At 63.5% G+C, this 56,556-nt stretch carries 56 protein-coding genes (1 of these 56 only partly in view); 37 read left to right on the forward strand and 19 right to left on the reverse strand.

The annotated features are described in order from the left end of the window. Positions 1–342 precede the first annotated feature (342 nt). A complete protein-coding gene (locus FJW04_RS07465; RefSeq protein ID WP_140713308.1) occupies positions 343–645 on the forward strand; it encodes a DUF982 domain-containing protein in 303 nt (100 codons plus the stop codon). 107 nt (positions 646–752) lie between these two features. Here FJW04_RS07465 and FJW04_RS07470 read toward each other — a convergent pair whose 3' ends face one another. Continuing rightward, positions 753–989 (reverse strand): hypothetical protein, encoded by a 237-nt coding sequence (locus FJW04_RS07470; RefSeq protein WP_140713310.1) that lies wholly within the window; start codon positions 987–989, stop codon positions 753–755. 219 nt (positions 990–1,208) lie between these two features. Here FJW04_RS07470 and FJW04_RS07475 point away from each other — a divergent pair, with 219 nt between their 5' ends. The 8 genes from FJW04_RS07475 (at position 1,209) to FJW04_RS07510 (ending at position 10,478) form a co-directional block, all read left to right on the forward strand. Next, the gene (locus FJW04_RS07475) at positions 1,209–1,928 is read left to right on the forward strand and encodes a Crp/Fnr family transcriptional regulator (protein ID WP_140713312.1); all 720 of its coding nucleotides are present in this window, start codon (positions 1,209–1,211) and stop codon (positions 1,926–1,928) included. Positions 1,929–2,297: 369 nt separating this feature from the next. Further along, positions 2,298–2,387, forward strand: coding sequence for a K(+)-transporting ATPase subunit F (gene kdpF / locus FJW04_RS07480; RefSeq protein ID WP_015315765.1), 90 nt, complete (start codon positions 2,298–2,300; stop codon positions 2,385–2,387). Positions 2,388–2,407: 20 nt separating this feature from the next. Further along, positions 2,408–4,111, forward strand: a complete 1,704-nt coding sequence (gene kdpA / locus FJW04_RS07485; RefSeq protein ID WP_140713314.1) for a potassium-transporting ATPase subunit KdpA — start codon at positions 2,408–2,410, stop codon at positions 4,109–4,111. Positions 4,112–4,118: 7 nt separating this feature from the next. After that, the gene (locus FJW04_RS07490) at positions 4,119–4,334 is read left to right on the forward strand and encodes a hypothetical protein (RefSeq protein ID WP_140713316.1); all 216 of its coding nucleotides are present in this window, start codon (positions 4,119–4,121) and stop codon (positions 4,332–4,334) included. After that, the gene (kdpB, locus tag FJW04_RS07495; protein WP_140713318.1) at positions 4,331–6,424 is read left to right on the forward strand and encodes a potassium-transporting ATPase subunit KdpB; all 2,094 of its coding nucleotides are present in this window, start codon (positions 4,331–4,333) and stop codon (positions 6,422–6,424) included. The genes FJW04_RS07490 and kdpB overlap by 4 nt, the downstream gene beginning before the upstream one ends. 11 nt (positions 6,425–6,435) lie before the next feature. Then, positions 6,436–6,999 (forward strand): potassium-transporting ATPase subunit KdpC, encoded by a 564-nt coding sequence (gene kdpC / locus FJW04_RS07500; RefSeq protein ID WP_140713320.1) that lies wholly within the window; start codon positions 6,436–6,438, stop codon positions 6,997–6,999. A 57-nt stretch (positions 7,000–7,056) separates the two neighbouring features. After that, positions 7,057–9,792 (forward strand): sensor histidine kinase KdpD, encoded by a 2,736-nt coding sequence (locus FJW04_RS07505; protein WP_140713322.1) that lies wholly within the window; start codon positions 7,057–7,059, stop codon positions 9,790–9,792. After that, positions 9,789–10,478 (forward strand): response regulator transcription factor, encoded by a 690-nt coding sequence (locus FJW04_RS07510; RefSeq protein ID WP_140713324.1) that lies wholly within the window; start codon positions 9,789–9,791, stop codon positions 10,476–10,478. The genes FJW04_RS07505 and FJW04_RS07510 overlap by 4 nt, the downstream gene beginning before the upstream one ends. 24 nt (positions 10,479–10,502) lie before the next feature. On the opposite strand, the gene FJW04_RS07515 is transcribed toward FJW04_RS07510, so the two are convergent. The 8 genes from FJW04_RS07515 to FJW04_RS07550 all read right to left on the reverse strand — a co-directional run bounded on the left by FJW04_RS07515 (position 10,503) and on the right by FJW04_RS07550 (position 16,588). Further along, positions 10,503–11,939: an MFS transporter gene (locus FJW04_RS07515; RefSeq protein ID WP_140713326.1), complete on the reverse strand. Its 1,437-nt coding sequence runs from the start codon at positions 11,937–11,939 to the stop codon at positions 10,503–10,505. 217 nt (positions 11,940–12,156) lie between these two features. Then, entirely contained in the window at positions 12,157–12,639 is a 483-nt protein-coding gene (locus FJW04_RS07520) for a DUF992 domain-containing protein (protein WP_140618787.1), read from the reverse strand. A 91-nt stretch (positions 12,640–12,730) separates the two neighbouring features. Further along, positions 12,731–13,207 (reverse strand): DUF992 domain-containing protein, encoded by a 477-nt coding sequence (locus FJW04_RS07525; RefSeq protein ID WP_023770564.1) that lies wholly within the window; start codon positions 13,205–13,207, stop codon positions 12,731–12,733. 207 nt (positions 13,208–13,414) lie between these two features. Then, entirely contained in the window at positions 13,415–14,257 is an 843-nt protein-coding gene (locus tag FJW04_RS07530) for a tetratricopeptide repeat protein (RefSeq protein ID WP_127275461.1), read from the reverse strand. A gap of 139 nt (positions 14,258–14,396) precedes the next feature. After that, on the reverse strand, positions 14,397–14,663 hold the full coding sequence (gene rpsU, locus FJW04_RS07535) for a 30S ribosomal protein S21 (protein WP_010911429.1): 267 nt from the start codon (positions 14,661–14,663) through the stop codon (positions 14,397–14,399). 175 nt (positions 14,664–14,838) lie between these two features. Beyond that, positions 14,839–15,225: an SET domain-containing protein-lysine N-methyltransferase gene (locus FJW04_RS07540; RefSeq protein ID WP_140713328.1), complete on the reverse strand. Its 387-nt coding sequence runs from the start codon at positions 15,223–15,225 to the stop codon at positions 14,839–14,841. Positions 15,226–15,352: 127 nt separating this feature from the next. Further along, a complete protein-coding gene (locus FJW04_RS07545) occupies positions 15,353–16,111 on the reverse strand; it encodes an SDR family oxidoreductase (protein ID WP_140713330.1) in 759 nt (252 codons plus the stop codon). A 102-nt stretch (positions 16,112–16,213) separates the two neighbouring features. Then, positions 16,214–16,588, reverse strand: a complete 375-nt coding sequence (locus tag FJW04_RS07550; protein WP_224683513.1) for a DUF2568 domain-containing protein — start codon at positions 16,586–16,588, stop codon at positions 16,214–16,216. A gap of 197 nt (positions 16,589–16,785) precedes the next feature. Between FJW04_RS07550 and FJW04_RS07555 the strand changes: the two genes are divergently transcribed. The 8 genes from FJW04_RS07555 to FJW04_RS07590 all read left to right on the forward strand — a co-directional run bounded on the left by FJW04_RS07555 (position 16,786) and on the right by FJW04_RS07590 (position 24,530). Further along, a complete protein-coding gene (locus FJW04_RS07555; protein WP_140713332.1) occupies positions 16,786–18,039 on the forward strand; it encodes a sarcosine oxidase subunit beta in 1,254 nt (417 codons plus the stop codon). 2 nt (positions 18,040–18,041) lie between these two features. Continuing rightward, positions 18,042–18,464, forward strand: a complete 423-nt coding sequence (locus tag FJW04_RS07560) for a hypothetical protein (RefSeq protein ID WP_140619005.1) — start codon at positions 18,042–18,044, stop codon at positions 18,462–18,464. Between the two features lie 11 nt (positions 18,465–18,475). After that, the gene (locus tag FJW04_RS07565; RefSeq protein WP_015315781.1) at positions 18,476–18,772 is read left to right on the forward strand and encodes a sarcosine oxidase subunit delta; all 297 of its coding nucleotides are present in this window, start codon (positions 18,476–18,478) and stop codon (positions 18,770–18,772) included. Then, a complete protein-coding gene (locus FJW04_RS07570) occupies positions 18,769–21,762 on the forward strand; it encodes a sarcosine oxidase subunit alpha (protein ID WP_140713334.1) in 2,994 nt (997 codons plus the stop codon). Before FJW04_RS07565 ends, FJW04_RS07570 begins: the two co-directional genes overlap by 4 nt. After that, positions 21,755–22,336 (forward strand): sarcosine oxidase subunit gamma, encoded by a 582-nt coding sequence (locus FJW04_RS07575; protein ID WP_015315783.1) that lies wholly within the window; start codon positions 21,755–21,757, stop codon positions 22,334–22,336. The genes FJW04_RS07570 and FJW04_RS07575 overlap by 8 nt, the downstream gene beginning before the upstream one ends. Positions 22,337–22,394: 58 nt before the next feature. Beyond that, a complete protein-coding gene (locus FJW04_RS07580) occupies positions 22,395–22,619 on the forward strand; it encodes a hypothetical protein (protein WP_041163323.1) in 225 nt (74 codons plus the stop codon). Positions 22,620–22,695: 76 nt separating this feature from the next. Continuing rightward, the gene (locus tag FJW04_RS07585; protein ID WP_140713336.1) at positions 22,696–23,481 is read left to right on the forward strand and encodes a ThuA domain-containing protein; all 786 of its coding nucleotides are present in this window, start codon (positions 22,696–22,698) and stop codon (positions 23,479–23,481) included. Beyond that, positions 23,481–24,530, forward strand: coding sequence for a Gfo/Idh/MocA family oxidoreductase (locus FJW04_RS07590; protein WP_015315786.1), 1,050 nt, complete (start codon positions 23,481–23,483; stop codon positions 24,528–24,530). The genes FJW04_RS07585 and FJW04_RS07590 overlap by 1 nt, the downstream gene beginning before the upstream one ends. Positions 24,531–24,579: 49 nt before the next feature. Here FJW04_RS07590 and FJW04_RS07595 read toward each other — a convergent pair whose 3' ends face one another. The 6 genes from FJW04_RS07595 to FJW04_RS07620 form a co-directional block, all read right to left on the reverse strand. After that, complete coding sequence (locus tag FJW04_RS07595) at positions 24,580–24,828, reverse strand: DUF680 domain-containing protein (RefSeq protein WP_015315787.1); 249 nt, start codon at positions 24,826–24,828, stop codon at positions 24,580–24,582. A gap of 187 nt (positions 24,829–25,015) precedes the next feature. After that, entirely contained in the window at positions 25,016–25,660 is a 645-nt protein-coding gene (locus tag FJW04_RS07600; protein ID WP_140713338.1) for a TetR/AcrR family transcriptional regulator, read from the reverse strand. Positions 25,661–25,751: 91 nt separating this feature from the next. After that, positions 25,752–26,528, reverse strand: coding sequence for an SDR family oxidoreductase (locus FJW04_RS07605; protein WP_140713340.1), 777 nt, complete (start codon positions 26,526–26,528; stop codon positions 25,752–25,754). A gap of 3 nt (positions 26,529–26,531) precedes the next feature. Beyond that, positions 26,532–27,566, reverse strand: a complete 1,035-nt coding sequence (locus tag FJW04_RS07610) for a phosphotransferase (RefSeq protein ID WP_140713342.1) — start codon at positions 27,564–27,566, stop codon at positions 26,532–26,534. Further along, a complete protein-coding gene (locus FJW04_RS07615) occupies positions 27,563–28,048 on the reverse strand; it encodes a MaoC family dehydratase (protein WP_023770549.1) in 486 nt (161 codons plus the stop codon). Before FJW04_RS07615 ends, FJW04_RS07610 begins: the two co-directional genes overlap by 4 nt. A gap of 39 nt (positions 28,049–28,087) precedes the next feature. Then, positions 28,088–28,903, reverse strand: a complete 816-nt coding sequence (locus FJW04_RS07620) for an SDR family oxidoreductase (RefSeq protein WP_140713344.1) — start codon at positions 28,901–28,903, stop codon at positions 28,088–28,090. Between the two features lie 113 nt (positions 28,904–29,016). Here FJW04_RS07620 and FJW04_RS07625 point away from each other — a divergent pair, with 113 nt between their 5' ends. The 6 genes from FJW04_RS07625 (at position 29,017) to FJW04_RS07650 (ending at position 34,914) form a co-directional block, all read left to right on the forward strand. Next, positions 29,017–30,258 (forward strand): acyl-CoA dehydrogenase family protein, encoded by a 1,242-nt coding sequence (locus FJW04_RS07625; protein ID WP_140713346.1) that lies wholly within the window; start codon positions 29,017–29,019, stop codon positions 30,256–30,258. Between the two features lie 43 nt (positions 30,259–30,301). Continuing rightward, the gene (locus FJW04_RS07630; RefSeq protein WP_140713349.1) at positions 30,302–31,339 is read left to right on the forward strand and encodes a zinc-binding dehydrogenase; all 1,038 of its coding nucleotides are present in this window, start codon (positions 30,302–30,304) and stop codon (positions 31,337–31,339) included. A gap of 210 nt (positions 31,340–31,549) precedes the next feature. Then, complete coding sequence (locus tag FJW04_RS07635) at positions 31,550–32,716, forward strand: glycosyltransferase family 87 protein (protein ID WP_015315795.1); 1,167 nt, start codon at positions 31,550–31,552, stop codon at positions 32,714–32,716. Next, entirely contained in the window at positions 32,709–33,695 is a 987-nt protein-coding gene (locus tag FJW04_RS07640) for a glycosyltransferase family 2 protein (protein ID WP_140713352.1), read from the forward strand. The genes FJW04_RS07635 and FJW04_RS07640 overlap by 8 nt, the downstream gene beginning before the upstream one ends. Beyond that, positions 33,692–34,510 carry a ChbG/HpnK family deacetylase gene (locus FJW04_RS07645; protein WP_140713354.1) on the forward strand — a complete coding sequence of 273 codons (819 nt, stop codon included), beginning with the start codon at positions 33,692–33,694 and terminating at the stop codon, positions 34,508–34,510. The genes FJW04_RS07640 and FJW04_RS07645 overlap by 4 nt, the downstream gene beginning before the upstream one ends. After that, positions 34,507–34,914 carry a GtrA family protein gene (locus tag FJW04_RS07650; RefSeq protein WP_140661756.1) on the forward strand — a complete coding sequence of 136 codons (408 nt, stop codon included), beginning with the start codon at positions 34,507–34,509 and terminating at the stop codon, positions 34,912–34,914. The genes FJW04_RS07645 and FJW04_RS07650 overlap by 4 nt, the downstream gene beginning before the upstream one ends. 6 nt (positions 34,915–34,920) lie before the next feature. Here FJW04_RS07650 and FJW04_RS07655 read toward each other — a convergent pair whose 3' ends face one another. The 3 genes from FJW04_RS07655 to FJW04_RS07665 all read right to left on the reverse strand — a co-directional run bounded on the left by FJW04_RS07655 (position 34,921) and on the right by FJW04_RS07665 (position 40,237). Next, positions 34,921–38,052, reverse strand: coding sequence for an efflux RND transporter permease subunit (locus tag FJW04_RS07655; protein WP_140713356.1), 3,132 nt, complete (start codon positions 38,050–38,052; stop codon positions 34,921–34,923). Continuing rightward, positions 38,049–39,209 carry an efflux RND transporter periplasmic adaptor subunit gene (locus FJW04_RS07660; protein WP_140713884.1) on the reverse strand — a complete coding sequence of 387 codons (1,161 nt, stop codon included), beginning with the start codon at positions 39,207–39,209 and terminating at the stop codon, positions 38,049–38,051. The genes FJW04_RS07655 and FJW04_RS07660 overlap by 4 nt, the downstream gene beginning before the upstream one ends. Before the next feature lie 200 nt (positions 39,210–39,409). Beyond that, positions 39,410–40,237, reverse strand: coding sequence for a MurR/RpiR family transcriptional regulator (locus FJW04_RS07665; protein ID WP_015315801.1), 828 nt, complete (start codon positions 40,235–40,237; stop codon positions 39,410–39,412). Between the two features lie 145 nt (positions 40,238–40,382). Here FJW04_RS07665 and FJW04_RS07670 point away from each other — a divergent pair, with 145 nt between their 5' ends. From FJW04_RS07670 to FJW04_RS07735, 14 genes are all read left to right on the forward strand, one after another. Continuing rightward, entirely contained in the window at positions 40,383–41,201 is an 819-nt protein-coding gene (locus tag FJW04_RS07670; protein WP_015315802.1) for an N-formylglutamate amidohydrolase, read from the forward strand. Between the two features lie 22 nt (positions 41,202–41,223). Continuing rightward, on the forward strand, positions 41,224–42,765 hold the full coding sequence (locus tag FJW04_RS07675) for an amino acid permease (RefSeq protein ID WP_015315803.1): 1,542 nt from the start codon (positions 41,224–41,226) through the stop codon (positions 42,763–42,765). Positions 42,766–42,861: 96 nt separating this feature from the next. Next, positions 42,862–44,232, forward strand: coding sequence for a glutamine synthetase family protein (locus tag FJW04_RS07680; protein WP_015315804.1), 1,371 nt, complete (start codon positions 42,862–42,864; stop codon positions 44,230–44,232). A gap of 83 nt (positions 44,233–44,315) precedes the next feature. Beyond that, entirely contained in the window at positions 44,316–44,747 is a 432-nt protein-coding gene (locus FJW04_RS07685; protein WP_015315805.1) for a hypothetical protein, read from the forward strand. Then, entirely contained in the window at positions 44,744–45,163 is a 420-nt protein-coding gene (locus FJW04_RS07690; protein ID WP_015315806.1) for a type II toxin-antitoxin system VapC family toxin, read from the forward strand. The genes FJW04_RS07685 and FJW04_RS07690 overlap by 4 nt, the downstream gene beginning before the upstream one ends. Then, on the forward strand, positions 45,164–46,561 hold the full coding sequence (locus tag FJW04_RS07695; protein WP_140713358.1) for an aldehyde dehydrogenase family protein: 1,398 nt from the start codon (positions 45,164–45,166) through the stop codon (positions 46,559–46,561). Positions 46,562–46,577: 16 nt separating this feature from the next. Then, positions 46,578–47,750, forward strand: a complete 1,173-nt coding sequence (locus tag FJW04_RS07700) for an iron-containing alcohol dehydrogenase (protein WP_140713360.1) — start codon at positions 46,578–46,580, stop codon at positions 47,748–47,750. A 243-nt stretch (positions 47,751–47,993) separates the two neighbouring features. Further along, entirely contained in the window at positions 47,994–49,100 is a 1,107-nt protein-coding gene (locus tag FJW04_RS07705) for an ABC transporter substrate-binding protein (RefSeq protein WP_015315809.1), read from the forward strand. Between the two features lie 145 nt (positions 49,101–49,245). Then, the gene (locus FJW04_RS07710; RefSeq protein ID WP_181165828.1) at positions 49,246–50,082 is read left to right on the forward strand and encodes an ABC transporter permease subunit; all 837 of its coding nucleotides are present in this window, start codon (positions 49,246–49,248) and stop codon (positions 50,080–50,082) included. Beyond that, on the forward strand, positions 50,079–50,870 hold the full coding sequence (locus FJW04_RS07715) for an ABC transporter permease (RefSeq protein WP_015315811.1): 792 nt from the start codon (positions 50,079–50,081) through the stop codon (positions 50,868–50,870). Before FJW04_RS07710 ends, FJW04_RS07715 begins: the two co-directional genes overlap by 4 nt. A gap of 31 nt (positions 50,871–50,901) precedes the next feature. Next, the gene (locus tag FJW04_RS07720; protein WP_015315812.1) at positions 50,902–51,966 is read left to right on the forward strand and encodes an ABC transporter ATP-binding protein; all 1,065 of its coding nucleotides are present in this window, start codon (positions 50,902–50,904) and stop codon (positions 51,964–51,966) included. A gap of 158 nt (positions 51,967–52,124) precedes the next feature. Next, positions 52,125–53,678, forward strand: coding sequence for a sodium:proton antiporter (locus FJW04_RS07725; RefSeq protein WP_140713363.1), 1,554 nt, complete (start codon positions 52,125–52,127; stop codon positions 53,676–53,678). Between the two features lie 116 nt (positions 53,679–53,794). After that, positions 53,795–54,703, forward strand: coding sequence for an endonuclease/exonuclease/phosphatase family protein (locus FJW04_RS07730; RefSeq protein ID WP_140713365.1), 909 nt, complete (start codon positions 53,795–53,797; stop codon positions 54,701–54,703). Positions 54,704–54,710: 7 nt separating this feature from the next. Continuing rightward, positions 54,711–55,556, forward strand: coding sequence for an EamA family transporter (locus FJW04_RS07735; protein ID WP_140713367.1), 846 nt, complete (start codon positions 54,711–54,713; stop codon positions 55,554–55,556). A 4-nt stretch (positions 55,557–55,560) separates the two neighbouring features. Here the strand turns inward: FJW04_RS07735 and FJW04_RS07740 are convergent, their stop codons facing one another. Continuing rightward, a protein-coding gene (locus FJW04_RS07740) for an MFS transporter (protein ID WP_181172899.1) crosses the window boundary here: on the reverse strand, positions 55,561–56,556 show its 3' portion. 222 nt of this gene lie beyond the right edge of the window; 996 of the gene's 1,218 nt are visible here — the last part of the coding sequence; its start codon lies beyond the right edge, outside the window — the gene reads right to left on this strand; its stop codon occupies positions 55,561–55,563.

Below are 56,556 nucleotides of genomic sequence, written 5' to 3' on the forward strand. Positions count from 1 at the left end.
CTTGCTCTCCTTGCAAAGGGCCGAAAGTGTAACCCATCTATCCGGAATGAACTGTCACCCATCTCTCGGGAAGGGCACTTTTCGCCGGGCGCTTCTGGGTGCAGTCTAGCATACTAGCATCTCGACTATCGAACCTTAATCCGTCTTCTCGCCGGTCCGACGGAGTAGCAGCCATGGCCGGTGGATCAGGATGCAAGATTTCCGGCGCACTCAGGCGTGCGTTCCGCAAACGGTCCTGTTTGCTCCGGAACCTCCCGGCTCGCGATGCGTTACCCGGCGTCTCATCATAGATCCCCGCCAGGATTTTCTCCGAGAACCCGCGTCCAATCAGGAGCCCGCTTCATGTATGACAAGTTGTTTCATCCGCCCGTCGCACTGACCGTCGGTCTCGGCTTCAAGCGCGAAATCGCCTCGCTGGCCGAAATGCACGATTTCCTGACCAACTGGACGACCTCCCGACGTGGTCCGCTTTATCGCAATGCCGTCGAGGCGTGCAGCCTGGCCCTGGAAGGCTGCATCACGAGGGACGAGGCGCGCCATGCGCTTGTTGAATTCGCGGAAGCCACCGGTATTCTCTGGCCCGAGATCGAGCAGGTCATCGTGGCGCGCGCCGTCGCACGAGGCCATGGCGGCTACGCCGCCTGATCGTTCGAGCTGTCATTGCGATGGCCAGTTCGTACGGCCGCTCCCCCGAAAGCCCGGCTTGGCCCTCCGAGCCGAGCTTTCCATTCCATCTTGCGGAGGGGCCGCGGTCAATCGCACCAGCTCGATGAGATGACGAGCGATGCCTCGAAGATCTGGCGCCCGCTCTCGTCGCGCACCTTCACGGTAATGGCCGTTCGGTCGTTTTCGATCATCTCGTCGCGAATGATGTCGGGCAGGATGAGAATTGCCTCTTGCCGCAGACGCTCGCGCGTGTCGAACACCTGACCATGGTCGTCCACCGTCAGGCCATCGCCATTGTAAAGGTCGAGAAAGTATCTGGGCATGATGCGGCCGGATCCCGAGCTGATGAATGTCCCAAAAGAGACTTGATCGACAATTCGCGGGCTAAGCCGTTGTTCCATCAGAGATGATCTTCGTTGGCGAATAAGCGCCTTCTAACAAATGTTAATGCCCGCCGGCGCCCGACGACCTAGTGCTTCGGTAGCCGCCCCTTGCTTTCGACAGTTGGCGATCGGCTCTGAGCCCTTTCGCTGGAGATAGCGGTGCTGGAATCCCTGTATCTGAATCTCGCCCAGCACGACGCGCTTTCCGATGCCGAAAAGGCGCTGCTGGCTGAGGCCATGACTTTCGAGCGGCATTTCGCGGTCGGGCAGGATATCGTCGCATCGGGCGCGCGGCCCACCTATTCGACCCTGATCCTCGACGGTTTGGCAGCGCGCTACAAGGTGCTCGAGAATGGCGGCCGGCAGTTCACCTCGCTGCAGGTGCCTGGCGATTTCGTCGATCTCCATGCCTTCCTCCTGAAGACGATGGATCACGGCATCGTTGCCATGTCGCCCTGTCATGTGATGTTCGCCGATCACAGCCGGCTTCGCGCCCTCACCGAGGAAGCGCCGCATCTGACGCGGCTGCTGTGGCTGGACACGCTGGTCGACGGCGCCATCCATCGCGAGTGGATCGTGGCGATGGGCCGCCGCTCCAAGACCTCACACCTGGCCCATCTCCTCTGTGAGCTTTTCGTACGGCTGCAGGTGGTGCAGCGCACCAACGGCATGAGCTTTCACCTGCCGCTCTCACAGGCCGAGCTGGCCGATGTGCTCGGTCTTTCCGTCGTACACATGAACCGCGTCATCGGCGCCTTGCGCAAAGTCGGCGTCGTCACTTGGGCAAATCACACGGTGACCATCCTGGATTGGCACAGGCTCCAGGAAATCGCCGAGTTCGATCCGACCTATCTCAGCCTGACGCGGGAGCCGCGGTAGAGCGTTCCCAGCAAGGCCGCAAAGCGCGGCGGCATATCCTTCCCGGCAATCCGCGTCGACGAGCTGCTCTTCGACGGCGAGCCGCGCCGGAAACCTTTATAGAATTCCTATTTCTTTCCCATCCGCCCCGTCTCGAACCTTTATGGCGATCGGGTCATATTCACGTCGAGCAAAAGCCCTCGGACGCCGCCCAGTGCAGTGCGCCGTCTCACGGTATTGCCGACCTGTCTTTGGCAGGCGAACAGTAGAAACTGGAAGCAAGGAAAAGCACAATGGACATTATTGTTCTTGGGATCGGGGTTTTGTTCTTCGGCCTGTCCATCGTCTACGTCAAAGCTTGCGACAGAATTTAAGCTGAAGGATCGAATCATGCTTGTCGATTACATCCTCGGCGGTGGCGTGACCTTGTTCCTGCTCGCCTACCTCACCTACGCGCTCATTCGTCCAGAACGCTTCTGAAGGCACGGAAAGCCACAGCCATGACACTGAACGGATGGATACAGATCTTGGTCTTTTGCGGGATCCTCGTTTTGCTTGTGAAGCCGCTTGGCTTCTACATGCACCGCGTCTTCAATGGCGATCGCACACCGCTTTCACCGGTCCTCGGCCCGCTCGAGCGCGGGCTCTACCGCATTTGCGGAACCAGCGAGCGGGAAGAACAGCACTGGACCACCTATGCGGTGGCTCTCCTGATGTTCAACCTGGCGGGCTTCCTGCTGCTCTATGTCCTGCAACGCCTGCAAGGCAGTCTGCCCTACAATCCGGCCGGCATGAGCGCGGTCGACCCAGCGCTCGCCTTCAACACCGCCGTAAGCTTCACGACCAACACCAACTGGCAGAACTACGGCGGCGAAAGCACGATGTCCTACCTCGTGCAGATGGCCGGGCTGACGGTCCAGAATTTCGTTTCGGCCGCCACCGGCATCGCCATTGCAATCGCGCTGATCCGCGGCTTCGCCCGCGCTTCCGGAAGATCGATCGGCAATTTCTGGGTCGATATGACGCGCGCCACGCTCTATGTGCTCTTGCCGCTCTGCGTCGTGCTCACCCTGGTCTATGTCTGGCTCGGCATGCCGCAGACGTTGGGGCCTTACGTGGACGCCACGACGCTTGAGGGCGTCAAGCAGACTATCGCGCTGGGGCCGGTGGCCTCGCAGGTCGCCATCAAGATGCTCGGCACCAATGGCGGCGGTTTCTTCAATGCCAATGCCGCACATCCATTCGAAAATCCCGACGCCATCTCCAACCTGATCCAGATGCTGTCGATCTTCGTCGTCGGCGCCGCATTGACCAACGTCTTCGGCCGCATGGTCGGCAATCAGCGCCAGGGCTGGGCGATCCTCGCCTCGATGGGCGTGCTGTTCATCGTTGGCGTCGCTGTCTGCTATTGGGCGGAAGCCGCGGGCAATCCGCTGGTGCATGCGCTGGGCATCGACGGCGGCAACATGGAAGGCAAGGAGACCCGCTTCGGCATCGCGCTCTCGGCTTTGTTCGCCGTCATCACGACGGCCGCTTCCTGCGGCGCGGTCAACGCCATGCACGATAGCTTCACCGCGCTCGGCGGCATGGTTCCGCTCATCAACATGCAACTCGGCGAGGTCATCGTGGGCGGCGTCGGCGCCGGCTTCTACGGCATGCTGATGTTCATCCTGATCGCCGTCTTCGTTGCCGGCCTGATGGTCGGCCGCACGCCCGAATATCTCGGCAAGAAGATCGAGGCGAAGGAGGTCAAGATGGCGATGCTGGCGATCCTGTGCCTGCCGCTGGCGATGCTGATCTTCACGGCGATCGCGGTGGTGCTGCCGAGCGCGGTGGCGTCGATCGCCAATGGCGGGCCGCACGGCTTCTCCGAGATTCTCTACGCCTACACCTCGGCGGCGGCCAACAACGGTTCGGCTTTCGGCGGCCTCAGCGGCAACACGCCCTGGTACAACATCACGCTCGGCATCGGCATGCTGATGGGCCGCTTCCTGGTCATCATCCCGGCGCTTGCCATCGCCGGCGCGCTGGCGGCGAAGAAGACCGTCCCCGCCTCAGCCGGCACCTTCCCGACCGACGGCCCGCTGTTTGTCGGGCTGCTGGTCGGCGTCATCGTCATCGTCGGCGGCCTGACCTTCTTCCCGGCGCTCGCCGTCGGACCTGTCGTCGAGCACCTGGCGATGATCCATGGACAGACATTCTGAGGCAGACATGTCCTGGTTCAGCAACAAGCGCCGCAGTATCAGGCATCGGGCCAATCCGGGGAAGGAGGGGCTGCCGCCTCCCTTCCCGACCATGTCGACGTTTCTTGGGCTTGCCGCCGCCATGATCGCGCTTTGGCTGCTGGCCTACGGGCTTCCTCATCTTTTTTCGGTATCCGACCAATCGCCGCCGCACACCAACACTGAAGCCGGAGCTTCAAAATGAGCCAGTCAAAGTCAGCCAGCATCATGGATGCCGGCATCCTGTGGCCCGCCATCGGCGGCGCCTTCCGCAAACTCGATCCGCGCACGCTGGCCCGCAACCCGGTGATGTTCGTCGTCGCCGTCGTCTCGGCGCTGACATCGGTGCTGTTCGTCAAGGACCTCGTCACCGGCGGCGGTGATTTGCTGTTCACGCTGCAGATCATCATCTGGCTGTGGTTCACGGTGCTGTTCGCCAATTTCGCCGAAGCCGTCGCCGAAGGGCGCGGCAAGGCGCAGGCGGATTCGCTGCGCAAGGCTCGCACCGAAACCCAGGCCAAGCTTTTGACCGGCGAGCACCGCACCAGGTTCAAGCTGGTACCCGGCACCAGCCTGAAGGTCGGCGATATCGTTCTCGTCGAGGCCGGCGACATCATCCCGTCCGATGGCGAGGTGGTGGAAGGCGTCGCCTCGGTCAACGAGGCGGCGATAACAGGCGAATCCGCGCCGGTGATCCGCGAATCCGGCGGCGACCGATCGGCCGTCACCGGCGGCACGCAGGTGCTGTCGGACTGGATCCGCGTGCGCATCACCGCCGCCGCGGGCCACACATTCCTCGACCGCATGATCTCGCTGGTCGAAGGCGCCGAGCGCCAGAAGACGCCCAACGAGATCGCGCTCAACATCCTGCTCGTCGGCATGACGCTGATCTTCGTGCTGGCCACAGCGACCATCCCGAGCTTTGCCCACTACTCGGGTGGCTATATTTCGGTGACCGTGCTCGTCGCGCTGTTCGTGACGCTTATCCCGACCACGATCGGCGCGCTGCTGTCGGCCATCGGCATTGCCGGCATGGACCGGCTGGTGCGCTTCAATGTGCTGGCCATGTCGGGTCGCGCCGTCGAAGCCGCCGGCGACGTCGACACGCTGCTCCTCGACAAGACCGGCACCATCACGCTCGGCAATCGCCAGGCGACGGAATTCCGCCCGGTCAAGGGCGTCAGCGAGCAGGAACTGGCGGACGCGGCACAGCTTGCCTCGCTCGCCGACGAGACGCCGGAAGGCCGCTCGATCGTGGTGCTGGCCAAGGAGAAGTATGCCATCCGTGCCCGCGACATGGCGACATTGCATGCTGCTTTCGTGCCCTTCACCGCGCAGACCCGCATGAGCGGCGTCGACATCGACGGTTCGTCGGTACGCAAGGGCGCGGTCGATTCCGTGCTCGCCCATGTCAGCCAGACGACATCGGCCAGCCGCGCGACGCGCCCGAACAGCGACACGATCAGGGATTTGCAGGCGATCGCCGACGACGTCGCGAAATCCGGCGGCACGCCGCTGGCGGTCGAGCGGGACGGGCGCCTGCTGGGTATCGTGCACCTCAAGGACATCGTCAAAGGCGGCATCCGCGAGCGTTTCGCCGAGCTGCGCAAGATGGGCATCCGCACGGTCATGATCACCGGCGACAACCCGATGACGGCAGCCGCCATCGCGGCCGAAGCCGGCGTCGACGACTTCCTTGCCCAGGCGACACCGGAGGACAAGCTGAAGCTGATCCGCGACGAGCAGGCCAAGGGCAAACTGGTCGCCATGTGCGGCGACGGCACCAACGATGCGCCAGCCCTTGCGCAAGCCGATGTCGGCGTCGCCATGAACACCGGCACGGTCGCTGCTCGCGAGGCCGGCAATATGGTCGACCTCGACAGCGATCCGACCAAGCTTATCGAGATCGTCGAAATCGGCAAGGCGCTGTTGATGACCCGCGGCTCGCTGACTACCTTCTCGATCGCCAATGACGTGGCCAAGTATTTCGCCATCATCCCGGCCATGTTCGCCGTCTTCTACGTCGCGCCCGGCCAGACCACAGGTCCGCTGCAAGCGCTCAACATCATGCATCTGGCGACACCGCAGAGCGCCATCCTGTCGGCCATCATCTTCAACGCGCTGATCATCATCGCGCTGATCCCGCTGTCGCTGCGCGGTGTGAAGTACCGGGCGATCGGCGCGGGTGCGCTGCTCAGCCGCAACCTTCTCGTCTACGGTCTCGGCGGCATCGTCGTGCCGTTCGTCGGCATCAAGACAATCGACATGGCCGTCACCGCCCTTGGCCTTGCATAAGGATCATTCCGATGCTCAAGCAGATCAGACCCGCGATCATCATGATCGTTTTCTTCACCGTGCTGACCGGGCTCGTCTATCCCATCGGCATGACCGGCATCGCCCAGGCGCTGTTCCCGCGCCAGGCCAATGGCAGCCTGATCGAGAGGGGCGGCAAGGTGATCGGCTCCGAACTGATCGGCCAGGCTTTCGCCAGCGACACGTATTTCCACGGACGGCCGTCGGCTGCCGGCAACGGCTACGATGCCAGCGCCTCCGGCGGCTCCAACCTCGGTCCGACCAACCCGAAGCTGATCGAGCGCATCAAGGGCGACGCGGAAAAGCTGAAGTCTGAGAACCCGGACCAGCCGGTGCCGATGGACCTGGTGACGACGTCCGGCAGTGGCCTTGATCCGCAGATCAGTCCCGAGGCCGCTTATTTCCAGGTTCCGCGCGTGGCCAAGGCAAGGCGCATCGACGAGGCCAAGGTCAAGGCGCTCGTCGACGGCCAGGTCGAGGACCGGGAATTGGGCGTGCTCGGCGAGCCGGCGGTTAATGTGCTGGCCCTCAACCTGGCGCTGGATGCCGCGAAGTAGGTGATGTCTGGCGCCGGGGATCGACACGGTCCCCGGCGCCATTCATGATCGGACCCGATGCCGGACGACAGAAGCTACGTCGAAAACAGACCATCTCCCGACGCGCTGCTAGAGCATGCCGTGCGGGAAGGGCGCGGCCGTCTGCGCATATTCCTGGGCGCGGCACCTGGTGTCGGCAAGACTTACGAGATGCTGATGTCGGGTCGTGCCAGGGTGGCCGACGGTGCCGACGTGGTGATCGGCGTGGTCGAGACGCATGGCCGCAAGGAAACACAGGCCCTGGTCGAGGGGTATGAAGTCATTGCCCGCCGCAGGGTCGACTACAAGGGGCGCGTCCTTGACGAGATGGATATCGATGCCATCCTTGCCCGGCGTCCGGTGCTGGTCCTGGTCGACGAACTCGCCCACACCAACGCGCCCGGCAGCCGCCACCCCAAGCGCTATCTCGATGTCCAGGAAATCCTGGCGCGGGGCATAGATGTCTATACGACGCTGAACATCCAACATGTCGAAAGCCTGAACGACGTCGTCGCCCAGATTACCCGGGTCAGGGTGCGCGAGACGGTTCCAGACTCCATCATCGACCAGGCGGATGATGTCGAGATCATCGATCTGACACCCGACGACCTGATCAAGCGGCTGGAGGAGGGCAAGGTCTATTTCCCCAACACCGCGCAGCGTGCCGTCGAGAACTATTTTTCGCCTGGCAATCTGACGGCGTTGCGGGAACTGGCGCTGCGCCGTACCGCCCAGCGCGTCGACGAGCAACTGCTCAACCACATGCAGTCCCACGCCATCCAGGGTCCGTGGGCGGCGGGGGAGCGGGTTCTTGTCTGCGTCGATGCCCGTTCGGGCGGGGCAGCCCGCATTCGCTACGCACGCAGGCTGGCCGACAGGCTTCGTGCACCCTGGACGGCGCTTCATGTCGACACGCCTCGCTCCGCCGGCATGTCCGAGGATGACAAGGACAGGCTCGCCACACTGCTGCGCCTTGCCGAGCAGCTCGGTGCCGAGGTGACGACCATCCCGGGCCAGAGCGTCGCGCAGGACATCGTTCGCCATGCGACGGCCAACAATTTCACCCACATCGTGGTCGGCAGGCCGACCCGGTCGCGCTGGCGCGAACTGATCGAAGGGTCGCTCACCTATGATCTGATCCGCAATGCCGGCGACATCAGCGTCCATGTCATCTCCGGAACGGAGCGGGACACCGAAACGTCTTCCAGGAGAGTGAACGCGGCAGCCGAGGAAAGGCATTTCCAGGCCAAGCCGTATTTGCTCGCCACGGCTTACGTTGCCGGATCATTGGCCGTCAGCACCGTTCTCGACCAGTTCCTCGACGTTCGCAATCTGGCGATCGTCTTCCTGCTCTCCGTGCTGACGTCGGCGGTGGCTGGTGGTCTCTGGCCGGCGCTTTACGCCTGTTTCCTCAGTGTCCTTGCCTTCAACTATTTTTTCCTCGAGCCACGCTACACGCTGACGATCCGCGATCCCGAGAGCATCGTCGCGATTGCCGTCTTCGTCGCCGTTGCCGTCATCGCCAGCAACCTGACGGCGCGCGTGCAGCGTCAGGCCGCCGCCGCCCGCTCGCGGGCGCGGGCAACCGAGGACATCTATCTGTTCTCCAAGAAGCTCGCAGGCGCCGGCACGCTCGACGACGTGCTCTGGGCCACCGCCTTCCAGATCGCCTCGATGCTGAAGGTGCGCGTGGTGCTGCTGCTGCCGGAAGACGGCACGATCACCGTCAAGGCAGGCTATCCGCCCGACGACACGCTGGCCGAGGCCGACATTGCCGCCGCACGCTGGGCCTGGGAGCACAACCGTGCCGCCGGACGCGGCGCCGACACGCTTCCTGGCGCCAAACGCCTCTATCTTCCCTTGCGCACGGGACGCACCGCAATCGGCGTCATCGGCCTCGACAATGACAAGCAGGGCCCGCTTCTGACGCCCGAGCAGCAGCGGCTGCTCGACGCGCTGGCCGATCAGGCGGCGGTGGCGATCGAACGCATCCAGCTCGTCGCCGATGTCGACCGCGCCAAGCTCGCGGCCGAAGCCGACCGGCTGCGCTCGGCGCTGCTGACCTCGATTTCGCATGACCTGAAAACGCCGCTCGCCGCCATCATGGGCGCGGCCGGCACGCTCAAGGAATTCGCGCCCGACCTCCCCGAGCAGGACAGGGCCGAGCTCCTGTCGACCGTGATCGACGAATCGGAGCGGCTGAACCGCTTCATCGCCAACCTGCTCGACATGACCAAGATCGAATCCGGGGCGATGGAGCCGAACTACGCCCTCCATTATGTCGGCGATATCGTCGGCACGGCGCTCGACCGTGCCCGCAAGATCACCAGCGAGCACAAGATCGAGGTCGATATTCCGCCCGACCTGCCGATGCTGCGGCTCGATCCCGTGCTGTTCGAACAGGTCCTGTTCAACCTTCTCGACAATGGCTCGAAATATTCGCCGCCCGCCTCGACGATCCGCGTCCAGGCCTGGGCCGACAATGGCTCCGTCATCGTGCGGATCATGGACGAGGGACCGGGCATTCCGGCGCAGGACCTGGAACGTGTCTTCGATACCTTCTACCGGGTGCGCAAGGGCGATCAGGTACGCGCCGGCACCGGGCTCGGCCTGTCGATCTGCCGTGGCTTCGTCGAGGCGATGGGCGGCACGATCGCGGCCGCCAACCGGACCGACCGCCCCGGTGGCGCCTTCACCATCAGGATGCCGGTGCCGGCGCAAGCGCGCGATATCGGCAACCGCGGCGACGAGCCCGGCATGGATCAGCCTCGATGACCAATTCGAATGTCAGGATACTGGTCGTCGACGACGAGCCGCCGATCCGCAAGCTGCTGCGGGTCGGCCTTGGCAGCCAGGGTTACGCGGTCAGCGAGGCGCCGAACGCCAAGGCGGCGATCGAGCTGATGGAACAGGAGACGCCGGATCTCGTGCTGCTCGATCTCGGCCTGCCCGGCATGGGGGGCCATGAACTCCTGCGCAAATGGCGGGAGGAGGGCGTCGACGTTCCCGTCGTCATCCTCTCCAGCCGTACCGACGAGGCCGGCATCGTCAGCGCGCTCGAACTCGGCGCCGACGACTATGTCACCAAGCCGTTCGGCATGAACGAACTGGTGGCACGCATCCGGGTGGCGCTGCGCCACAAGTTCCAGCAACAGGGTGAGAAGCCGATATTCCAGAGCGGTGACCTCAGCGTCGATCTGGTCAAGCGCGTCGTCAAGGTGGAGGACAGGGAGGTAAAGCTCTCGCCGAAAGAGTACGACATACTGCGCATCCTGGTGCAGCATGCCGGCAAGGTGCTGACCCACCACTTCATCCTGAAGCAGATCTGGGACGACTCGACAGACGTGCAGTACCTCAGGGTCTATGTCCGCCAGCTCAGGCAGAAGATCGAAAAAACCCCCGACCAGCCGCGCTACATCACCACCGAGACCGGTGTCGGCTATCGCCTGCGTGTCGAGTGAAATAGCCTGTCCGATAAACCTGCGTCAGCCGATCGCCTCCAGAGGCCGATTTGCCGCCGCCGATATCCGCAAGGCGGCGAGACAGCCCAGAATGCCGAACGGCACGAAGGCAAGGAACAGCCAGCTCGCGACATTGGCCGCCGCGTCGTGATTCAGGCCTTGCGAAAAGCCGCTGGCATTGGCGACGATGCCGGCAATAGCGGCGCCCACGGCATAGCCGATGCGCTGCATGGTCGGCACCGCCGCCGAGGCGATGGTCTGCTCGTCGTCCGGTGCGGAGGCGACGATGACGCGGGTCAGGAACGGCCAGGCAATGCCGAAGCCGCCGCCCTGCAGCAGGGCGCAGACCAGGATCAGCGGGATCGAGCCCAGCGGTATCGTGTAGGCGAAGCCGGCGATGCCCGCCGCGATCATCAGCGCGCCGCAGACGATGATCAGCCTTTCGCGTCGCGGCGGCGCGTTGGCGACGAGGATCGACAGGATCGACCAGGCGATCGATTCGGCGGCAATGATGTAGCCGGTGGTCAGCAGCGGAATGTCGTGCAGGCTGGTCAAGAGCAGCGGCCCGTAGACGCCGAAGGAGCAGGTCGCGATGGAAAAGGCGGCGACCATCGTCATGCCGGCGCCGACCGGCGTGCGCCAGGAGAACAGCCGCGCCGGGAACAGCCTGGAGCGCGGCTTCAGCGCATCGACGTAGAAAAACAGCGCGAGGCCCGTCAGGCCTAGCACGATCAGCAGCGAGGAACGCAACAGGGCGATGTCGACGCCGGCCGAGGCGATCAGCACCACGGCGACGGCAAGGCAGCCAAGCGCCACGAAAGGGAAGGGCGGTGCCTTGCCGGCACTCGTGCTGGGTTTCTTCGCCTCCGGCGTGTTGAGTACGAGGAAGCTTGCCAGCGCCATGGCGGTGCCGCCGAGTGTGAAGACGCCGAAGGCCCAGCGCCAGGACAGCAATTCGGTCATAACAGCGCCAAGCAACGGGCCGCTGAAAGCAGCAACGCCCCAGATAGCCGACATGATACCGAAAAGCTGCGGCCAGATGGCACGCGAAAACAGCCGCTCGACCGATACGAAGGCCAGCGACACCAGCGCGCCGCCGCCGAGGCCCTCGATCAAGCGGCCGGCAAGGAACAATTGCATTGAGGGCGAGGTGGCGCAGATCAGCGCGCCGGCGGCATAAAGCAGGGCCGCGACCACCATGTTGGTGCGCAGCGGAACATAACTCACCAGGCGTCCGGCGGCGGCACCGGCGACGATGGCGCCGAGTTCGTAGATCGCCAGGGACCAGCCGACGAGCTGTACGCCGGCCAGTTCGCCGACCATGGCCGGCATGACCGTCGCCACCATCGTCTCATTGGTGGCGTGCAGCAGGATGCCGAGGCTGATGAAGCAGAAGCGGGCGAGATCGCCGCTTGCCCACAATGCGCGCCAGTCGACCTTGTTGCTGGTGATTTCAGTCATGTTCACCCCTGCCTTTGCCTATCTCGCTTGTAGCGCATGGCGCCAGAGGCCAGTGCGGGCTTCCGGCAGGACCATAAGGATCGACAGCGCCGTACCAGGCGCTGCCTACCCAAGGGCAGGCTTCTAAAACCTCAAGTATGGTTGAGTTCAAGCGGCTTTTTTGCAGACGTTCGCGAAGCCTCTCAATTTCGCTGCGGAAGCCGCCCTTATGGTCCAGTCAATTCTCGGTGCTGCGCAACTGGAATTGGCTGACGCCGATGGCGAGATTGATGCCGGTCTGCGTCTGCAGGCTGAGCGGCTGCAGGGTAAAGGCCTGCGAGGAGCCGCCGACCAGGAGATTGGCGCCGGCGCCGACGGCGGCGGTCACTTCGGCGCTGGCGCCGATATAGTCACCGGCCAATGCACCCGGCGCGTAGATGTTCTTCAGCGGCGTCAGCACCAGCCAGCGCATCACCGCCTGCTTGGTCGTGCCAATATCGAGTCCGTATTTGTTGACGGCGCCGAAATAGGCTTCCGGCGCGAAGCTCCTGTCGGCCGGGGTGAAGGTGCAGCTCAAATCCTTGCTCGAGCCGAAGATGAAGCCGGTGCCGCCTGAAATGGCGCATTCAAGCGCACCGAGTTCGATACCTTGGTCCTGCGCTCGTGCGGCGCCCGCAAGCATGATCGTGGTCGCGGCAGCGGCGATGGCTGTCCTGAACATGGCGGTCCCCTCAAAATCAAACGGCGCGGAACCATACTATCTGGTTCCGCGCCGCAGGGTGAGGGGTCGTGGAGCGCGTGGCTCCGTGCAATCACTTGAGCGAGTGGATCAGCTCCAGCGAGGTGACGGCGACCGCCAGGTTGACGCCGGTCTGCGCCTGGACGCTGAGTGGCTCCAGCATGAAGGCGCTGTCGAAGCCACCGACCAGCAAGTTGGCGCCGCCACCGGTGACGACGCTCGCCTCGGCGTTGACGCCGTAGTAGCTGCCGGCAAGGTCGCCCGCGTCACGGTCGCGGGTCGCGGCAAACACCGCCCAGACCAACTGGCCCTGGTGCGTCTTGCCGAGATCGACGCCGAGTTTCGAGATGACGCCGGTGTAAATTTCAGACGGCCCGTGATGATAGGGCCGGAACACACAGGACACGCCCTTGTTGGAGGTCACGAGATAGCCGGTGCCGCCATCGATGGTGCAGTCGAGCGTGCCGAGCTGCAACCTGCCGGCGCTGGCCGGGGCGGCAGCGAACATAGTCGTTGCAAGGGCGGCGGCGCAGACGAGTTTCTTGATCATGGGAGGGTCCTTTCGCAATCAGTCTTCAGTAACGTCTCGAGCGCCGCGACCGTTCCGCCGAAAACTTGGCGCGAACAAGGCGAGGGTTAACGGCTTGTCGCGGGGTTAATACAGGGTTGCCGGATTGGCGGCGATCTTCAACGCCGCGTGTCCTTTCGGATACGCACGATGCAGTGCGCACCTTGCCGTGGGCCTGATGAGCCGACGTCAGCTGACGCGGGCGAGGCCATCCTTGGCCGGCTGGTAGCTGGGGTTGAGGCGCACAGCCTCGCGATAGGCCTTCGCCGCCTTTGCCTTGTCGCCGCGCCGTTCGTAGATCAGCGCCTGGTTGGCCCAGGCCTCGGCGTTCTGGCCGTCGAGCTTGATGGCCATGTTGAAATCGGAGAAGGCGTTATCCTCGTCGCCGGTCGCCAGATAGGAGAGGCCACGGCCGTTGTAGGGTTCGGCGGCGTCGGGGGCCAGCGAGATGGCGGTCGAGAAATCCTCAATGGCGAATTTGTGCTGGCCCTGGCTCTGATAGATCAGGCCGCGATTGTGATAGGCGCGGGCGTCCGTCGTGTCGAGCTGGATCGCCTTCTGGAAGTCGTTGAACGCATCCTGGGTGCGGCCCGCCTTACGGTAGAGATTGCCGCGGCCGATATAGGCGGCGTCATAATTGCCGTTGATCTGGATCGAGCGATTGTAGTCGGCAAGGGCTGCTTCCTGGTTGCCGAGGAAACGCTGGATGAGGGCCCGGTTCGAATAGGCCTGGTAGAAATTCGGATTGAGCTGGATGGCCTGGTTGAAATCCTTGAGCGCCGCCTGGTACTGGCCGCCGCGGCCATAGGCCGAGCCGCGGACATTATAGCCTTCCGGATCCTGGGGATTGCGCTGGATGACCGCCGACAGCGAGGAGATGTTCTCGCTCGACCCTTGCGCCTTGTCGATGTTGTTGAATTCACCGGCCGGGCCCGATGTCTGGCAGCCGGCAAGCACCAGTCCGGAAAGCAGGGCCGCTGTCAGGGCGAAACCACGCAATGCGGTCCCGCGCTCCACGCTTGTTGCGTTCATGTCTGCCCTGTCCTCACTTGCGCCGTCGTTCAGGTCCGGTTCCCCCTCCGGGCCGGGTCACATCAAAATAAAAGGGTGGCGGCGATTCCGCATCGCGCCACCCTGGTATCCTTCGAAAAGGACGAAATATTGGCGATAATCAGCGCGGCGGACGCGCTGCACCGGCGGCACCGCCAGCAGCGACCGGACGCGGGGTCATCGGCAGCAGGCCTTCGCGCTGTGCGCGCTTGCGGGCCAGCTTGCGGGCGCGGCGAACGGCTTCGGCCTTTTCACGGGCGCGCTTCTCGGAAGGCTTCTCGTAGTGGCCGCGCATCTTCATTTCGCGGAAAATGCCTTCGCGCTGCATCTTCTTCTTCAGCGCGCGAAGCGCCTGATCAACGTTATTGTCGCGGACGAGTACCTGCACGGGCAATCCTGTCTTTCGGGTTTGATATCAACAGGCAAGCAGCCATAGCCGCAAGCCTCCGCGGCGCTCCACACCACGAATTGTGGCGGCTGATAGCAGAATCAAGCCTCGCTGTCCACAGTCGAAATGAGAGACGACAGCCAAATTGCCACGTCGCCTGGAGATAGTGTGCCCGTTACGCCGTCGCCAAGTGCAGCCGCTCGAAATCCTCGAAGAACTCACCGTAGTCGCAGGTGATCTCCTCGCCGATGGCGATATCCCGGGTCGCGGTCGCACCGCCATATTGCGAAAAGTCGGTGTTCGGGGTCGCCGAATGGTTCATGAAGCGGCCATTGTCGACCTCGTAGACCATGAAACCGGGCTTATCCGGGCTCGGATAGGCATAGCGGTCGAGCAATTCCTTCAGGGGCTGGGCTGCGGCCTCATATTTGTCCATCGGAATCAGCCGGTCGAAATCCGGATCCAGGCGCCAGATCGAGGCGCCCTTCCGGATTGGTTCGGCGGCGAACATGCCGACGCCTTCGATTGCGCTCTGGGCGACATAGGTTCGGACCAGCATCATGGTTTCACAACCCGTCTTGGCAAGAAGACCCGTTTCGACAGGAAACGGAATCGCCAAATCGCGCCGAAAAAGCAAGAGCGGCGGCCTGCGTCACAACGACGAACAGGCAGTTCTCCGTAAAAATCCTTCACGTCCGGTTGATCGACACACCGCCATCGGCAAACAACGCGGTACCCGTGGTGAAGCTCGAGGCGTCAGAGGCAAGGTAAAGCGCCGAGCGGGCGATCTCTTGCGGCTGGGCCATGCGTTTCAGGGCATGGAGGCCCTCGACGAAGGCGCGGGCCTCGGGTGTGGTCGTCGTCGCACCCGGTGTGTCGGTGCCACCCGGCAGCAGCGCGTTGACGCGCAGTCCCTTCGGTCCATATTCGGCGGCCAGCACCTGCGTCAAACCGATCAGGCCTGCCTTGGCGGCAGCGTAGGCGGCCATGCCGGGCATGCCGGCGGTGTAACCGACAAAGCTCGATGTGAAGATCAGCGAGCCGCCGCCGCGCTCCAGCATGGCCGGTATCTGATACTTCGCGCCGAGAAAGGCGCTGGTCAGATTGGTATCCATCGTCCCGTGCCATGTCTGTGCCGACATGTCGGGGACGGAGCCCATCAATCCGACGGAGCCGGCATTGTTCAACGCGATGTCGAGCCCGCCGAAGCTGCCGACCGCCAACTCGACGAGGGCTTTCGCATAGGTCTCGTCGGTGACATCTCCCGCGAGAACGACGGCCGTGCCGCCGGCGTCCTCGATTTCGACTGCGAGTGCATCAAGCGCCGTTTGGCGGCGAGCGGAAATGACGAGCTTGGCGCCTTCCTCGGCGAACAGCTTTGCCGTGGCGCGGCCGATGCCGGAACTGGCACCGGTGACGATGGCGATCTTGTTGGCGAGTGCGAGCATGTTTGGCATCCTTGTCCTTCGCGCCAGCTTCGCCGGCGATCGGATGCTTGGTCGCAAATCGGCAGAACAGCAGCCACCCGAAAGCTGCAGAGATTCGCGCCACTACCGCCGCAGCAGCCATGCCAGACGATCCAGCGAGAACGCGTAGCTGATGACGATCAGCAAGGCCATGATGATGGCCGTAATGGTATGGCCCGCCAAATGGAAACCCGCGCCGCCGCCGAACAGGACGATGAATTCCAGCGCCAGCCTGACAGCGCCCGGTACAGGCACCGGTGCCCGGCCCGACCGGCTTGGATCGTTGAGGACCGCGAAGATACCCCATGCCGCGGCTGCGGCGAGCGGCAAGGCAATGGCGAGGACCCAACGCCACGCTTCGTCCGAAAGGCTCCAGCCTGCCATGCCGAGGCCGAGCAAGGCGGCAAGCTCCAGCAGGAAGCGCAATGTGAGATTCCACCAGGCGTTGCCCATCATCATCCTCCGAATCCCAGCGCCGAGAAGTGTGACTGAAGGCAATCGTGGGAGCCAGGCCGGATAGCTCTTTTTCAGCGCGGCGCAAAACGGCAAGCGCCGTCGCAAACAGCGCAAGGGTGGCAGCGCTGTTTCGCTAGTGATACACCTCGCGCGCCGGGGCTTGATGATGAACGCCCGGCTGCCATTTGCGAGGCTGGAACGTGAAGAAATATTCGGTATTCGCCATCGCCCGCGAGGCCATGCGCGGCCACAAGGGCTGGGAGGAACAATGGTCCTCGCCGGAGCCGAAGAAGGAATACGACGTTATCATCGTCGGCGCCGGCGGCCATGGGCTGGCAACCGCCTATTACCTCGCGACCGTGCACGGCATCACCAATGTCGCGGTGCTGGAAAAGGGCTGGCTGGGCGGCGGCAATACCGGCCGCAACACCACCATCATCCGTTCCAACTATCTCTATGACGAGAGCGCCGGGATTTATGACCATGCGCTGAAGCTCTGGGACGGGCTCTCCCAGGAGCTCAACTACAACGTCATGTATTCGGCGCGTGGCGTCATGATGCTGGCGCACAATGTGCACGACATCCAGGTGCTGAAGCGCCATGTGCACGCCAACCGGCTCAACGGCATTGACAATGAATGGCTGACACCCGAGCAGGCGAAAGCATTCTGCCCGCCGCTCAACACCTCCAAGGACGCACGCTATCCGGTGGTCGGTGCGGCGCTGCAGCGTCGTGGCGGCACGGCGCGCCATGACGCGGTCGCCTGGGGTTATGCGCGCGGCGCCTCGGCGCGCGGCGTGCACATCATCCAGAACTGCGAGGTGACCGGCGTCAAGCGGGCCGCCAATGGCGCGGTGACGGGCGTCGACACGACGCGCGGCTTCATCGGCGCCAAGAAGGTTGGCGTCGTCGCCGCCGGACACTCCTCCGTCATCATGAACATGGCCGGCGTGCGCATGCCGCTGGAAAGCTATCCGCTGCAGGCGCTGGTGTCGGAGCCGATCAAGCCGGTCGTGCCTTGCGTTGTGATGTCGAACACGGTGCACGCCTATATCTCGCAGTCCGACAAGGGCGAGCTGGTGATCGGCGCCGGCACCGACCAGTATGTCTCCTATTCGCAGACCGGTGGGCTGCACATTCTTCAGCATACGCTCGACGCCATCTGCGAAATGTTCCCGATCTTCACGCGCATGAAGATGCTGCGGTCGTGGGGCGGCATCGTCGACGTCACACCCGACCGCTCGCCGATCCTGGCCAAGACGCCGGTGCCCGGCCTCTACGTCAATTGCGGCTGGGGCACGGGCGGCTTCAAGGCGACGCCGGGGTCCGGGCATGTCTTTGCCCACACCATTGCCAAGGACGATCCGCACCCGATCAACGCGCCCTTCACCATCCAGCGCTTCCGCACAGGCCGCCTCATCGACGAGGCGGCGGCCGCGGCGGTGGCGCACTGATGATGATGGCCGAGGTGGCAGTCGCGGTGCCGCTGATGCTGGCGGGGGAACAGGGCATGTTCCATGTTCCGACGGCGCAGGAAGTGCGGCTGCAGCCGATCAGCCGTGCGGGAAACGAGACCGGCTGGCCGTTTTCTGTCGACGAGGGAATGCTCGCCTGCGTCTGGAGTGTCGGCCAGAAAGTGGTGATGTTCTTCGAAGGCAGGCCGCATGGGCTGGATGAAGACGAGGATTTCCAGCCGCGTGGCGTCATCGTTACGACAGATCCGATGCAGCTGACGCTCGGCAACATGGCCAACCGCGATCTGTTCAGCGCGGCGACGAGCGTCGAGGAGCGGCTGCGGCTCGTCGCTCCCTTCATGACTATGGGCCAGAAGCTTTGCGATCAACCGGCTGGCGCGCGCGTCGGCCACGGCGAATTGTAGGAACAAACACGATGCTTCTCATCCGCTGCCCCTATTGCGAGGAAGAGCGCCCGGAACTCGAATTCCGCAACGCCGGCGAGGCGCACATCGCACGCTCGGCCAACATATCAGGCGAGAGCGACGACGACTTCGAGAAGTTCTTCTTCATCCGCTCCAATCCAAAGGGCATTATCTATGAGCGCTGGCGCCACATGCATGGCTGCGCGCGCTTCTTCAACGCGGTGCGTGACACCGTCACTGACAAGTTCGTCATGACCTACAAGGCCGGCGAACCGAAACCCTCCAAGCTGCCCGGAGTAGCGAAATGAGCGGCGCGTTGCGCATTCCCGGCGCCGGACGCCTCAGCCAGGCCAAGACCGCGCGGTTCAGCTTCGACGGCCAGTCCTACGCGGGCATCGAGGGGGACACTCTGGCCTCGGCGCTGCTCGCCAATGGCGTGCATCTGGTCGGCCGATCGTTCAAGTACCACCGCCCGCGCGGCATCCTGTCGGCCGGCGCGGAGGAGCCGAACGCGCTGGTGCAGATCGTGCGCGACGACGCGCGCAAGACGCCGAACGTGCGCGCCACCGTGCAGGAGCTCTATGACGGGCTCGCCGCCAATTCGCAGAACCGCTGGCCGTCGCTGTCCTTCGATGTCAGCGCGGTCAACGACCTGGCCTCGCCGCTGTTCTCGGCCGGCTTCTACTACAAGACCTTCATGTGGCCGAAGGCGGCCTGGAAGAGCCTTTACGAACCCAAGATCCGCGAAGCCGCCGGCCTCGGTGTTTCGCCCGACAAACCCGATCCCGACCATTATTCCTCGCGCTACGCCCATTGCGACGTGCTGGTGCTGGGTGGCGGCGCGGCCGGCATCGCGGCGACACTTGCCGCGGCGGAGACCGGCGTGCGCGTCATCCTGGCCGACGAGCAAGCCGAGTTCGGCGGCAGCCTGCGCTTCGAATCTGGTGCGAAGATCGACGGCCAGGACGGCTTTGCCTGGGCACAAGCGGCGATCGCCAGACTGAGCGCGATGGACAATGTCCGGGTGCTCCCGCGCACCACGGCGTTCGGCTATTACGCGCAGAATTTCGTCGGTCTGGTCGAGCGCGTCAGCGATCACCTGAAGGTCCCCGGCCACGATCTGCCGCGCGAACGGCTCTGGCAGGTCCGCGCCAAGCGCGTGGTGCTGGCCTCCGGCGCCATCGAGCGTCACATGGTGTTTGCCAACAATGACAGGCCCGGCATCATGCTGGCGGGTGCGGCGCGCACCTTCCTCAACCATTATGGTGTCGCGGTTGGCCGGAATGTCGGCGTCTACACCGCCAACGATTCGGCTTACGGCGCCGCGATCGACCTGAAGAAGGCCGGCATCAACGTGGCGGCGATCGTCGATTTGCGTGACAACCCGACCGGCCCGGTGATCGATGAGGCCAGGGCCCTCGGCATCGAGATCAATTTCGGCCGTGCAGTGATCCGCGCCGGCGGCAAGCTACGCGTGTCGTCGATGACGGTGCAGCCGAAGAATGGCGGCAGCGAACGCACTATTCCCGTCGATGCGATCCTGATGTCCGCCGGCTGGACGCCGTCGGTGCATCTGTTCTCGCAATCGCGCGGCAAGGTTGCCTTCAACGACGAGACCAAGCGCTTCGTGCCTGGCACCTACGCGCAGGACTGCGTGTCGGTCGGCGCCTGCAACGGCACCGACGGCCTGACGGCGACCGTGCACGAGGCCTATGCGGCGGGCGCCAAGGCGGCGAAAGAAACAGGCGGCAAGGCGTCCAAGGGCACCAAGCCGAAGGTCGAAGCCTCGGAAAGCTGGTCGCGCGGCATGCTGGGTGCTGGCCCCGGCGCCGGGCCGGACACGACGGTGAAAGCCTTCGTCGATTTCCAGAACGACGTGACCGCCAAGGACATCCGCCAGGCGGTGCATGAAGGCATGCGCTCGATCGAGCATGTCAAGCGCTTCACCACCAACGGCATGGCGACCGACCAGGGCAAGACCTCTAACATGCACGGACTGGCGATTGCCGCCGAAACCCTGGGCAAGCCGATCCCGGAAGTCGGCCTGACCACGTTCCGCGCGCCCTACACGCCTGTCACCTTCGGCGCGATCGTCAGCCACGCGCGTGGGCCGCTGTTCGACCCGACACGCAGAACCGCGATCCATCCCTGGGCCGAGGCGCAAGGCGCGGTGTTCGAGGATGTCGGCCAGTGGAAGCGCGCCTGGTACTTCCCCAAGGCAGGCGAGGACATGCATGCGGCGGTCGACCGCGAATGCGTCGCCGTCCGCAACCAGGCCGGCCTGTTCGATGCGTCGACGCTGGGCAAGATCGAAGTGGTCGGCCCCGACGCGGCGAAGTTCATGGAACTGCTCTACACCAATCCGTGGGAGAAGCTGGAGCCCGGCCGCTGCCGCTATGGCATCATGCTGCGCGAGGACGGCTTCATCTATGATGACGGCGTCGTCGGCAGGCTGGCGCCGGACCGCTTCCATGTAACGACGACGACGGGCGGCGCGCCGCGCGTCATGAACCACATGGAGGATTACCTCCAGACCGAGTTCCCGCATCTTAATGTCTGGCTGACCTCAATCACCGAGCAGTGGGCGGTCATTGCCGTCCAGGGGCCGAAGTCGCGCGAGATCATTGCGCCGCTGGTCGAAGGCATCGACATGTCCGACGAGGCGCTGCCGCACATGTCGGTGCGCGAGGGCAAGATCTGCGGCGTGCCGACGAGGCTGTTCCGCATGTCGTTCACCGGCGAACGCGGTTTCGAGGTCAATGTGCCGGCCGACCATGGCCAGGCGGTCTGGGAAGCGTTGTGGGCCGAGGGCCAGAAGCATGGCGCCACCGCTTACGGCACCGAGGCGATGCACGTGCTGCGCGCCGAGAAGGGCTACATCATCGTAGGCCAGGATACGGACGGTACGGTGACGCCAAACGATGCCGGTCTGGACTGGGCGGTCGGCAAGAAGAAGGCCGATTTCGTCGGCATTCGCGGCCTGACGCGGCCTGATCTCGTCGCCAAGGGGCGCAAGCAACTGGTCGGCCTGAAGACCAAGGATCCAAAGGTGGTGCTGGAAGAAGGCGCGCAGATCGTCCAGGATCCCAAACAGGCGATCCCGATGAAGATGATCGGCCATGTCACGTCGAGCTATTGGTCGCAAAATTGCGGCCGTTCCATCGCGCTGGGGCTGGTGGCCGGCGGCCGTGACCGGATGGGCGACACGCTCTATGTACCGATGCCGAACGGGGTCATCGAAGTGGAGGTTACCGGCATGGTGTTCTTCGACGAGACGGGAGGGCGCCTCAATGGCTAAGGCTGCTGCAAAGACGGCCACGATGGCTTCATCATCAGCAGAGCGGCGTCCGGCATTGGCCGGGCGCACTGTCTCCGCAACGAGTGTCAAGGTCGAAGTGCTGCCGCCGGCCGAGCGTATCTCTCTGCGCGCCCCGGAGGCTTCAGTCGCCGCTTTGTCGAAGGCGCTCGGCCTGACCTTGCCGAAGAAGCCGAAAACCTCGGCGTCGAAGGGCGGGCGTACGGCGTTGTGGCTTGGCCCGGACGAGTGGCTTGTCATCGACGAGGCCGGCAAGGACCCACTCGCCGATTGCGCAGGAGTTTCCGCCTTGCATTCGTCGGTCGGGATCTCGCATCGCAACATCGCGATTTTAGTCGCCGGTCCGGCGGCGGAAGCCGCGATCAATTCGGGCTGCCCGCAGGACCTGTCGCTCGACGCCTTCCCGGTGGGCGCCGCTTCGCGCACCATTCTCGGCAAGGCCGAGATCGTGCTGCTGCGCACGGCCGACGAGGCCTTCCGGGTCGAGTGCTGGCGTTCCTTCTCGGACTATGTCTTTACTTTCCTGTCCGAGGGAGCCCGCGACGCCGCCGGCTGACCCCGGAACGTTTGCCGCCCGCGTCCGTTGAGCGGCGACAGTCGAGGGAGAGATGCCGATGCCGTCGAAGTCCGCGCCGAAATCGCCGAAAACCGCGGCGGTCCGTTCGCTCGAACATGAGCGGCATTACGAGGCCGACGCCGAAGAGGAACTTGAGGAAGGCCTCGAGGACACGTTCCCGGCCAGCGATCCCGTGTCGATTACCGGGTCGTCCATTCCTGGAGCACCGGCGAAACCCGGCAAGGCCAAGACCGTCCCCGGCCGCAAGACCCGCAAACCCTGATTTCAGAATTTTTGGCTGACGGCCTCTTCCCAAGACCTCCGTGGATGCGATATTCAAAGCGCTTTGGAGAGGAAAAATGCCTGTTAGAGCCGTTGTCTGGGGTGAAAACGTCCATGAACAGACCAATGCCGCCGTGCGCGACCTCTATCCGCTGGGTATGCATGGCACCATTGCCGCCGCACTCAACCAGGACAAGGGCGTCGAAGCGACCACCGCCACCTTGCAGGAACCCGAGCATGGCCTGAGCGACACGCGCCTGGCCGCTACCGACGTGCTTTTATGGTGGGGCCATGCCGCCCACGGCGAGGTCAAGGACGAGATCGTCGAGCGCGTGCAGAAGCGGGTCTGGGAAGGCATGGGGTTGATCGTGCTCCATTCCGGCCACTACTCGAAGATCTTCAAGCGGCTGATGGGCACGCCCTGTTCGCTGAAATGGCGCGAGGCGGGCGAGCGCGAGCGTGTCTGGGCGATCAACCGCGGCCACCCGATCGCGCAAGGCATCGGCGAATGCCTGGAGATCGGCGAGACGGAAATGTATGGTGAGCCGTTCGCCGTGCCTGAGCCGCTGGAGACGGTATTTATCTCCTGGTACGAAGGCGGCGAGGTGTTCCGATCGGGGCTGACCTATCAGCGCGGGGCGGGAAAAATCTTCTACTTCTCGCCGGGCCATGAGACCTATCCGATCTATCACAATGAAGGCGTTCAGCAGGTGCTGCGCAACGCCGTGCATTGGGCGCACAACCCGGCCCCGGCCTGGTCCGGCATCACCAATGCGCCAAACGTGCCGACGGACAAGGCCAAGGAGAAGATCGTCCAGAAAGGCCTGCGCCTGCATGCGGACGGTGACAAGGGACTGAGCTGATGCACCGCCTGCTCTTGCTCGGCACCGGTTGGATCGCGGCGCATCATATCGAGGAGTTCGGTCAGGTCCCGGGCTGCGCCATCGTCGCTTGCGTGGACCACCTGCCGGGCCGCGCGGCGGCGTTCGCAGCCGCCAACAAAATAGGCACTTTCTTTGAAAGCCTCGATGCGGCGATCGCTTGGGGCGAGTTCGATGCCGCCATCAACGCCACGCCCGACCAGGTTCACAAGGCGACGACGCTGGCCCTGCTGGCCGCCGGGAAACATGTGTTCTGTGAAAAGCCGCTGGCGCCGAACCACGCCGATGCGCTTGCGATGAGCGATGCCGCCGAGGCGGCCGGGCTCGTCAACATGGTCAACCTCACCTATCGCAACACTCCGGTGATCCAGGAGGCGCGGCGCATGGTGCAGGCCGGCGAGATCGGCGAGTTGCGCCATGTCGAGGCGAGCTACCGGCAAAGCTGGTTGGTTAGCAAGTTCTGGGGCGATTGGCGGGTCGACGACAAATGGCTGTGGCGCCTGTCGGGCCGGCACGGTTCGACAGGCGTTCTGGGCGACGTCGGCATCCATATCCTCGACTTCGCGACCTATGGGGCGGCCGAGGATATCGTCAGCCTGCATGCCGATCTGGTGACGTTTCCGAAGGCAGAGGGCGATCGCATCGGCGACTATGTGCTAGACGTCAATGACAGCTTGGCGATAACGGCGCGGCTCGGTTCAGGCGCGCTGGCCACGATCATGGCCAGCCGCTACACGACAGGCCACGGCAATGATTTGTCGCTGGCCCTGCACGGTACCAAGGGCGCGATCAAGGTCGAGACCGACGGCAAGGTTTCGAAACTGTCCGCTTGCCTGGGTGACGACGTCGATCAGCACCGTTGGCGGACGCTGACGCCACCTGGCGTCAAGCACAACGCCCGGCGCTTTGTCGATGCGCTGGACACGGGACAGAACGGCGATCCGTCGTTCCGGCGGGCCGCCGACATGCAAAGGCTGATCGACGCGGCCTTCGAAAGTTCAGCGACCAAGTTGCCGGTCTCGATCGGCTGAAATCATCATCCGGCCGGCTGAGCCGGCCAGAACCGACTTTCGGAAAATCTCAGTAGGCGCTCGGCATGATCCAAGGGTTCACCGTGATGCCGAGCCGGGGACCCTTGCCGTCGGTCGTGGCTTCCGTGGAGGCCTTCTTGTCGACTGAGCCGGTCGAAGCGCAATCGAGCTTCATATGGGTCTTGGTGTCGACGCAGGTCGCGGCGGGAACGTGCTTGACCGCGTGGGTGCCGTTGGCGGCAAAGGCCGAGCCCGAAAGTGCCAGCACGGCGGCGAGGGTGAGGAGTGTCTTTTTCATGGCCTGTCTCCGGTTTCGGCGGGTGAATTTTTTTCGTACATGTACGTTATTCCGTACAAATACGTCCGTCGATCGCGAAGTTCAAGAGAAAATCGTACGCGTACGGTAGTTTTTTGTTAACCAAGAAAGTCGCCGCAGAAGGCTTGGAGGGGCGGTGCGGAATCTGGGAGAACAAAGGATATAGCGCTCAGCAGTTGACCGGTGTCTCGGTCAATGGCGGCACATCTTGCGTGCTGAGCGTGGCAAGGGTGAAGTCGCACATCCGCTTCACGAAAGCCTGCGCGTCGCCGAAAGGGTAGAAGGGGAAGGTGATCAAAAGCGAGATCGTGCCATGGCCGACGGCCCACAGCATGGTGGCGATGGCGCGTGGATCGCCATGCAGTTTGCCGGCGGCGACACAGGCCTCGACCCTGCTGATCAGCGCCTTCATTGCCGGGTTGCTTTCCTCCATGTCCTCGTAGCTCCTGCCTTCAGGCAGCTTGGTCTTTTCGGTCATGAAGACGGTGCGGTATTCGTTGGGATTGCCGAGCCCGAAGGCGGCATATTCGGTCATGACCGCCTGCAAGGCCTCGATCGGATCGTCGGACGGGTGTTCCTCGATGCGCCGGGCGAGCGTTTCAAACGCGTCCTCGGCCAGCGCGAACAGGATGTCCTGCTTGTCGGCGAAGTAGGAATAGACCGACATCGGCGCATAGCCGACCCGCTTGGCGAGCTTGCGGATGGTCAAGCCTTCATAGCCTTCTTCCTGGACGAGCTTGTGCGCGGCCGCGACAAGCTCCGACCGCAGTTCGGCCTTTTGTTTCTCGCGGCGTTTCTGGACGCTGAGCGGCAAGTCCGTTGCCCTTGTCTGGTTGGTGCCTGGCTAAATTATATACGCTGTACGGAAACGGACAAGGGCACCGCGGGTTCCCACGCGGCAGGCGTCAGATCGCGCCGACGCCGCCATCGATGGCCAGCGCATGGCCGGTCATGAAGGAATTGGCCGGATCGGCGGCAAACAGGATGGCGGTGGTGATTTCGTCGACTTCCGCCACGCGCTTCATCGGTATGCCACGGGTCAGCTCGGCCAACGCCTCCGCCTCCGGCGCGCCGGAGACGCTCACGAAACCGTCTATCATGCCCGTTCTGGTGTGGGCGGGGCAGATGGCATTGATGCGCAGACCCTTGCTGGCATATTCGACCGCCGCCGAGCGGGTGAGGCCGACCACGCCATGCTTGGCGGCTGCATAGACAGAAAGCTTCGGCGCGCCCGAAAGGCCGGCGGCCGAGGCAATGTTGACGATGGCGCCGCCCTTGCCGGTCGCCTTGAACTGCCGCTCCATTTGCGGGATCTGGTGCTTCATGGCGTAGAAGACGCCGAGCAGGTCGACCTCGACCACCCGGCGGGCTTCGTCCGATGGAACCTGCGGCAGGCGCACGAAACTCTGAACGATACCGGCATTGTTGACGGCGACATCCAGGCGGCCAAATTTTTCCAACACCAGCGCCACCAGTGCTTCCGACAGTGCCTCGTCGGCAATGTTGCCTGCCAGCATCGCCGTCTCGGTATCGAGCGTATCGGCGAAACTCATCAGGGCCGTTTCATCCAGGTCCGAGAGAACCAGCCGGGCGCCTTCGGCGGCAAAGCCCTTGGCGGCGCCACGGCCGAGGCCGCCGGTCGCGCCCGTGATCAGCACCGTGGCTCCATCAAAGCGGCCCATTGCTTAGTCCTCCTTGTCGATCAGCTCGGCGGCGAGGTGCGACAGCAGCTTCACCGCCTCGCCGTAGGTCCTGGCTTTTTCCGGATTGGAAGCATTGCCGTCCAGCGCCCGCCTGTAGACACCCTGGCAGATTGCAGCCAGGCGGAAGAAGGAGAAGGCGAGGAAGAACGTCCAGTTGCCGATGCCGGCGAGACCGCGCCGCCGGCAATAGGCAGCGACATAGTCTTCTTCCAAGGGCAGGCCGAGGGCCGGGCGATCGATGCCGCCAAGGCCGCGAAAGCCGGAGGCATGCGGCAGGCGCCATTGCATGCATTGATAGGCGATGTCGGCGAAAGGATGGCCCGATGTCGACAATTCCCAGTCGAGCACCGCCAGTACCCTCGGCTGGTCCGGCGCAAAGATCAGATTGTCCAGCCGATAGTCGCCATGCACCAGCGATATCAGGCCGTCATCGACGGGCAGGTGGGTTTCCAGCCAGGCGATCAGCCGGTCCATGTCGGCAATGGCGCCGGTTTCGGAGGCACGGTACTGGCCGGTCCAGCGTGCCAGCTGCCGCTCGAAGTAATTGCCGGGGCGTCCGAAATCGCCAAGACCCACGGCCTTGACATCGACATCGTGCAGGGCGGCGAGCGTGGCGTTCATGGCGTCGTAGATCGCGGCGCGTTCCTCGTTGCCGTGCGCCTCCGGCAGTGCCGGATCCCAGAAGATGCGGCCGTCGAGGAAATCCATGACGTAGAACATGCGGCCGATGGGCGAATCCTCGGTCGACAGGTGCAGCATTTCGGGCACTGGTACGGCGGTGCCGGAAAGCGCCTTCATCACACGGAATTCGCGGTCTACCTGGTGAGCCGATTTCAGGAGTTGGCCTGGCGGCTTGACGCGCAGCACGTAACGGCCGCTTGCCGCCGTCAGGAGATAGGTCGGGTTGGATTGGCCGGATTTGAATTTTTCGATGGCCGCGAGTCCGGAAAAACCCGGGATATGCGCGTCGAGGTAAGGCGCGAGCGTCGCCTGGTCGAGCGCGTTGGCGTCGCTCATGCTGTCTCGGGCTGGCGTTCAAGCAAGGTCAGCGTCAGCCAGCGGGCGGTGAGCGCCGGTTTTTTGGAGCCTTCGATCTCGATGGTCACGTCGTGCGCCGTCTGCACCCAGCCCGACGGCCTGACCTTGACGTCGGCCAGCACGAAACGGGTGCGGATGCGCGCGCCGGTCTTCACCGGGGCGAGGAAGCGCAGCGAATCGAAACCGTGATTGACGCCCATCTTGCCGTTTTCCAGCGGCGGCATGGTCTCGAACGTCATCGCCGACAGCAGCGACAGCGACAGGAAACCATGCGCGATGGTGCCGCCGAACGGCGTTTCGCGCTTGGCCCGCTCCGGATCGCAGTGGATGAACTGGTGGTCGTCGGTGGCGTCGGCGAACTGGTCGATCATGCGTTGCGTGACCACCCGCCAGGGCGAAACGCCGACCTCCTTGCCGACACTGGCCAGAAGCACATCGAGACTGATTGGTTCCACGCTCATGTCCTCCAGTTCACCTCCGGCTTCTGCGGCCGGAAAATGTCATTCCTTGAACAAGGTCAACCCATGCTGCACCGACTGCCCGCCGTCGATCGGAAGGATGGCGCCGGTGACATAACTGCCTGCACGGCTGCACAAATAGAGCGTTGCGCCGGCAATGTCATCCGGTGTGCCGATGCGGCCGATCGGGACATGGCCGCCGACATGCCTGGCCTGCTCGTCCGTGCCGGTGGCAAATGCGGTCATACGGCTCTGGAAGGGACCGGGGGCAAAGGCGTTGACGGTGATGCGGCGGCCGGCGAATTCGAGCGCCAGCGTGCGTGTCAGGTGATGAACGGCCGCCTTGGAGGCGGTGTAGGAATAGGCGTCGTCGGCCAGCGGCTGCGTTCCCATCACCGAGCCCAGATTGATCACGCGGGCAGGATCTTCGTCGCTGGCGGCGACATCGAGCAGCGGCAGCAATTCGCGCGTCAGATGGAAGACCGCGGTGACATTGACGCCGAACACCTTGGCCCATGCCGAATAAGGGAAGCTCTCCAGCGGCGCGCCCCAGGACACGCCGGCATTGTTGATGAGGATATCGAGTTTGCCGGTGCGCGCCTTGACCTCGCCGACCAAGGCAGCAATGCCGGCTTCGCTGGAGACGTCGCCGGCAAAGCCTTCCGCTTGGCCCGGAGCGCCAAGCCCGTTCAATTCACTGGCCACCTTGACGCAGTCCTCGCCCTTGCGCGAGGCGATCATCACACTGGCGCCGGCATTGACCAGCGCGGTCGCCGCCATGCGGCCGATGCCGGTCGCGGCTCCCGTCACCAGCGCGGTCTTGCCGGTCACCGAAAACAGCTCGTCCAGATAGCTCATCACAATCCTCCGCACGGCCTGCGGGCAAACAGTTCGCGTTGACAAGGCTATCCGAAGTACGGTCATCCTTGCCACTGACAAAATGCCCGGCCTGCATGAAGGGTTAGCGACCGATGACGGAGATGAATCTCGGCATGACCGAGCGGTTGAAGCCGATCCACGCCCGCGTCGCGGCCATGGTGCGCGACGAGATCATGCCGCTCGACAAGGAATTCCTGAGCGAGGTCGGCAAGGCCGGCGACCGTTGGGTCTACAGCAAGCGCCAGAGGGAGATCCTTGAAGGTTTGAAGAAGACCGCACGGGAGCGCGGCCTGTGGAACTTCTGGCTGACCGGCTCGGAACGCGGCTACGGCCTGTCCACCGTCGAATACGCCTATTTGGCCGAGGAGATGGGCAAGGCGCATCTGGGCGCCGAAACCTTCAACTGCTCGGCACCCGACACCGGCAACATGGAGGTTCTGGAACGCTACGGCTCGGCCGAGCACAAGCGGGAATGGCTCGAGCCGCTGCTGGACGGAAAGATCCGCTCGGCCTATCTCATGACGGAGCCGGACGTCGCCTCCTCCGACGCCACCAACATTTCCATGCGCTGCGAGCGGCAGGGCGGCGACTATGTGCTCAACGGCGAGAAATGGTGGGCGTCGGGTGCCGGTGATCCGCGCTGCGCCATTTACATTGTCATGGTGCGGACCGCCGGCGATGAAGAGCCACAGCACCGCCGCCATTCGATGATCCTGGTTCCCTCGGGCGCGAAGGGCGTGACCAAGGTCCGGGCGATGCAGGTCTATGGCGACGATGACGCGCCGCATGGCCACATGCATCTTCGCTTCGACAATGTGCGGATATCGACGTCGAACCTGATCCTCGGTGAGGGTAGGGGCTTCGAAATCGCGCAGGGCCGGCTCGGCCCCGGCCGCATCCATCACTGCATGCGCGCCATCGGCCAGGCCGAGATGGCGCTGGAGATGCTGTGCCAGCGTTCCATACGCCGCGAGGCCTTCGGCCAGAAGCTGGCGAAACTCGGCGCCAATTTCGACATCATTGCCGAATGTCGCATGGAGATCGAGATGGCCCGGCTGCTCTGCCTCAAGGCGGCATGGATGATCGATCAGGGCGACGCGCGGGCCGCGGCCCCCTGGATCAGCCAGATCAAGGTTATCGCGCCGCGCGTGGCGCTCAAGGTCACCGACGAGGCGGTGCAGATGTTCGGCGCGCAAGGCATCAGCCAGGATACGCCTCTCGCACGCTCGTGGACGCATCTCAGGACGCTGCGCCTCGCCGACGGGCCCGATGCAGTGCATCGGCGGCAGGTGGCACGCATGGAGCTGAAGAAATACACCCATGAAAAGATCTGAGCTGCCCGGCCGCGTTGACGCTGACAAACAAGGAATACCGCCAATGACGATCCCCTCCGAAATGAAGGCGCTGCTCTTGGTCGGTGACGGCTATACGAGGACGCCGAGCGGCAGTGCGCTCGAGGCGATGGAGCCGTATCTCGAGCTGGGCAGCATCGCCGTGCCTGCGCCGGGACCGGGTCAAGTGCTGATCAAGGTCAGCCTCGCTTCGATCAATCCATCGGATGTCGCCTTCATCAAGGGCCAGTACGGCCAGCCGCGCGCCAAGGGCCGTCCGGCCGGCTTCGAGGGTGTCGGCACGGTCGTCGCGATCGGCGAGGAGCCCCATCCCAAAAGCCTTGTCGGCAAGCGCGTCGCTTTCGCCACCGGTCTGAGCAATTGGGGGTCGTGGGCTGAATATGCCGTCGCCGAGGCGGCGGCCTGCATTCCGCTTCTCGATACGGTTCGAGACGAGGATGGCGCTGCGATGATCGTCAATCCGCTGACCGCGATCGCCATGTTCGACATCGTCAAGCAGGAAGGCGAAAAGGCCTTCGTCATGACCGCCGGTGCGAGCCAGCTCTGCAAGCTGATCATCGGGCTGGCGAGGGAGGAAGGGTTTCGGCCTGTTGTCACGGTGCGCCGTGACGAGCAGATCGCGTTGCTGAAACAACTTGGCGCGGCGCATGTCCTCAACGAGAAGGTGCCTGATTTCGAGGCCACGCTGCGCGAGGTGATGAAGGCCGAACAGCCGCGCATCTTCCTCGATGCCGTCACCGGGCCGCTGGCGTCAGCCATCTTCAACGCGATGCCAAAAAGGGCGCGCTGGATCATCTACGGCCGGCTTGATCCCGAGGCAACGATCATCCGCGAGCCTGGCCAGCTGATCTTCCAGCACAAGCACATCGAAGGCTTCTGGCTGAGCGAGTGGATGCGGCAATCCAGGGATCGGCGAGGTCCGGCGGTCCTCGAGGCACAGAAGCGTTTTTCCGACGGACGCTGGTCGACCGACGTGACGGCGATCATTCCGCTGGCCGAGGCAATGGCGCGAATGCCGGCGGAACTGGCCAAGCCCAACGGCAAGGTGTTCATCCGGCCCTGATGCCGTCTTATGCGGCGCCGGAAGGGCGATCGCAGGCTTTCTGGACGCTTTTTCCAGTTCGGTCGACCATCCTTGACAATCCCCGAAATTGATCGCCGCGTCTTTCGGCCCCTATGCCTCGTCGCTTTGTCCGTGATATGTCGCCGCCATCGAATGCCGGGACGGCGCCAAGGCTGAGGCGTCTTCCCCAATGGCGTGCGGGGTGAATTGATGACGATTTCCAAGCCGGTTTTCGATCGTTTGGGGCTGGGCATGTGGATCGGGGCATTCCTGATCGTTCTCGGCCTGGTGCTATGGTCGCCCGGCACGCGCACGGTGACGCAGGCCTATGGATATGGCAGCGAAGCGTTCCTGACCGGGCGGCCGCTGTACAATCTTCAATCCGAGATGGGGTACCTGTATGCGCCAGCCTTCGCCGCGCTCTACCTGCCGGTGCTGAAGCTCGGACCCTATCTGGGCGGCGTGGTGTGGCATGTGGTGGGCTTCGCAGCGCTCACCTTCGCGGCGATGCGGCAAGTGCGCAAAATCGGCGGTGAGGAATTGCCATGGCTGCTTTCCTTTGGCCTCTTCCTTGCCCTGCCGATGGCGCTGGGTGCCATCCGCAACGGCCAGGCGACGATCCTTTTGACCGCGGCCTGCTGGCTCCTGACCCTGTCGGCGCTCGAAGGGCGGCGCGCCGAAACCTTCTTCTGGGCTTCGGTCGCCATCATCGCCAAACCGACGGCGATCATCATGCTTTTGCTGGTGGGAGCCCTGCGCCTGCGGCTGATACCCGTGCTCGTGCTGGCAGTGCTGTTGGTACTGGCCATACCGTACGCGTTCGCGCCTGCCGGCTACCTCAACCAGCAGTACGGTGATTTCGCCCGCATGTTGACCTCCATGGCCGTCGACAAGTCCGGCCACTTTGTCCCTACCGACTTCACGGCGCCTTTCACCTCGGCCGGGCTGCCCATGCCTGAGTTCGCCGCCACGATCGTGCGCATCGTCGGGGCATTGCTTACGCTGTCGACCGTCCTCTGGTTCGACCGCAAGCTCCAGCCTGGAATAGCCGCACTGGCGATCTTCCTGGCGGCTGCCTTCTACATGTGCGTCTTCAATCCGCGTGTCGAGCCAAATACCTATGCCATGATCGCCGTGCCCGCCGGCCTCGCTATCGCCACACTGTGGCGGGAGGAGCGTGGCGGCGTCCTGGCCTCGGTGCTGTCGACGGTATTGTTCCTCACAGGTTTGACCAGCGTCGAGCGCCACATGCATGATTTCTTCTACCCTTGGTTCCGGCCGATCGCGGTCACCTTCATCGCCTGTTCGCTGATCTGGTGGTTCTGGGCCAAGGCGCGCGAAAAGATCGTGAGCGTCGGACCCGTTGCACATGGCTGATCTGCGTCAAAAACTCGACATCGTGGCGCCCTTCTTCAACGAGGCGCAATCGGCGCCGGCCTTTGCCGCCCTGCTCGACAGGCTCGAGGAAGCGGTATCAAGCCGTTTCGGCATGGCCGTCCACAAGATCCTGGTCGACGACGGCAGCCTCGACGATGGCGCCAGGCGATTTTCGCAAGCCCTGTCGGGATCGTGGGAGATCGTTCGCCTCAGCCGCAATTTCGGCAAGGAGGTCGCGGTGCTCGCCGGCCTCGACCAGTCGCGGGGCGACATGGTGCTGATCATGGATTCGGATCTGCAGCATTCCATGAATATCAGCTTGAAGATGATCGCCGAGCTGGTGGAAAGCCCCGATATCGACGTCGTGTACGCGCAGAACGACCGCCGCGAGGCGAGCTGGCGGCGCAGCCAGCTGGCGCGACTTTTCTACAGCCTGATCAACAGCAGCCAGCGTTTCGACATTCCGGAGAACGCCGGTGATTTTCGCGTCATGCGCGGTCCCGTGGTGCGTGCGCTGACCAGCCTGCGCGACAAGCGGCGCTTCAACAAGGGCCTGTTCGCCTGGGCCGGTTTCCGTCAGAAAGCCATACCCTATTCGCCGGAAAACCGCCCCATCGGCACGTCGAAATGGAGCCGGCTCAACCTGATCGCCTTTTCACTGGAAGGATTTACATCGTTTTCCGTCATCCCGCTGCGCATCATCAGCTTGAGCGGGATGCTGGCGGCGCTGGCGGGCGTCGTTTACGGCGCCAAAGTGTTCTTCGAGGTGATGTTCTACGGCGTTGCCGTGCCTGGTTACCCCAGCCTGATGGTCGCCGTCGTGCTGCTCGGCGGCCTCAACCTCACCTTGCTCGGCCTGATCGGCGAATATGTCTGGGTCACGCTGTCGGAGAGCAAGGACCGGCCGGTCTATCTGGTGCGCGATGTGGTGCTCAGCGAGACCGCTCACGACAAGCCGCCGGGCGCGTCCCGCGGATGACGCGGCGCATTCGCCTGATCGCCGATGACTACGGGCTGGCACCAGGGGTTTGCGCCGGCATTCTCGACCTGCTCGACCGCGGACGCCTGACCGGCACCAGTTGCATGACCGGTTTTCCGGAATGGGCCGAGGCGGCGGCGCGCATAAAGCCGCTGCGCGGCCGCGCGGCGATCGGGCTGCACCTGACCCTTACGGACCAGCCAGCGGTCACAGGCAAATCGAGTCTGGCGCCCGAGGGCCGGTTGCCGCCGCTTCGTTCGCTGGCCCTACCGGTCCTGCGCGGGCGGGTCGACGAGCGCGACGTCCATGCCGAACTCGACGCGCAATATAGCCGTTTCGTCGAGGCGCTGGGCCGCAAGCCCGACTTCATCGACGGTCATCAGCACGTGCATTTCCTGCCTGTCGTGCGCGGCTGGCTGCGGACACGTTTTCCCGACACTGCCGGCAGGCCGGTGTTGCGCGGCGCTCCGGCGCTGAGCGATGCCGCCGCCGCACCGAAAATCGCGGCAATCGCTGCCGTGGCCGCCGGCTTCAACCAATCGATGCAGCGCGCCGGCTTTGCCGTTTTGAAGCCGCTCGCCGGCATCTATGACTGGCGGCAACCCGAAAAGTTCGCCCCCCTGCTGGAGGCTGCCGTCGAGGCGCTGTCGGACCGTGGGCTGTTCATGTGCCACCCCGGCCATGTCGACCAAACGCTCTGCGCGCGTGACCCGATGCAAGGCGTGCGCGAAGTGGAATTCGGCGTTCTGGCTTCGGATGCGTTCGGCGCGAGCCTGGCCCGAGCCGGTGTCGAGATATTGGACGGCAGGGAATGAATGGCGTTCAGCCACGGCGTTCGACCGGCAGTAAGATCGTCCGTTTTGCGCTGGTCGGACTGGCAAATACGGCCATCGACCTTGCCGGTTTTTTCCTGCTGCTCAAGCTGCACGCCCCGCCGCTGTCCGCCAATGTCATCTCGTGGTCGATTGCCGTCGTCTTCTCTTTCGTGGCGAATGGCTTCTGGTCGTTCGAACGCAATCACGCCATTCGGCTGCATGATGCCTTCCTGCGCTTCGTCTCGGCTGGGGCGTTGATTTCGCTCGGCGTGTCCAGCCTGTCGATCGCACTCTTCGCCGGCATCGGCGGTGTGTGGCCGGCAAAGATCGGCGGGGTCATCGTGGCGGCCGTGCTGAACTTCCTTGCCGCGCGTTGGTCGATCGAGGGCCGGCTGCTGAAATAGGTATCTCTATTCCGCCGGTTCCACGTTGGTGTAGGCGGCTTCCTCGAGTTCGCGCTTCAGCCGTGCTTCCTCATGGGTCTTCGGCGTGACGAAGCGGCCAAGCAGGAGATAAGCGACCGGGGTCAGGAACAGTGTCGAGATGGTGGCCAGGCCAAGCCCGCCGACAATGACCCAGCCGAGCGCCACGCGTGCCTCGGCGCCCGCGCCGGCGGCCAGCACGAGCGGCACACCGCCAAGTATGGTGCAGATCATCGTCATCATCACCGGCCGCAGGCGGATGGTGGAAGCCTGCTCGATCGCTTCGCGCACGCCCAGGCCCCGATCTCGTAGCTGGTTGGCGAATTCGACGATCAGGATGCCGTTCTTGGCCATGACGCCGACCAGCAGCACCAGGCCGATCTGGCTGTAGGCGTTGAGGCTGGTGCCTGAAAGCAGCAGCGCGAAAATGGCGCAGGCAAGGCCGAGCGGCACCGTCGCCATGATGATGACGGCGCTGACGAAACTCTCGAACTGGGCGGCCAGCACCAGGAGGATGATGACCAGGGCGAAGCCGAAGATGGTGACCATGGCGCTGTTGGTTTCACCCAAAGTCGCAGCCTCGGCCAGGGGCAGGATGCGGCTTCCAGGCGGCAGGAGCGGCGTGGCGATCTGCTCGGCGCGTATCAGCGCATCGCCAAGCGCGAAATTGCCTGAGAGGTTGGAGGTGATCGCCACCGATGGCTGCTGCTGTTCGCGCGACAGCGACGGCGGCACGGCGCGCTCGGTCAGCGTGGCGATGGTCGACATCGGCACGAAGCGGCCATCCGCGGTCTTGAGGAAGACATTTTCCAGGTCGGTCGGGTCGTTGATCGGATTGGTGGTCGAGACCAGCTTCACGCCGTAGCTGCGGTCGGCGATGTAGACATCGACGACGTCGTTGCCGTCGAGCATGGCTTGCATGGTGTTGGCGAGCCCCGTGATGTCGATGCCGAGATCGGAGGCTCGCTCACGATCTATCGCTACGGCCAGTTGCGGCTGCGTCGGGTCGATCGACAGACGCGGCGTCCGAAAGCGCTCATCTTTCTGCATCTCGGCGATGATCTTGACCGCTGCATCGCCAAGCGCCTTTCGGTCGTTGCCAACCAGAGCGAATTGCAGGCCGTTGCCGGCGCCGCGGATGCCGAGACTGTTGGGTTGGACCGGGAAGATCCGCACGCTGGGCACCTGCCTGGTCAACTGACTGATCTCGGCCATGATCTCCTGCTGGCTGCGGCTGCGCTCGTCCCACGGCGCCAGCGTCATCACCATGAAGCCCGAATTGTAGGAACCGTTCTGGCCGGCGTTTTCGAAGGTCGAGCGGATCTCGCCGGAATCGCGCATCGGCTGGATCAGCCGCTCGATCTTCTGCATCTGCTGCGTCGTGTAGTCGAGGCTGACGCCTTGCGGGGCGTTGATGCGCAACAGCACGGCGGCGCGGTCCTCGGTCGGCGTCAGTTCCTGGCGGATGGTGCCGAACAGCGCGAAGGCGACGCCGGCAAACAGCACCGCGACCAGAACCACGATCCAGGGCGCATCGAGGCAAGCGTGCAGCGCGCGCTTGTAGCCGGCATTCAAGACGCCGCCGATGCGAGCGCCGATGCCTTGGCCGCCTTCGTGGTGAAGCGGCGCGCTGGTCAGCATGCGCGAGGCAAGCATCGGGCAAAGCGTCAGCGCGACCACGCAGGACAGAAGCACCGACATCGCAAGCACGAAACCGAATTCGCGGAACAGGCCGCCGGTCTGGCCGGGCAGGAACGAGATCGGCACGAAGACGGCGACAAGCGTCAGTGTCGTGGCGACGACGGCGAAGAACACTTCCTGCGCGCCGAGCACGGCCGCCGCACGCGGCCCCATGCCTTCGTTGCGCCGTCGCACGATGTTTTCCAAGACGACGATGGCGTCGTCGACGACAAGGCCGGTGGCCAGCACCAAAGCGAGCAGCGTCAGGATGTTGACGGAGAAGCCGGCCAGATAGATGGCGGCGATGGTGCCGATCATGGCGACCGGCATCGACAGGCCGGGGATGAGCGTGGCGCGCCAGTCGAGCAGGAAGATGTAGATGACGATCAGCACCATGGTAACCGACAGGCCAAGCGCGATCTCGACCTCGTGCACCGCACCCTTGACGAAGACAGCGTCGTCGCTGGTGATCTTGATCGACATGCCCTTGGGCAGATTCTCCTGCAGCTTGGCGACGGCGGCCTGGACACCCGTCGAAATGTCCAGCGTGTTCGATTCCGCCTGGCGGATAATGCCGAGGCCGATTCCGGTCTTGCCGTCCGAACGCAGCGTCGTCTGGCCAACATCGGGGCCGAGCGTGACGGTCGCGACATCGCGGATGCGCGTCGTGCCGCCGATGATGATGTTTTCGAATTCCGCGGGCGTCGTCACGTCGGCCGTGGTGCGGACGATCAGGTCTTGGTTGGTCGTTGTGATCGATCCGGCCGGGGAATCGAAGGCGACGGAGGCAAGCGCCGCCCGGAGGTCGGCGACCGTGAAGCCGAGGCTGGCGAGCTTGTTTTGGTCGACATCGATGCGAAAGATCTTGTCGCGATCGCCATAAACCTGAACGTCGGCGACGCCGGGCACGGCGGCCAGTTCGTCCTCGATCTGGTCCTGGACCACCACCGTCATGTCCTGGATCGACATGGTGTCCGAAGTCACCGCCAGCCGCATCACCGCGTCGGAATTGGCATCGGCCTTGACGATGCGCGGCGGATCGGCGGTATCGGGCATCTGGTTGGCGACCCGGCCGACGGCATCACGCACATCCGAGGCGGCGACGTTGAGGTCGACACCGTCGTTGAACTCGATGGTGACGCGGCTCGAGCCGAAGGAGGAGGAAGACGAGATCGACTTGACGCCGGAGACGCGGGCGACGGCGCCCTCGATCGTGTCGGTCAGTTCGCGGTCGACGGTTTCGGCGGCCGCGCCTTCGAAGGTCGTGGAGACCGTGACGACGGCGCGGTCGACGTCGGGCAATTCGCGGATCTCGACACCGTAGAAGGCAGCGAGGCCGGCAACGGCTATAAGGGTGTTCAGCACGAACGCCATGACCGGCCTGCGGATGAACAGTGCGGTGAAGCCGGTATCGCTGGCGGCGTTGACGGAGCCGGTCATGAGCCTTCCGCGGCGTTGGCGGCGCGCTGCTCCTGGCCCGCGATGCGAACCTCGCCGCCTTCGCTGACGCTTTGGGTGCCTTCGGTGACCACCATGTCGCCGCTGTCGATCTCCGCGTCGATCAATACGGTCTCGGTGTTGCGCTGGATGATGCGCACCGGCACGCGCCTGGCCTTGCCGTCCTCGACCTGCCAGACATAGGCGCCGTCCGAACCCCACAGGATCGCCAGCGGGCTGACGGCCGGATAGGTCTCGCCGGGGAATTTCATGGTGATGGAGAACGACATGCCGGCGCGCAGCGAATCGGCCGGATTGGCGATGGTGGCCTTGACCAGAAGCGTGCGGCTCTTTTCGTCGATATGATTGTCGATCGCCGAAACCGTGCCGGTGTACGCGTTGCTCGGATTGGCGATCGGCGTCGCCGTCAATCGCGCGCCGACCTTGACGGCGGCGGCGAAGCGCTCGGGCACCTGGAAATCGACCAGGATAGAGGACCGGTCGTCAAGCGTGGCGATCGCCGACTGGTTGGTGACGTAATTGCCGGCCGAGATCGGCAGGATGCCGACCGTGCCGGTGATCGGCGCCAGGATCGAGCGGCGCTGCAGTGCAAGCTCGGCATCCTGAAGCGCCAGCTTGGCGCCGGCCAGAACCACTTCGGCATCGGCGACCGCGACCGGTGTCGCCGCGTTGGAGGCACGCAGCGACTTGACGCGGTCGAGCTTGGACTGAGCATCCTGCAAGGCGAGCTTGGCGCGGTCCTGTGCGATGATCTCGGTCTCGGAATCGAGCGTTGCGATGATCCGTCCCTTGTCGACATGAGTGCCGGATTGGACCAGCAACTCGGCAAGGCGGCCGGAACTGTAGGGATTGACGGTCACCGAGGCGTTGGCACGGCCGGTGCCGATCGCTTGCAGGCGGTCGTTTATGGTGGCCGTACCGGCAGGCAAGGCGACGACGTTGACCTGCCGGACTCCATTGCGATTGCCAGCCTGTTTCGCGCCGTCCGCACCGCTTCCGGCGGGAGGCGTTGCCGCGTAGGCCCAATCCATCCCCCAGCGCGCCAGCACTTCCGGCGCGCCTGGATAGAAGCGTGCCCAGGCGGCCGCGGCGGCGACCACGATCACAAGCGCAACGACAATTTGCTTCCAGGTCCGCATCGACACTCCGGTTTCAGGAATCGTCAGCCATTCCCGAAGGAACGGCACAGTGACGATGCGGGCGGGCGGCAAAAATCCGGCCACGCCACACCCCGATATCAGCGGTTTATGGCAATTATCACGCAATCGTGCACATTAAATCTCGGTAACGTGAAACCGAGACGGCCGCGAAGCCGATGCAATGATCCGGAGGATTCTGCCTATCGCAGGCCTTCCATCTCGCGGATGCGCCGGGCGCCGTCGGCCTCGAGTTGCCTGGTGACGGCGCCGATCAGCGTTTCGGCGACGACGAAAAGTGCCGCTGAGGAATCCCATGCGGAAGGCACGGCGGTTCGTCCGGCGATGACATGGCGAGCAAAGCGGGCGATCGGCGACAGCCACTGGTCGGTGAACAGTACGATCTGAACGCCGCGCTGATGCGCCTTCTCGGCGAATCGGACGAGGCTGTCCTGGTAGCGCCTGATGTCGAAGATCACCAGCACGTCGCGCTTGCCCATGTCGATCAGCCGGTCACGCCACATGCTCTCCTGGCCGGCGAGGTGAAAGACATCGGGCTGGATGACGGCGAGATGGGCGGCCATGTAGCGCGCCAGGGGGTCGGTAAAGCGGCCGCCGATCAGGAATGTCTTGCCACGCCGCTCGGCCAGCCTGGTGGCAATGTCGGCAAGCTGCTTGTCGGACAGGTGCCTGAAGGTCTCGCGCATATTGTCGAGCGTTGCTTCCAGCATGGGCGACACCGTGCCGCCACTAGGCGAGGGCGGGTTGAGCGTTCGTATCGCCGGCGATTGCAATTGCGCCGCCAGTTCATCCTGCAGGCTCGACTGGAACTCGGGGTAATTCTGGAAGCCCAGCCGGGCGACGAAACGCAGGATCGTCGGCGAGGAGACGCCGGCCGCGGATGAGAATTCGGCGACTGTCTTGAGGCCGATCATCGGATAGCTCGCGATCAGCGTCTGCGCTGCGCGCCGTTCGCCGGCGGGCATCGCGCCGATACGGTCGGCAATCAATTCGGCAATGTTGGAAATCATCTTTTCCCCACCCTTGGCCCGCCGACCGTCTTTTCCCCAGATCGCATTTGACAAAGCCAAACAAACTGTATGAAATCATCCACCGGGACGCAATGAAACAAAATACGTAACATACGATACAGCGCTCCCAGGGGACGGCAGGACTATGGAGACAGCGCGGCCCGCCAGCCTTGCATCGTCTGATACCGTGAGGGTGACGAACCCCGGCGGATCGAGCCCCTTCGTGCTGACCTGCGATCACGCTTCCAATTTCCTTCCGGCTGAATTCGGCACGCTCGGCCTTGCCGTCGACGACCTGTCCCGCCATATCGCTTGGGATCCCGGCGCACTGCCGGTTGCGCTGCGGATGGCGCAGGCGCTCGATGCGACGCTGGTCGAAACCCGCATTTCGCGTCTCGTCATCGACTGCAACCGGCCGCTCGATGCGCCGGACCTGGTGCCTCCGGTCAGCGAAACCACTGCCATACCGGGCAATACCGGCTTGTCGGAAAAACAGCGCGCGGCGCGGGTCGCCCTGTCATGGCAACCGTTCCATGGCGCCATCGAGCGCATCGTCGAGGACCGGCTGGCGCGCGGCCAGGAGACCCGCTTGGTTTCCCTTCATTCCTTCACGCCGGTCTACAAGGGCCGCAATCGGCCCTGGCATATCGGCATCATCCATGACGATGATCGCCGGCTGGCGTCGCCGCTGATATCGGCGCTGCAACGGCTCTCAGGCATCACCGTCGGCATCAACGAACCCTATTCGCCGGCCGACCGCGTCTATTTCACGCTGGAACGGCATGCGCGCTCGCGCGGGCTACCCTGCGCGATGATCGAAATCCGCAACGATGAAATCTCCGGCGAAACCGGGCAGCGGAAATGGGCGGATATGCTCACGGGCATTTTTTCGGATCTGGAGCCAGAGGAGGCCAAGGGCTCTCGACGAAGCGCAGTCGGAAAGTCAGTTCAATCGGCCAGCTAAGAACCAATAGGGGAACTCTGACATGACAACACCTGATCACTCTGACAAGTCGGAGGACACAAAAATCCTCCACAGTATGGGCTACGCCCAGGAATTGGCGCGCCGCATGAGCGGCTTCTCCAACTTCGCCATTTCCTTCTCGATCATCTGCATTCTGGCGGGCGGCATTACGTCTTTCCCGCTGGCCATGGCGACCGGCAGCGGTTTCGAGGCGACCATCGGCTGGGTCATCGGCGGCGTCTTTGCGCTCGTGGTCGCGGCGTCTCTCGGCCAGATTGGATCGGCCTATCCGACAGCCGGCGGCCTCTATCACTGGTCCTCGATCCTGGGCGGACGCGGCTGGGGCTGGGCCACGGCCTGGATCAACTTGCTCGGCCTGATCTTCGTCGTCGCTTCGGTGAATGTCGGCGTCTACCTGCTGTTTCAGGGGCTCGTTGCTGGCCCGATCTTCGGCTGGGACACATCGGCCTGGGGCTTCTGGCAACAGACGGCGGCAGTCGTCTTGATTACAGTTACCCAAGGTCTGTTCAATCATCTCGGCATCAAGACGACGACGATGTTGACCGATTTTTCCGGCTACCTCATCCTCGTTGTCGCGGTCGTGCTGACGCTGACCTTCCTGATCTGGGGCGCGCATGGCTTCGATCTCGCGCGGCTGACGACTTTCGTCAACACGACCGGCGATCTCGGTGGTGGCTATGTTCCGACGGCCCGCACCGCACTCGTGGCCTTCCTGATTGGCCTTCTCTACCCGCTTTACACGATCACCGGCTTTGACGCCTCCGCGCATACCGCCGAGGAAACGCACAATGCCCGCGTCGCTGTGCCCAGAGGCATGATCCACGCGGTCCTCTGGTCTCTCGTCTTCGGTTTCGTCATGGCGGTCTCCTTTGTCCTTGCCAGCCCCGATCTCGTGGCGACCGCCAAGGACGGCGGCAATGCCTGGTTCAACCTGTTCAACAATCTGCCGGCGCCAACCTGGCTCAAGGCTCTGCTCGGCATCGCCATCGTGCTGTCGAACTATCTGTGCGCGCTAGCAGGGCTCACTTCGACCTCGCGCATGATCTTTGCCTTTTCGCGTGACGGAGGTCTGCCGGGGTCTTCTTTATGGAAGCAGGTTTCGCCGACCTGGCGCACGCCCGTCCCGGCCATCTGGCTCGGCGTCGTTCTGTCGATTGCCGCCACGCTCTATTCGCCGGCTTTCGCGGCGCTGGCAGCCGGCTGCGCACTCTTCCTCTATGTCTCCTACGCCATGCCGATCGCGGCCGGACTTCTTGCGGAAGGAAAGAGCTGGACCGAGTTCGGACCATTCCGGCTCGGCATCTGGTCAAAGCCGTTCGCCGTCATCACCGTGCTTGGTGTTCTGGTGTTGATGTATGCCGGCATCCAACCGCCCTTCGACATCTTGATCAACTATGCGATCGGATTGATCGTTCTGCTTGTCGTTTTGTGGTTTGCCGTCGAGAACCGCCGCTTCCAGGGGCCGCCCATCGGCGAGACGGCAATCGCCAAGCGCAGGGCGATCATCGCAGCGGCCGAAAAGGCCGTCGGCGAATCCGCCTAAACAACCAATCAAGCCGTGGCGGGTTCGCTCGCCACGGTTTTTTGTTCTCGTTCAATATGACAAGCCCGAAACGCCAAGCACTGGAGTGCCAAAGGAATGGCCGGAAGTTTCTCGTTCGATCAGTTGAAGAAAGCGGTCTCCAGCGGCGAGATCGACACGGTGCTGGCATGCATTGTCGACATGCAGGGCCGGTTGGCGGGAAAGCGGTTCCTGGCGCAATACTTCGTCGATTCCGCGCATGACGAGACGCATGGCTGCAATTACCTGCTGGCGGCCGACATCGATATGGAGCCGGTGCCGGGCTACAAGGCGGCAAGCTGGTCGAAGGGCTATGGCGACTTCGTCATGAAGCCGGACCTGGCGACGCTGCGGCGCATTCCCTGGCTGGAAAAGACGGCGCTCGTCATTTGCGACGTGCTCGACCACCACACCCATGACGACCTGCCGCATTCGCCGCGCGCCATCCTGAAGAAGCAGGTCAAGCGGCTGAGCGAGCGCGGCTATATCGGCTATTTCGCTTCCGAGCTCGAATTCTATCTGTTTAACGAAACCTACGATTCCGCCCGCAAGAAGCATTGGCAGGGGCTCGATACAGCCTCGCCCTATATTGGCGACTACCAGATCGGCATCACCACCAAGGAAGAAGGCGTCATGCGCCGGCTTCGCAACGAGATGGAAGCCGCCGGTATTCCGATCGAGAATTCCAAGGGCGAGTGGGGTCCGGGCCAGGAAGAGATCAATGTGCGCTACGCCGAGGCGCTCGACATGGCCGACCGCCACGTCATCCTGAAGAACGGCGCCAAGGAGATTGCCGAGTCCGAAGGCAAGGCGATTTCCTTCATGTCCAAGTATAATTACGGTCTCGCCGGCAATTCGAGCCACATCCACAATTCGCTGTGGAGCGCGGACGGCAAGACGCCGCTGTTCTTCGACAGACAAGCCGACTGGACCTTGTCGACGCTCGGCCAGCAATGGGCGGCCGGGCAGCTGAAATACGCCAAGGAATTCACCTGGTTCCTGGCGCCCTACATCAATTCCTACAAGCGCTTCCAGGCCGGCACTTTCGCGCCGACCAAGATCATGTGGAGCGAAGACAACCGCACCGCCGGCTTCCGCCTGTGCGGCGAGGGCACCAAGGGCATCCGCATGGAATGCCGCATCGGCGGCGCCGACCTCAATCCCTATCTCGCCTTCGCGGCGCTGATCGCGGCCGGCCTCGCCGGTATCGACGAGAAGCTGGAATTGCAGAAGCCTTTCGTCGGCGACGCCTATCAGGCTTCTCGTTTGCCGGAAATTCCAAAGACGCTGCGCGACGCGACCGAGACGCTGGCGAAATCGAAGATGCTGAAACAGGCGCTCGGCGAGGATGTGCTCGAGCACTATGTCCACACAGCGAAGTGGGAGCAGTTCGAATACGATCGGCGTATCACGGATTGGGAACTGCACAGAGGGTTCGAGCGATATTAAAGCTTTATGCAGCTTTATTGTTGACAATGTAGTTAATGTAGCTCATATGAAGGCTGCAAGCTGCAATTGTTGGGGAGTTCGCAATGTCCAAATATGCGCCGCTGAAGGAATTTCTGGTCGCCCAGAATGCCGACCGTGTGCCTATGTCGTTCGATGAGATCGAGAGCGTGCTTAGTCTGCCGTTGCCGGCATCGAAGCGATACCCCGCGTGGTGGAGCAACAATCCGAGCAACAATCCCATGACCAGGGAGTGGCTCGAGGCCGGATTCGAGACCGAATCCGTCAACGTAGGCACTGGCAAGCTTGTCTTTCGCCGCGTTCGCAAGATGCCGACCGGTGACGCCGCACCCGCTGTTCGTACGCACCGTCACCCTGGATTTGGTTTCATGAAGGGCTTGATAGCTATCGAGGCCGGGTTTGATGTCACCAAACCGTTCGATGATGAGCCTTGGGATCGGGGTTATCTGGGCGGTGAAACTCAGGCGCAGCATGGCAAACACATGATGCGCAAATGAGTGAAGAGCCGAGCCTGCTGCTGGACACGTGCGCGATGATCTTCATTGCAAACGACAGCAAAATCGACCCTCAGGCAAGCCAGGAGATTTCCGACGCGGCCTATGATGGCCGCCTCTATCTCTCGCCGATGTCAGCATGGGAGATCGGCATCGGTGTGGCCAAGGGCCGGCTCAACTTGCCCATAGCGCCGCTCGATTTCGTAGAGCGGTTCATTGAGCGCATGTCCGCAAAACTCAGCGCGATTTCGCCGGCCATTCTGATCGCGTCTTCCAACTTGCCGGGTTCGCCCCATGGCGATCCTATGGATCGAATACTGATTGCCACTGCAAGGGCCTTGGACATGGTTCTTGTGACGCGAGACGAGCCCATCCTTCGCTACAGCCGCAACGGACATCTGCGTACATTAGCCTGCTAAATGGAGCACCTTTTGGAAACCGTAAAACTCAAATCCCCCATCGACGGCTCGATCTATGCGGAGCGGCCGGTCGCTACCGACCAGGCGATCAACGCCGCGGTCGAGCGTGCCAAGGCGGCGCAGAAGAAGTGGGCGCAGTCGCCGATCGTCGAGCGCGGCAAGTACATGCTGGCGATGCTGGAAGCACTGGTCGCGATGACCGACGAGATCGTGCCGGAGATCGCCTGGCAGATGGGGCGTCCCGTTCGTTATGGCGGTGAGTTCGGCGGCGTCAAGGAGCGTACCAACTACATGGTCGAGATCGCGGAAGCGGCGCTCAAGTCCGTGCCGGCCTCCAACCCGAAGGACGGCTTCCGGCGCTATGTGAAGAAGGATCCGCTTGGGGTGGTCATGGTGATCGCGCCATGGAACTATCCCTATCTGACAGCGGTCAACACCATCGTACCGGCGCTGATGGCCGGCAACGCTGTCATCCTGAAACATGCCGCGCAGACGTTGCTGGTCGGCGAGCGCTTTCAACAGGCTTTCGACAAGGCCGGCCTGCCAAAGGGCGTGTTCCAGAATGTCGTGCTCAACCATGCACAGACGGAAAAACTGCTGGGTTCCGGCAAGATCGACCATGTCAATTTCACCGGCTCGGTCGCTGGCGGCCGTGCTATCGAAAAGGCGGCGGCAGGCACCTTCATGACGCTTGGGCTCGAACTTGGTGGTAAGGATCCGGCCTATGTGCTGCCTGACGCCAAGATGGATCATGCCGTGGCCAATCTGGTCGACGGCGCCTTCTTCAATTCCGGCCAATGCTGCTGCGGCATCGAACGCGTCTATGTGCACGAGAAAGTCTATGACGAGTTCGTCGAAGGCTTCATCGCCGAGACCAGGAATTATGTCGTCGGCGATCCGCTGGAGCAGGCGACGACGATGGGACCGATGGCGCAGGCGCGCTTTGCCGACCTGATCCGCGAGCAGAAGGCCGAAGCGCTGCGCAAGGGTGCCAAGGCGCACATCGACATGAAGGTGGCTAACGACAAGGCCGGCTCGCCCTACCTGGCGCCGGAAGTGCTGACGCAAGTCGACCACCAGATGAGCGTCATGCGTGAGGAAAGCTTTGGCCCGATCGTCGGCATCATGAAGGTGCGCAACGACGAGGAGGCGATCGCTTTGATGAACGACAGCCCCTACGGGCTGACGGCCTCGATCTGGACGCGCGACACCGAGCATGCGGTGGCGATCGGCGACCGCGTCGAGACCGGCACGGTGTTCATGAACCGCTGCGACTATCTCGATCCCGCGCTGGTCTGGACCGGCGTCAAGGACACCGGCAAGGGCGCTGCCCTGTCGGCGCTGGGCTATGACAACCTGACCCGGCCGAAATCCTTCCATCTGCGTGAAGCCATCTAATTTTCGAAAGATAAAAATGTCCAAGCTCATCTCCAAATGGAACTACCCCACCACCGTTCGCTTCGGCGCCGGGCGCATGAAGGAACTGCCGGAGGTGCTCGCGGCCACCGGGATCAAGCGGCCGCTTTTCGTCACCGATCCGGGATTGGCGAAACTGCCGGTCGTCGCCTCGACGCTCAGGATTCTCGACGAGGCCAAGGTGCCCTATGGCGTGTTCTCCGAGGTGAAGCCGAACCCGGTCGAGTCCAACCTCACCGCCGGCATCGGGGTGTTCAAGAGGGGCAAGCATGACGGCGTCATCGCCTTCGGCGGCGGCTCGGCGCTCGACCTCGGCAAGCTGATCGCCTTCCAGGCCGGCCAAGTCAGGCCGGTCTGGGACTTCGAGGATGTCGGCGACTGGTGGACGCGCGCCAACTCTGACGCCATCGCGCCAATCATCGCTGTGCCGACCACCGCCGGCACCGGCTCGGAGGTCGGCCGCGCCGGCGTCATCACCAACGAGGAGACGCATACCAAGAAGGTCATTTTCCATCCGAAGTTGTTGCCGGCGATCGTCATCGCCGATCCGGAGCTTTCGGTCGGCATGCCTTCCTTCATCACCGCCGGCACCGGCATGGACGCGCTCGCCCATTGCCTCGAGGCCTATTGCGCGCCGGGCTACCATCCGATGGCCGACGGCATTGCCGTCGAAGGCATACGCCTGGTGTTCGAGAACCTGCCGAAGGCTTATGCCAATGGCAAAGATCTCGTCGCCCGCGCCCACATGATGAGCGCGGCCGCCATGGGCGCCGCGGCCTTCCAGAAGGGGCTGGGTGCCATCCACTCGCTGTCGCATCCGATCGGCGCGCTCTACGACACCCATCATGGCATGACCAATGCCGTGTTCATGCCATATGTGCTGGCCTTCAATCGCGACTCCATCGAGGAGCGTATCGCCCGGCTCGCCGCCTATTGCGGCATCAAGGGCGGTTTCGACGGCTTCGCCAAGGCTGTTATCAAGCTGCGCAAGGAGTTGAAGGTGCCGCACGCGCTGCCGGGCCTGATCAAGGGGCTCGACATGGACAAGAAGCGCAAGGGCCTGATCGCCGACATGGCGGTGGTCGATCCGACGGCCGGCGGCAACCCGGTCAAGCTGACCAAGAAGGCGGCGCTGACACTGCTCGAAAACGCCATCGCCGGGACGGTCTGAGGCCGGTTCCTGGATGCGGAAGTTGATCGGGAAACGAGGGGAAAGGAGAGGGGAAGGGGCGATATAGGGGCGGATTAATGATTAGCCGGAAAATTAAGTGATGGCTAATTGCTACAGTCCGTTAAAAAGAGTTAACTTTTCACGCTGCGAGGCGCCGGTTTCACAAAGCTTTCATCTGGCTGTCACACGAAAACGATACCGCATCGCAGACGTCCAACGGCGTCAGTTCAATGGAGAGAACACATGTTCAAATTCACGGGGAAAGTGCTTTCCCTTTCGGCCGCGACCCTGATGGTGTCGTCGGTGATTTCGTCCGCCGCTTCGATGGACGATCTCATCAAGGCCGCCAAGGCCGAAGGCCAGCTCACCACGATCGCCTTGCCGCATGACTGGTGCGGCTACGGCGACGTCATAGCCGGTTTCAAGGCGAAGTATCCGGAAATCACCGTCAACGAACTCAACCCCGACGCCGGCTCCGGCGACGAAGTCGAGGCGATCAAGGCCAACAAGGACAACAAGGGTCCGCAGGCTCCTGATGTCATCGACGTCGGCCTGTCCTTCGGCCCGACCGCCAAGGCCGATGGCCTGTTGATGCCATACAAGGTGTCGACCTGGGACTCGATCCCGGACAGCGCCAAGGATGCCGATGGCGCCTGGTACGGAGACTATTATGGCGTTCTCTCGTTCATGGTGAACAAGGACCTGATCAAGGAGTCGCCGAAGGACTGGGCCGATCTCCTCAAGCCCGAATTCGCCAACGCGGTCGCCGTTGCCGGCGATCCGCGCGCTTCGAACCAGGCCATCCAGGCCGTCTACGCCGCAGGCCTTTCCGGTGGCGCGGCTGCTGGTGAAGCCGCTGGCACCGCCGGCCTCGACTTCTTCAAGAAGCTCAACGCCGCCGGCAATTTCGTGCCGGTCGTCGGCAAGCCGGCAACGCTTGCCCAGGGCCAGACCCCGATCCTGATCAACTGGGACTACAACGCGCTCGCCGGTCGCGACACGCTGAAGGGCAACCCGCCCGTCGACGTCATCGTGCCGAAGACCGGCGTTGTCGCCGGCGTTTATGTGCAGGCGATCAGCGCGTTCGCGCCGCATCCGAATGCAGCCAAGCTGTGGATGGAATATCTCTATTCCGACGAAGGCCAGATCGGCTGGCTGAAGGGCTATTGCCACCCGATCCGCTTCAACGATCTTGCCAAGAACGGCAAGATCCCCGCGGACGTTCTGGCCAAGCTGCCGCCGGCGGAATCCTACGCCTCGGCTGCCTTCCCGACGCTCGACGAGCAGGGCAAGGCGAAGGAGACCATCAGCAAGAACTGGGACGCCGTTGTCGGCGCCAACGTCAAGTAAGGCTTGAAATCCACCGGGCGGCCGCGAGGCCGCCCGGCTTCCCCTCGAAGACGGTAGCCGGCGCATGACCGATCTTACGCTTTCAAATCAGTCTGTCACCACCAAGCCCGCGCCGCCGAACGAGGCGACCACTTTCCGCTTTCCGATGCAGTGGATTGGCGTGGCGCCTTTCTTCATCTTCGTCCTGATGTTCCTGATCCTGCCGACGATCTATCTCGTCCTGGGCGCTTTCCAGAATGGCGACGGTCAGCTGACGCTGGACAATATCCTGCAGCTGGTCAGCGATCCCTCGATCAGCGCTTCCTACTGGGTTTCGATCAAGATCAGTTTCTGGTCGGCGGTCATCGGTGCCTTTGCCGGGCTCGCGATTGCCATCGCCATCGTGCGCGGCGGGCTTCCTAACTGGACCCGCTCGGCGACCTTGACTTTTTCGGGCGTCGCCTCGAATTTCGCCGGCTTGCCACTGGCCTTCGCCTTCCTGGCGACCCTCGGCCGCGTCGGCATCGTCACGACGCTTCTGCGTGACGTTCTCAATGTCAACATCTACGCGATGGGTTTCAATTTCCTCACGACATCGGGTCTGATCGCGGTCTATCTGTTCTTCCAGATTCCGCTGATGGTGGTCATCATCGTGCCGGCCATCGACGGCTTGAAGAAGGAATGGGGCGAGGCCGCCGCCACGCTCGGGGCCACCCAGTCGCAGTATTGGCGCATGGTGGTCATCCCGGTCTTGTGGCCGAGCTTCCTCGGCACCGTTATCCTGTTGTTCGCCAATTCCTTCGGCGCCATCGCCACGGCTTATGCGTTTGCCGGCCCGGCACTCAACATCGTTCCCATCAAGCTCTATTCGCAGATCAATGGCGACGTGCTGCACAACCCGCAGCTCGGCTATGCCATCGCCTTCGGCATGATCGTCATCACGGGCTTGGCCAACGTCTTCTACATCTGGTTCCGGACCCGGTCCGAAAGGTGGCTGAAATGAAGTCGGGCAAATTCTGGGCCTGGGTCGTCTTCATTGTCGGCGCGGCCTATTTCTTCATTCCGCTGATGGCGACTGTCGAGTTCTCGTTGCGCATGCGCCGCGGCGTCCATTCCTTCGACGCCTACCAGATCGTGCTGGGCGACGCTCGCTTCCAGTCGACCTTCCTGTATTCGGTGGTAGCGGCCGTCTTCACCATCATTCTCGGCGTGCTGATCGTGGTGCCGGCGGCCTACTGGATCCGGCTGCGCCTGCCGCAGCTCAGGCCGATCGTCGAATTCATCACGCTGTTGCCGCTGGTCATTCCGGCCATCGTCATCGTCTTCGGCTATATCAGGATGTACGGCTCGAATTCCCCGCTGCCGTTCCTGGGCAGCAATATGGGCGCCAATGCCTTGCTGGTGATCGGCTATGCGACGCTGGCTCTGCCCTACATGTATCGCGCCGTCGATACCGGGCTGCGCACCATCGATGTGCGGACATTGACCGAAGCAGCGCAGATCCTGGGCGCCGGCTGGGGCACGATCATTGGCCGGGTGATCCTGCCCAATGTCCTGATCGCCGTGCTGTCGGGCGCCTTCCTGACCTTCGCCATCGTCATCGGTGAGTTCACCATGGCGAGCCTCCTCAACCGTCCGGCCTTCGGCCCGTATCTGCAAAACGTCGGCGCCAACCGTGCCTATGAGCCGGCAGCCCTAGCCATCATCGCCTTCGCCATTACCTGGGGCTGCATGTCGCTCATCCAGATCCTGTCCCGCTTCGCGCCGAAATCGGCGAACCGCCCGAATTGATCGAAAAGCACCTGACCTGAGAGAAAAAGCCATGGCCGAGCCATTCCTGTCCATCCAGCATGTGCGAAAGTCCTACGGGTCCAACACCGTGGTGCAGGATTTCAGCCTCGACGTCGAGCCGGGCGAGTTCGTCTCGTTCCTGGGGCCATCCGGATGCGGCAAGACGACGGTGCTGCGTATGGTCGCCGGCTTCGAGGAGCCGTCAGCCGGCAAGATCGTCGTCGCCGGCAAGGACATCACGCGGCTGAAGCCCAACCAGCGCAATGTCGGCATGGTGTTCCAGGCCTATGCGCTGTTCCCAAACCTCACCGTGGCGCAGAACATCGCTTTCGGGTTGAAGGTTGCCGGCATGCCGAAGGCCGACGCCGACAAGCGCGTCGCCGAGATGCTCGACATGATCAGACTGCCGCAGATGGCGGACCGCTATCCCTACCAGCTCTCCGGCGGCCAGCAGCAGCGCATCGCGTTGGCGCGCGCGATCGCGCCGAAGCCGAAGCTCCTGCTGCTCGACGAGCCGCTGTCGGCGCTGGACGCCAAGGTGCGCGTGTCGCTGCGCGAGGAAATCCGCTCGATCCAGAAGAAGCTCGGCATCACCACCATCTTCGTGACCCATGACCAGGAAGAGGCGCTGTCGATCTCCGACCGCATCGCCGTCATGTATGGCGGCAAGGCCGAGCAGGTCGCGACGCCGTTCGAGATCTACAACCGGCCAGCGACCAAGTTCGTCGCCAATTTCGTCGGCACGCTGAACGTGCTCGAAGGCAAGGTCACCGACGCCGCCTCCGGCAAGGTGCAGGTCAACACGCAGGAAGTCTCGCTCAAGGGCAAGCTCAACGGCTCGAAGTCCGGCGACACGCTGTCTCTGGCGCTGCGACCCGAGGCGATTTCGCTCGGCCGCCAGCCCGGCCGCGACTCCAGCCTGACCGGAGAGATTTCCGAAGTGCACTTCCTCGGCTCGGTTATCCGGGTCCGTGTCGGCATCGGCGGCAACACGGTGTCGCTCGACACGTTCAACAACTCCGCCACCCCGCCGCCCGCAGTCGGGGAGAAGGCCGAGATTTCGTTCTCGTCGAGCGATATGCTGGTGCTGCACTAGGTAGTCCGCTGTCGGAAGGCGCTCCCAAACGGGCGCTCCAGCCGTCGGGATTTCTCATGCTGCCGGCGGCGACACGGCCCGTGCCAGAGATGTCCCTGTTGTTTCACGACCATGACTTTGGCACTGCCAATCGCCTCGTTCGGCGGCTACGATAGAGCATGGCTCTTTTCGAACTGACGCTTATCCTCCTGTTGATTGCAGTCGCGCTGACGGCGCTGTCGCGGCGGCTGCAAGTTCCTTATCCGTCGCTGCTGGCGCTGGCGGGCGCGGGCATCGCCTTCCTGCCCGGCATGCCCACCATCGAAATCGACCCGGAACTGGCGCTGGCCTTGTTCATCGCGCCGGTGCTGCTCGACGCCGCCTATGACACCTCGTTGCGCGACCTCAATCGCAACCGGCTGCCGCTCGCCCTGTTGGCCTTGGGGGCTGTCGTTTTCACCACCGCAGCGGTTGCGCTGCTCGGCTGGAAGATGGCAGGCCTGCCGATCGCCGCGGCCGTCGCCCTTGGCGCCATCGTAGCGCCGCCCGATGCCGTCGCGGCGTCGGCCGTGCTCGGACAATTCAAGGTGCCGCACCGCATCACCACCATCCTGCAAGGCGAGAGCCTGCTCAACGATGCAACCGCGTTGCTGATCTACCGTATCGCTGTCGCCGCCGCACTCGGTCCGTTCCTGTTGAGCAGCGCCGCGCCCATGGTCGCCCTGTCGACCGTTGGAAGCCTGCTGGCCGGCTATGTACTCGGCCGGCTGTCGCTCGCCACGCTGAGCCGCATCGAGGACGCCGCCAGCGGTACCGTGGTGCAGTTCGCCGGCACGTTCGGTGTCTGGATCCTGGCGGACAGGTTGGGTCTGTCGGCGATCATCACCATCGTCGTCTACGCCATGACCATCGCGCGGACCGCGCCACGCCGAATGTCGGCGAGAAAGCGTGTCAGTTCCTATTCGGTCTGGGAGACGGCGGTGTTCGTGCTCAACGTGCTGGCCTTCGTGCTGATGGGTCTGCAGGCGCGGTCGATCGTCGGACGGCTCGCCGGTACGGGAGAGCTCGACGCATTCGTCTTTGCCGCGGCTGTGCTGGCGGTCGTCATCGTTTCGCGCCTGATCTGGGTGCTGGGCTGCGGTGCAGTCATCAGGTGGTTTGCCCGCTTTGGCGGCGCCGAGCATCAGCCGGATACGCCGTCCTTTCGCGGCGGCGTGCTCATCGGCTGGTGCGGCATGCGGGGACTGGTAACCCTTGCCGCGGCATTCGCCTTGCCGGTCGAATTTCCTGCTCGCGACCCGATCGTGCTCGCCGCCTTCACGGTCGTGCTCGGCACCCTGGTGCTGCAAGGAATGAGCCTGAAGCCGCTGCTGCGCGTCCTGAAGCTGGATCCCGACGAAACGGTCGACCGGGAGGTAGCGAAGGCGCGCGTCGTGGTCATGCAGGCCGCGCTTGATGTATTGAGCGGCAAGACCTCGAGCGCCGCAGCCGCGGTGCGCGAGCAATATGCCGCCCAGCGCAAGATCGCCAAAAATCCCGAGGATGCCCAGGCCGCGACCGAATATGACAGGCTGCGTCTCTATGCCATCAAAAGCCAGCGCGATGCCCTGGAGGAGCTGCGCCGCAACGGCACCATCGGTGACGAAGCCTATCACCGTCTGGAGGAAGAGATCGACTGGACGGAACTTGCGGCATCGCCGGCAGGCCGGTTCCAGCCGCTGACCACCGACTAGCAGATACCGCGTCTCGGCCGCTGCCCTGCTGGCCCAAGCCCCGTCCGTCCTCCTGCACATTGCAAGCGATCGGCCGAACCGTTACTGCCAACACCGAAAAGTGAGCCGGATAAGCAATGAAGCTGGTCAGCTACAACATCCAGTACGGATTCAGCAGCGACGGGCGCTACGATCTTTCGCGTGCGGCACGCCTTGTCGTGGGCGCAGACATCATTGCCTTGCAGGAGGTCGAGCGGCACTGGCAGCGCAGCGATTTCGATGATCAGCCGGAGCTGCTTTCCCAATTGCTGCCTGGGTATCACTGGGTCTACGGCCCAGCCTTCGACATGGATGCCAGCGAGCTGCGCGACGGCCGCCTGGTCAACCGCCGCCGGCAATTCGGCACCATGGTTATGTCGAAGCTGCCGATCGTCTGGTCGCGACTGCACGCGCTGCCGATGCGCCGCACGCTGCGGCCGCTCAACACCCGCAACGCCGCCCTCGAATGCATGATCCGCACGCCGGCCGGGCCGGTCAGGGTGCTGTCGCTGCATCTCGCGCACATCGCGGCGGAAGAGCGGCTGGAGCAGATTGACTATCTCATGGCCGAGCACCGCCGGGCACCATCGGAAGGCGGACCGTGGAGCGGCGTGGACGACGAACCTTCGCGGAACTGGACACATGGGGAAGTCGAGCCGGAAAATCCGCTGGCGACGATCTGGATGGGCGATTTCAACATGGAACCCGGCAGTGCCGAATATCGCCGCATTGTCGGCAGCACGCCCTATCATCGGGGCGCTGCCTATCTCGACGGCTTCGTCGATGCCGCTTCTGTCGCCAGCGAGCCGGTAGCGGATTTCCATACGCATGAGAAGATCATCGACGGCAGGCTGGCAAAGCGCCGGCTTGACCATTGCTTCGTCGGCGGCATGTTGGCCGGGCGTGTGCGTTCGGTTGGATCAGACATGGGCGAGGTGGCTTCCGACCACTTCCCGGTCCGGGTCGACATCGATCTCGAGACGCCCTTCGGCTTGGGAGGTCGATGAGCTCCCCATGACGCTTTTCGTCTTCTTCGCGGTGCTTGCCGCGGCCGCCATGCACGCGATCTGGAACGCACTGGTCAAGGTGCATCTCGACCGTTTTCTGTCGATCACGCTGATGACGCTCGGCATGGGCACTGCTGCCATCGTCGTGCTGCCATTCGTCGAGATGCCGAAGGCGGAGGTCTGGCCCTACATCATCGCTTCGGTGATCTTCCACATGGGCTATCGCACCTTCCTGATCGGCGCCTACCAGGCCGGCGATTTCGCCCAGACCTACCCGCTGGCGCGTGGCACGGCACCCCTGCTGGCCGCGATTGGCGGCATGTTCGTCGTCGCCGAAGTGCCGGCGCCGCTTGCCATCCTTGGCATCCTGCTGTTGTCGGCCGGCACGCTGGTGATGTCGTTTCGCGGTGGCGCGCATCTGGAGAAGCTGAATCTGCGCGCGGTCGGCTATGCGCTGGGCACGTCGATCTTCATCGCCAGCTACACGCTGTCCGACGGCAGCGGCGCGCGGCTGGCGGCAAGGGCGCAGAGCTATGCCGCCTGGCTGTTCATCTGCGATGCATTTGGGGCGCTGGTGCTGTGCCTCGTTTTCCGAGGGCCCAAGGCGCTGCCCGTTCTGGCGCGCGACTGGAAAACGGGACTGTTCACCGGTGTGCTTTCCGGCGCCGCCTACTGGATCGTCATGTGGGCGATGACCAAGGCGCCGATCGCCTCGGTGGCGTCGCTGCGCGAGACCTCGATCCTGTTTGCCATGATGATCTCGGTCTACGCCCTCGGCGAAAAGATGACAGGCTGGCGCGGCGCCGCCGCGCTCAGCATTGTTGCGGGCGTCATCGCGTTGAGGATGGGTTGACCTCTCAGCCGAGCACCGTCATTACCTGGCCGCGCCGCTCCGGACTGAAGCGGATGACGACGATGATGCAGACGGCGACCACGCCGGCAAAAAGCGCCAGCGCATAGCCATAGCTGCCGCCGGGGGCTTCGGCGATCCCGGCCTGATATGGACCGCCATAGGAAGCGGCGAGATTGCCGGCCTGGTAGATGAAGCCGGGCAAGGTGGCGCGCACCGCACCCGGCGAAAGCTCGTTGAGGTGGACCGGGATGACGCCCCAGGCGCCCTGGACCGCGACCTGCATGACGAAGGCGCCGATGGCCAGCATGAACGGCGTTGAACTGTAGGCCCATAGCGGGATCGCCGGCAGGGCGATGATGCAGGCGAGTGTAATGGCGTTGACGCGGCCGATCTTCTCTGACAGCGCACCGAATGCCAGGCCGCCGACGATGGCGCCGATGTTGGCAACGATGGTGATCCAACTCACCGTATGCGGATCGAAGCTATGCTGCTTCTTCAAAAAGGTCGGGTAGAGATCCTGCGTGCCATGGCTGAAGAAGTTGAAGAACATCATCAGCACGACAGCATAGAGCGCGACGCCCCAGTGCTTCTGCAAGGTCTCCAGCATCCCCGGTCGAGCGGTTTTCTGTGCCTCGACGAAGGCAGGAGATTCCGGCACATGCGAGCGGATGAACAGGACGACCAGCGCCGGGACGAAGGAGAGCAGGAACATGGCGCGCCAGCCGATCGTGTAGCCGCCGATCGTCTGCTGGTAGAGCAGGCCATAGACCACCGCCGCCAGCAGGTAGCCGGCCGGATAGCCGCATTGCAGGATGCCCGAGACGATGCCGCGGGCGCTCGGCGGGACGGATTCCATGGCGAGTGAACTGCCGAGGCCCCATTCGCCGCCCATGGCGATGCCGAACAGCGCGCGCAGCGCCAGGAAGATGCCGAGATTGGGCGAGAAGGCGGCCAGCGCCCCGATCACCGAATAGCTGACGATGTTGAGCATGAGAATGGG

It is taken from the genome of Mesorhizobium sp. B2-7-3, from assembly GCF_006440715.1.
GTDB lineage: Bacteria > Pseudomonadota > Alphaproteobacteria > Rhizobiales > Rhizobiaceae > Mesorhizobium > Mesorhizobium australicum.

Coding starts and splice junctions, on each gene's coding strand:
- FJW04_RS07640 (WP_140713352.1), top strand. CDS start 32,709: ATGGCTGATCTGCGTCAAAAACTCGACATCGTGGCGCCCTTCTTCAAC.
- FJW04_RS07575 (WP_015315783.1), top strand. CDS start 21,755: ATGGCTAAGGCTGCTGCAAAGACGGCCACGATGGCTTCATCATCAGCA.
- FJW04_RS07545 (WP_140713330.1), bottom strand. CDS start 16,111: ATGCTCGCACTCGCCAACAAGATCGCCATCGTCACCGGTGCCAGTTCC.
- FJW04_RS07540 (WP_140713328.1), bottom strand. CDS start 15,225: ATGATGCTGGTCCGAACCTATGTCGCCCAGAGCGCAATCGAAGGCGTC.
- FJW04_RS07725 (WP_140713363.1), top strand. CDS start 52,125: ATGGCTCTTTTCGAACTGACGCTTATCCTCCTGTTGATTGCAGTCGCG.
- kdpA (WP_140713314.1), top strand. CDS start 2,408: ATGACACTGAACGGATGGATACAGATCTTGGTCTTTTGCGGGATCCTC.
- FJW04_RS07690 (WP_015315806.1), top strand. CDS start 44,744: ATGAGTGAAGAGCCGAGCCTGCTGCTGGACACGTGCGCGATGATCTTC.
- FJW04_RS07605 (WP_140713340.1), bottom strand. CDS start 26,528: ATGGGCCGCTTTGATGGAGCCACGGTGCTGATCACGGGCGCGACCGGC.
- FJW04_RS07670 (WP_015315802.1), top strand. CDS start 40,383: ATGGAGACAGCGCGGCCCGCCAGCCTTGCATCGTCTGATACCGTGAGG.
- FJW04_RS07660 (WP_140713884.1), bottom strand. CDS start 39,209: ATGCGGACCTGGAAGCAAATTGTCGTTGCGCTTGTGATCGTGGTCGCC.
- FJW04_RS07565 (WP_015315781.1), top strand. CDS start 18,476: ATGCTTCTCATCCGCTGCCCCTATTGCGAGGAAGAGCGCCCGGAACTC.
- FJW04_RS07700 (WP_140713360.1), top strand. CDS start 46,578: ATGTCCAAGCTCATCTCCAAATGGAACTACCCCACCACCGTTCGCTTC.
- FJW04_RS07515 (WP_140713326.1), bottom strand. CDS start 11,939: ATGACTGAAATCACCAGCAACAAGGTCGACTGGCGCGCATTGTGGGCA.
- FJW04_RS07580 (WP_041163323.1), top strand. CDS start 22,395: ATGCCGTCGAAGTCCGCGCCGAAATCGCCGAAAACCGCGGCGGTCCGT.
- FJW04_RS07560 (WP_140619005.1), top strand. CDS start 18,042: ATGATGGCCGAGGTGGCAGTCGCGGTGCCGCTGATGCTGGCGGGGGAA.
- FJW04_RS07550 (WP_224683513.1), bottom strand. CDS start 16,588: ATGATGATGGGCAACGCCTGGTGGAATCTCACATTGCGCTTCCTGCTG.
- FJW04_RS07655 (WP_140713356.1), bottom strand. CDS start 38,052: ATGACCGGCTCCGTCAACGCCGCCAGCGATACCGGCTTCACCGCACTG.
- FJW04_RS07675 (WP_015315803.1), top strand. CDS start 41,224: ATGACAACACCTGATCACTCTGACAAGTCGGAGGACACAAAAATCCTC.
- FJW04_RS07650 (WP_140661756.1), top strand. CDS start 34,507: ATGAATGGCGTTCAGCCACGGCGTTCGACCGGCAGTAAGATCGTCCGT.
- FJW04_RS07470 (WP_140713310.1), bottom strand. CDS start 989: ATGCCCAGATACTTTCTCGACCTTTACAATGGCGATGGCCTGACGGTG.
- FJW04_RS07695 (WP_140713358.1), top strand. CDS start 45,164: ATGGAGCACCTTTTGGAAACCGTAAAACTCAAATCCCCCATCGACGGC.
- kdpB (WP_140713318.1), top strand. CDS start 4,331: ATGAGCCAGTCAAAGTCAGCCAGCATCATGGATGCCGGCATCCTGTGG.
- FJW04_RS07685 (WP_015315805.1), top strand. CDS start 44,316: ATGTCCAAATATGCGCCGCTGAAGGAATTTCTGGTCGCCCAGAATGCC.
- FJW04_RS07710 (WP_181165828.1), top strand. CDS start 49,246: ATGCAGTGGATTGGCGTGGCGCCTTTCTTCATCTTCGTCCTGATGTTC.
- FJW04_RS07615 (WP_023770549.1), bottom strand. CDS start 28,048: ATGAGCGTGGAACCAATCAGTCTCGATGTGCTTCTGGCCAGTGTCGGC.
- FJW04_RS07705 (WP_015315809.1), top strand. CDS start 47,994: ATGTTCAAATTCACGGGGAAAGTGCTTTCCCTTTCGGCCGCGACCCTG.
- FJW04_RS07490 (WP_140713316.1), top strand. CDS start 4,119: ATGTCCTGGTTCAGCAACAAGCGCCGCAGTATCAGGCATCGGGCCAAT.
- FJW04_RS07530 (WP_127275461.1), bottom strand. CDS start 14,257: ATGAACGCAACAAGCGTGGAGCGCGGGACCGCATTGCGTGGTTTCGCC.
- FJW04_RS07620 (WP_140713344.1), bottom strand. CDS start 28,903: ATGAGCTATCTGGACGAGCTGTTTTCGGTGACCGGCAAGACCGCGCTG.
- FJW04_RS07715 (WP_015315811.1), top strand. CDS start 50,079: ATGAAGTCGGGCAAATTCTGGGCCTGGGTCGTCTTCATTGTCGGCGCG.
- FJW04_RS07680 (WP_015315804.1), top strand. CDS start 42,862: ATGGCCGGAAGTTTCTCGTTCGATCAGTTGAAGAAAGCGGTCTCCAGC.
- FJW04_RS07585 (WP_140713336.1), top strand. CDS start 22,696: ATGCCTGTTAGAGCCGTTGTCTGGGGTGAAAACGTCCATGAACAGACC.
- FJW04_RS07665 (WP_015315801.1), bottom strand. CDS start 40,237: ATGATTTCCAACATTGCCGAATTGATTGCCGACCGTATCGGCGCGATG.
- FJW04_RS07505 (WP_140713322.1), top strand. CDS start 7,057: ATGCCGGACGACAGAAGCTACGTCGAAAACAGACCATCTCCCGACGCG.
- FJW04_RS07630 (WP_140713349.1), top strand. CDS start 30,302: ATGACGATCCCCTCCGAAATGAAGGCGCTGCTCTTGGTCGGTGACGGC.
- FJW04_RS07635 (WP_015315795.1), top strand. CDS start 31,550: ATGACGATTTCCAAGCCGGTTTTCGATCGTTTGGGGCTGGGCATGTGG.
- FJW04_RS07570 (WP_140713334.1), top strand. CDS start 18,769: ATGAGCGGCGCGTTGCGCATTCCCGGCGCCGGACGCCTCAGCCAGGCC.
- FJW04_RS07720 (WP_015315812.1), top strand. CDS start 50,902: ATGGCCGAGCCATTCCTGTCCATCCAGCATGTGCGAAAGTCCTACGGG.
- FJW04_RS07595 (WP_015315787.1), bottom strand. CDS start 24,828: ATGAAAAAGACACTCCTCACCCTCGCCGCCGTGCTGGCACTTTCGGGC.
- FJW04_RS07590 (WP_015315786.1), top strand. CDS start 23,481: ATGCACCGCCTGCTCTTGCTCGGCACCGGTTGGATCGCGGCGCATCAT.
- FJW04_RS07645 (WP_140713354.1), top strand. CDS start 33,692: ATGACGCGGCGCATTCGCCTGATCGCCGATGACTACGGGCTGGCACCA.
- FJW04_RS07735 (WP_140713367.1), top strand. CDS start 54,711: ATGACGCTTTTCGTCTTCTTCGCGGTGCTTGCCGCGGCCGCCATGCAC.
- FJW04_RS07465 (WP_140713308.1), top strand. CDS start 343: ATGTATGACAAGTTGTTTCATCCGCCCGTCGCACTGACCGTCGGTCTC.
- FJW04_RS07610 (WP_140713342.1), bottom strand. CDS start 27,566: ATGAGCGACGCCAACGCGCTCGACCAGGCGACGCTCGCGCCTTACCTC.
- FJW04_RS07730 (WP_140713365.1), top strand. CDS start 53,795: ATGAAGCTGGTCAGCTACAACATCCAGTACGGATTCAGCAGCGACGGG.
- FJW04_RS07625 (WP_140713346.1), top strand. CDS start 29,017: ATGACGGAGATGAATCTCGGCATGACCGAGCGGTTGAAGCCGATCCAC.
- FJW04_RS07525 (WP_023770564.1), bottom strand. CDS start 13,207: ATGATCAAGAAACTCGTCTGCGCCGCCGCCCTTGCAACGACTATGTTC.
- FJW04_RS07510 (WP_140713324.1), top strand. CDS start 9,789: ATGACCAATTCGAATGTCAGGATACTGGTCGTCGACGACGAGCCGCCG.
- FJW04_RS07520 (WP_140618787.1), bottom strand. CDS start 12,639: ATGTTCAGGACAGCCATCGCCGCTGCCGCGACCACGATCATGCTTGCG.
- kdpC (WP_140713320.1), top strand. CDS start 6,436: ATGCTCAAGCAGATCAGACCCGCGATCATCATGATCGTTTTCTTCACC.
- kdpF (WP_015315765.1), top strand. CDS start 2,298: ATGCTTGTCGATTACATCCTCGGCGGTGGCGTGACCTTGTTCCTGCTC.